Source organism: Streptosporangium sp. NPDC048886, assembly GCF_055586905.1.
Window position 1 is genome coordinate 1 of the sequence record NZ_JBVJHH010000012.1, and the last position, 57,671, is coordinate 57,671.

Genomic DNA, 57,671 nt, shown 5'->3' on the forward strand with positions numbered 1-57,671 from the left:
CCGCGGCTGCGGGGGTACTGGCGGGGCGGGGTCCGGCCGGCTGTGCCCCGGTGGTGGTCGTGGTCCCTGGCCCTGATCATCGGCTACCTGATCGCCTGGAGTGCCGTCAACTTCTTCCGGAAGAACCTGCTCACCTGGCCGGCCCTCGGCACCTCCTACGTCGACATGCCCTTCCACCTGGCGCTGATCGGCGAGCTGAGGCACCACATGCCGCCCACGGTGCCGATGGTGTCCGGCGAGCCGCTGCTCTACCACTGGTTCGTCTACGCCCACCTGGCCGCGGCGAGCTGGGTCACCGGCGTGGAGCCGCTCGTGCTGCTGTTCCGGCTGGGCATGCTCCCCATGCTGGCGGCCCTGGCCGTCATCCTCGCGACGATCGCCCGGCGGGTGACGGACTCCTGGGCGGTGGCCCTGCTGGCGCTGCTGGGGACCGTCTTCATCGCCGCCCCCAACCTCTACCAGGGCATCAACGTCGGGATCTTCACCTGGCGGGCCGCCATCTCGTGGCTGAGCCCCACCCAGACCTTCGGGACCCTCCTGGCCGCGCCGGCCGTCCTGCTCCTGGTCGACCTGCTCGAGCGCCGGCGGTCGAGCGCCGGCCGGTGGCTGCTGCTGGGGATCTTCCTCGTCGCGGTGACGGGCGCCAAGGCCACCTACCTGCCCCTGCTGATCGCCGGACTCGGGACGGTCGCCGCGGTCGAGCTGGTCAGACGCCGGCGGCCGCACTGGCCCACGCTCGCCGCGCTGGGACTCACCGCGGCCTGCTTCCTCTGCGCCCAGACCGTGCTGTTCAGGCAGGCGAACCAGGGGATGGTCATCGATGACTTCTCCCTTTTCCGGAAAATCTGGGGAGGACTGACCGGACTGGGGGAGCACGCCGAGCCGTCGCTCGTCTCGGTGCTGGGCATCGCGCTGCTCTACGTGCTGAGCTGGGCCATAGAGTGGTGCGGGATCCTCGGGCTGCTCAGCCGGCCCCGGCTGCTCATGCGGCCGGCGGTGGTCCTGATGCTCGGCATGGGCACGGTGGGCGTCGGCGCGGTCCTCTTCCTCGGGCACCCGCACATGGGCCAGATCTACTTCTTCGACGCGTCCTACCCCTACCTGGTGATCGTCGCGGCCTACGGGCTCTCCGTCGCCGTACGGCGGGCCCGGCTGTCACCGCGCGCGCTCGCGTACGCGGGCGCCGCGGGCGTGGCGGCCGCCTGCCTGATCCGCGAGCTCTGCGGCGTCAAGGTCCCGCTGGGAGCGGGCCGCTCCGACGCCGTCCTCTACCTGCCCTACCTCGTCCTGGCGGTCACCGCGCTGCTGGCGGTGGGCGTCCTCGCGGCGCTCCACCGGCGGCGCGTCGTCGCCGGCGCCCTGGCGCTCTCCATGATCGCGGCCGCCGGCTTCCCCGCGGCCTGGTGCACGCGCGTGCTGTCGGCGGCCCTCCACACCCCGGCGGGCGGCGCCCCCGAAGTGGAACCCGCCGCGGCGGCCCCGGTGGTCTCCGACGGCGCGCTGGCCGCCGGGCGGTGGCTGCGCGACCACTCGGGCACCGGCGACCTGGTGGCCACGAACGTCCGCTGCCTGGGAGGAACGGACAATCCATGCGACAGCCGCGGATTCTGGGCGGCGGCCCTGACGGAGCGGCGCGTGCTGGTCGAGGGATGGGCCTACACCGCCACCAACATGAGCCGCTGGCGCCCCGGCCAGCAGGCGGAGACCCTCCCGTTCTGGGACGAGGAGCGGATCCGGGCGAACGACGAGGTCTTCGACTCGCCCTCGGCGGCCGCTGTCCGGCTGCTGCGCGCGCGCTACGGCGTGCGCTGGCTGTTCGCCGACGAGCGGTATGTCAGCCCGGCCTCCCGGATCGGGGACTTCGCGGACCTGCGCCTGCGCGTCGGCGACTACGCGGTGTACGAGCTGCCGGAGGACGTGACGTGACCGGCCGTGTACGGGCTGCCGGAGGACGTGGCGTGACCGCCGGCGGCCGGCTCACCGCTCGTCCGGGCCGGAACCGGAGCCGGAGCCGGAGCCGGAGCCGGCGCGTGCCGTGGCGGCCGCCGGACGGGCGGCGCCGGGCCCGCCGGACGATCCGGCGCGCTCCCTGACCACGTAGGCCGGCCGCCCCATCCCGCTGCCGTGGATGCGGCCGATGTACTCCCCGAGCACCCCGATGGCGATCAGCTGCGCGGACGAGAAGAGCGCCACCATCGAGGCGATCGTGGTGAAGCCGGCCACCGTGGTGCCGCCCGTGACGAAGCGCCACAGAACGGACGCGCCCAGCAGCAGCCCGAAGACCCCGGCCAGGAAACCCAGGTAACTCGCCGCCCTGAGGGGGGCCGTGCTGTAGCCGAGGAACATGTTGACCGCGTGCCGGACCAGCAGGCGCGGGGTGTAGTTGGACCGCCCGTGACGGCGTTCGCTCATGTGCACATGGACCGAGCCCACCTGCGCGGTGGCCCAGGAAAGGGCCACGTCGACGGAGAAGTGCGGCCCGGACAGCCCCTCGAAGCCGTCCCGCAGGCGGGTCCGGAAGGCGCGGAAGGCGCTGAGCGCCCGGGCGCCGCGGACCCCCAGGGCGCCGGCCATGCATGCCTTCACCGATCGCGAGGCGAGGCTGCGGACGGCCCCGTGCTCCTCCTCGTGCGCGATGCCGTACACCAGGTCGAGGCGGTCGCCCTCCAGGGTGGCCAGCAGCAGCGGGATCTGCTCGGGCGGGTGCTGCAGGTCGTCGTCCATCGTGACGACCACGTCGAACCTGGCGTCCCTGATGCCGGCGACCAGCGCGTTGTGCTGGCCGTAGTTGCGGGACAGGCGGATCGCGCGGACGGCCTCGAACTCGCGGGCCAGGCCGGAGGCCACCTCCCAGGTGTCGTCGGGGCTCCCGTCGACGACGAGGACCACCTCGTGCGGTACGGAGAGGTCCCGCAGGACCGGGATGAGCCTGGCCATCAGCAGGGGGAGGGTCCCCGCCGAGCGATAACACGGAACAACCACCGACACTGACATTAATCCCCCGATTTATTCGCGCGGCCGACTAGGATCCCCGTATTGCCAGCCGTACTGCCAGCGACCACGATCCGGAGTCACCGCCGCATGGTTGAAGTGGAGAGCCGAAGCGCCGGTGGCGATAATTCACATTTCGGGTGGAGAGCCCTGCTCTCGACTTTCGGGAGTCATCGCATCACATATCTGATGGGAAGCGCCATGACGGCCGCGGTCCATTGCGCTCTCCTGGGCCTGGGATTGCTGGCGGCCGGAGATTCGGTGCCCTATCTTTTCCTGGTCGTGGTCAGCCATTGCGCCACCGTGGCCGTCGTCTATCCCTGGTACCGGCTGGTGGTCTTCCGGGTCTCCGGAGACTCGTGGCTGCGGGGCTACGCGCGGTTCTACGCGGTCGGGCTGAGCTTCCTGGGGACCTCCGCCGCAGGGGTCCCGATTTTAGTGGAATTCGCCGGGATTCCGATTATGGCGGCGCAGGGCGTGGTGATAGTCCTGAGCCCGCCGCTCAGTTACGTGGTCCACCGGACATGGACCTTCCGTCATGGCGGAAGGCTATAGTCCCGGCAACTTGTCGCCCGTTGTTCGGCAAAAGCGGGAGACGGCATAGGGCCACTAATCCGGGTTCCGCATAAATTCAATCGGACAGATGGCCGCTGCGGCCATGAGTTCTTCGCGGAAAGGCTCAAAGAGCGGTGAAGGCACTCGTTCTGGCGGGCGGCAAGGGGACGAGGTTGCGCCCGCTGACTCATACATCGGCCAAGCAACTGGTCCCCATCGCCAACAAGCCGGTGCTCTACTACGGACTCGACGCGATCCGGGACGCGGGCATCACCAGCGTGGGGATCATCGTCGGCGACACGGCCCGGGAGATCCGGGAGGCGGTGGGCGACGGATCGAGGTTCGGCCTGGAGGTGACCTACATCCCCCAGGAGGAACCCCTCGGGCTGGCGCACTGCGTCCTGATCGCCCGCCGGTTCCTCGCCGACGAGCCGTTCGTGATGTATCTGGGGGACAACTTCCTGGTGGACGGCATCACCGACCTGGTGGACGCCTTCCGCGAGGCCGACTACGACGCCCAGATCCTGCTCACCAAGGTCGCCGAACCGCAGTTCTACGGAGTCGCCGAGCTCGGGCCGGACGGCGAGATCGTCGGCCTGGAGGAGAAGCCGGAGCATCCCCGCAGCGATCTCGCGATCGTCGGCGTGTACACCTTCTCCCCGGCCATCCACGAGGCGGTCCGGGCGATCAGGCCCTCGGCGCGCGGCGAACTGGAGATCACGGACGCGATCACCTGGCTCATCGACAACGGCGGCCGGGTCCACTCGCACTTCGTCGGCGGCTACTGGAAGGACACCGGGCGCCTGCAGGACATGCTGGAGTGCAACCGCATCGTCCTGGAGGGGATCGGGCGCGCCGTCCGGGGGAGCGTGGACGGGCTCTCCGAGATAACGGGCCGGGTCGCCATCGAGCCGGGGGCCACCGTCGAGAACTCGGTGATCCGGGGCCCGGCGGTCATCGGCGCCGACGCCAAGATCAACGGCTCCTACATCGGCCCCTACACCTCGATCGGCGAGGGCTGCGTCCTGGAGAACGCCGAGGTGGAGTACAGCATCATCCTGGGAGACTCGGTCATCACCGGGGTCTCCGGGCTCACATACTCTCTGATCGGCCGGAACGTCGAGGTCACGCGCGCGGTGGGAGTACCCAACATGAACCAGCTCATGGTCGGAGACCACAGCAAGATCCAGGTGAGGGCATGAGGATCCTGATCCCCGGCGGCGCCGGGTTCATCGGCTCGCACTACGTGCGGTCACTGCTGTCCGGCGCTCACCCCGGCTACGAGGACGCCCGCGTGACCGTGCTGGACAAGCTCACCTACGCCGGCAACCCGGAGAACCTGCGCCCGGTCGCCGATCACCCCCGTTACACCTTCGTCCGGGGGGACATCACCGACGCCCGGCTGCTCGCCGAGGTGGTGCCGGGCCACGACGTCATCGTGAACTTCGCGGCCGAGACACACGTCGACCGGTCGATAACCGGTGCGGGGGACTTCGTCGTCACCAACGTGTACGGCACGCAGCGGCTCCTGCAGGCGGCGCTCGAAGCCGGCGTGCGCACCGTCGTCCAGGTCTCCACCGACGAGGTGTACGGATCCATCGCCGAGGGGGCCTGGACCGAGGAGGAGCCGCTGCTGCCCAACTCCCCCTACTCGGCCGCCAAGGCGGGGGCCGACCTGCTGTGCAGGGCCTACCACCGGACCTACGGGCTCGACGTGCGGGTGACCCGCTGCTCCAACAACTACGGTCCGTACCAGTATCCCGAGAAGGTCGTCCCGCTGTTCGTCACCAACCTGATCGACGGGCTCCCCGTGCCCCTCTACGGCGACGGTGAGAACGTCCGCGAGTGGCTGCACGTCGACGACCACTGCCGGGGCATCCAGCTCGTGCTGGACAAGGGGACGGCCGGCGAGGTCTACAACATCGGCGGCGGCGTCGAGCTGACCAACCGGGAGCTGACCGGACGGCTGCTGGCCGCCTCCGGCGTGGGCTGGGAGATGGTCGAGCACACCGAGGACAGGCTCGGCCACGACCGGCGCTACGCCGTCGACAGCGGCAAGATCCGCTCGATCGGCTACCGGCCGCAGGTGGACTTCGACGAGGGACTCGCCCAGGTCGTGCGCTGGTACCGGGACAACCAGGCATGGTGGCGGCCGCTGAAGGAGCGGACGCCATGAGAACGGCGGAGGCGACGGGCTGCCCGGTCGACCGGGCGGCGGCCGTACTGGCCTGCCCCTCCTGCCGCGTCCCGCTCGACGGGTCCTACACGTGCGCGCGCTGCGGCACCGGGGGCCGCCGGGTGGGCGACCAACTGCGTTTCGCCGGCTTCGAGGACGCCGAGCTGCGGGACGACCCGCTCAACCGGATCAAGGAGAGCGTCAAGCGCCGCTTCGGGCCGGTGTATCCGCTGGCGATCCAGCTCGTCTCACCGGTCCTGCTCAGGCGCTTCATCCGCCCCTTCCTGGCGAGCTTCGACCTCGACCGCGACCTGGTCGCCGATCTCGGGTCGGGCACCAACCGCTACGACCCGAGGGTGCTCTGCGTGGACGGGGGGACCTACGCCAACGTCGACATCGTGGGCGACCTGCGGACGCTGCCGATCGGCGACGGGGCCCTGGCCGGCATCGTCAGCGTCGCCGTGCTCGAACACGTGCCGGATCCGCGGGCCCACGTCGAGGAGATGTGGCGGGTGCTCCGGCCGGGGGGCCGGGTGCTGTGCTACGTGCCCTTCATGCAGCCCTTCCACGCCTCGCCGTACGACTACCAGCGATACACCCAGGCGGGGATGAGAACCCTCTTCGACCGTTTCGACGTGCTGAGCGTGCGGGTGGGCGCGGGGCCCACCTCGGCCATGCTCTGGATGCTCCAGGAATGGCTGGCCCTGCTGCTCTCCTTCGGCAGCAGGCGGCTGTACCGGGGGCTGATCCCCCTGATGTGGCTGCTGTCGCCGGTAAAGTTCCTCGACGTCCTGCTCGCACGGCATCCCAGCGCCGCGGTGGCGGCCAGCGGGTTCGTGGTCGAGGCCCGCAAGCCGCCGGAGGCCCGGCCGCGGTAGCGGCCGGGCCCCGGGCCCCGTGCCCTTGAGGACGTACCGGATCATCACGAAGGTGAGCGGGACGTTGACGGCCATCACAGCCGGCATCGCGAGCCGGCCGTCGAGCCCCGCCCGGGTCAACAGCGTCAGGAGGGCCAGGCCGACGAGGTAGGAGACCAGGTACGCGCCCGGGAAGCGCGCGGCCGACCCGATCGACGCGCGGGTCCGGAACACGAAGACCGTGTTGACGACGTAGGCCAGGACGACCCCCGACACGTAGGCCGCCGAGTAGGCGGCCTGCGGCGGCATCGACCGGGACAGGACGACGAAAATCCCGTAGGTGGCGGCGGTGTTGGCGGCGCCGCCCACGAGGAAACGGGCGAACTGGGCCGGCGGACCGCTCACGCCCGGACCGGTTCGCCGGCGACGGCTCTCTGGAACTCGTCGTAGGAACGGATGTAGTCGTCCGGGTCGTAGTAGTGCGAGGCGAACACCAGGAGCACGGCGTCGGGCGAGTACCGGTACTGCGTCCCCCAGATCATGGCCGGCATGTAGACGCCGCGGCTGGGGCGGTCCAGGGTGACCTCCCGCCGGTTGCGGCCGTCGTCCAGGAGGACGCCGCAGGAGCCGCGCACGCAGATCAGGAACTGGTCGCAGTTCCGGTGGGCGTGCTCGCCCCGGACCTCCCGGCTCGGCACGTTGAACACGAGGAAGTACCGCTTGGGAGCGAACGGCAGCTCACGCCCGAACTCGGCGACCGACAGCTCGCCGCGCAGGTCCTTGGCGACCCGCAGCTCGTGCAGGCTCGCGGCCCCGACGCCGAGTCCCACCGTGCCCGGCGGCCGGATGTCGCCGGCCGGGAGCGGGGAGCCGGGCTGCTCGGCGTCGGTGACGTAGCCCTTGATGCGGGCGGGATTGCCGACCACGACCGCGTTCGGCGGGACGGAGCGCGTCACGACCGCGCCCGCGCCCACCATCGCGCCGGTCCCCACCTCCACCCCGGGCAGGATCGTGCTGTTGGCCCCGATGGAGGCGCCGGAGCGGATGACCGTGCGCGCGAACGCCTCGGGACGGACCTTGCTGCGCGGGAACGGGTCGTTGGTGAACGTCGCGTTGGGGCCGACGAAGACGTCGTCCTCGATCGTGGTCCCGTCCCAGATCTGGACGCCGCACTTGACGGTCACACGGTCTCCCAGGACGACGTCGTTCTCGACGAACACCCCGTCGCAGATGTTGCACTCGGCTCCGATCCGGGCGCCGGGCAGCACGTGCGCGAACGCCCAGACCCGGGTCCCGGCGCCGATCGCCGTGCTCTCGCAGAGGGCCTGCGGGTGGATGAGGGCCTGTTTCATGCGCGCCTGCCGATGTGGAGGAGGACGGGGACGGGTCCGGGCGCGCCGTCGAAGGTGTGGGCGGTGTGCACCAGAGCCAGCGGACGTTTCTTGGTGTTCTCGTAGCTGCGCCAGGCGTAGGACCCGATGAAGCCCAGGCCCAGGGTGTTGAGCGCGCCGAAGAAGGTGATGACCAGGATCGTGGTCGTGTAGCCCGCCGCCGCTATCTCACCGGTCAGGCGCATGACGACGACGAAGACCGCCAGGCAGGCGGCGATGGCGAAGCCGAGCACCCCCAGGACCGTGAGGATGCGGATGGGCAGGTCGGTGAAGGCGAAGATGCTGTCGAGGAGGTAGTCGACCTTCTTGCCGAGCGTCCAGGTGCTCTTGCCGTGCGCCCGGGCGCGCCGCTCGTACGGCACCTCGCCGCGGCGGAAGCCGAGCCAGTAGACCAGGCCCACGAGGGAGCTGTTGGCCTCCTCCAGCCGCAGGAGCTCGTCCCGGACACGCCGGTTGCAGCCGAAGACGTCGACCCCGCCGGCGGGGATGTCGCGCACGACGAAGCGGCGGTAGAAGGCCCAGAAGAGGTTGGCCGACAGACGCGACATCCCCGGGTCCTCGCGGCCTTCACGGACCCCCACCGAGATGTCCATGTCGTCGTTGACGAGGCTGTCGAGGAACCTGAGCACGAGGTCGGGAGGCTCCTGGAGGTCGGCGGCCAGCACGGCGAAGTAGTCGCCCCGGGCGGCCCGCAGGCCCGTGCGGATGGCCGCGAACGATCCGAAGTTGCGCGTGTGCAGGAGCAGCTGCGAACGGAACGGCGCCAGCGGCAGGGCCGCCTTGAGGAGCTCGAAGCTGTCGTCCGGACTGGCGTCGACCACGAAGACGAACTCCATGGGCATTCCGTGGCGCTCGGCGACGACCGCGCTGATGTCGCTGAACTCCGCGATCAGCTGTGGCACGAATTCCGCATTCCGATAGACAGGGATGATCACGGAAAACATGGGGTCACCAGCTGGCGATACAGGAGATCACTCGCGTGACCTCCTCGTCGGAGAGCTCCGGATAGCAGGGGAGCGTCAGGATGGAGGCGGCCAGATCGTCTGTCACCGGCAGGCCCGTCTGGTCCCCGAGACCGGCCAGGGCGGGTTGACGGTAATCCGGAACGGGATAGTGCACATCGGTGAGAATGGACGACGCGGCGAGATGGGCGCGGAGCGCCTCCCGGTCCTCGCACACGACGACGTACAGATGGCCGACGAACTCCTCGCCGTAGACCGGCGGACACTGGACCCGCGGGTGGACGATCTCCCGCGAGTAGCGCGTCGCGATGTCCCGCCGCCGCCTGTTCCAGCCGTCGAGCAGGGGCAGCTTGGCCCGCAGGACCGCCGCCTGCATCTCGTCGAGACGGCTGTTGCGCCCTCCGCGGATGCTGGCGCGATACTTCGACTCCCACCCGTACTGCCGCAGGAGCCTGACCCGCTGGGCGACCCGGGGGTCGCCGGTGACCACGGCGCCGCCGTCGCCGAGCGCTCCCAGGTTCTTCGTCGGGTAGAAGCTGAAGCTCGCCGCGGCGCCGCAGGAGCCGGCGCGCCGTCCGCCCCGCCGGGCGCCGTGGGCCTGCGCGCAGTCCTCGAACACCGGGACCCCGGCCCGGGCCGTGACGGCCAGGACCGCCTCCATGTCGTGCATGAGCCCGAACAGGTGCGTCACCACGACCGCGTCGAGGCCGCCGGCGCCGACGACCTGCTCGAGGTGGGCGAGGTCCATCAGCTTCGTGCCGCGGTCGACGTCGACGAACACGGGCTCCGCGCCGAGGGCCATCAGGGCCGTCGTCGTGTAGAGGCCGGCGTTGGCGACCGTGGCCACGCGGCTGCCGGCGCCGACGCCGAGGGCGCGCAGGCCGAGCTCGATGGCGTCGGTCCCGTTCGCGACGCCCACGCAGTGGGCTGTCCCGCAGTATCGGGCGAATTCCTGCTCGAAGGCCTCGCCGTCCTCGCCCAGGATGTACCAGCCGCTTCTCAGCACGCGCTCGACAGAACTCCGCACAGCCGTCTCCGTCGAGGACGCGTGCCGGCCGAGATCATTGATCGCAATTTCTTCCGCCATGTCCCCCTCGCTTTCTTAAAGGATTCCCAGGGAAAGGCAAGCGTCGATCAAAAGGGTGCACCGCCGGTTCCTCGTGTATTTTGCGGCGAGTCCGTCCGGACGGGCCGGTTGCACTCAATGTCGCAGTGAACAACGGATGGGCCGGTCGACACGAACTGTGTTGTCGCCACTTATCGAGCCATTGCGAAGAACTTGCCGATCTTTAATGATCAAGATTCCGTGGCCGTGTACGGCCGGGCCGGCCCATGAGAATAATTAATCCGGGAATCCCCGGACCGGAAAGTCCGGAGCGCGTGGGACGCCGCCTTTTCCGGTGGTCGTGTTCTTACCGGGCGCCGGCCGGCCCGGCGCGGTGCGAGGCCCGTGTGACGGATCGCCGGGAGATGAGAGCACGACGCGTGCCGGCCTGCCCGCCCGCCGTCCGACGTGGCCGCGGACGCCGCCGGGCCGGGAACGTCCAGAGCTACGAGGTGAGCTGATGGCGTGGTGTGAGGTGATGGAGGCGGGGGCCGTACGGGCGGAGAGGTCTCCGCTGGAGTCGGCCCGGTTCGGATACTCCGTTGACCGCCTGTCCGTCCCCGCCGGGACGGAGGTGCCGTTCTCCGCGGTCCGCCAGGCGGTGCGGGGGTCCTCCGCGGACGTCATCGTGCTGCGGTATCCGGCGGAACGCCTCGGCTGGTCCGCGGAGCTGACCGCGCTCGGCCGGACCGCCGTGTTCGCGGACTGCCTGGTGTACTGGCGGCTGCGCGCCGGACAGGGCCGCGCGCCGGAGCCGTCACCGGATCTGCGCACGACGGGGTCGGCCGGTCCGGACGCGGTCCGGGCGCTGGTCGCGGACATCTTCGCCGCCTACGGGAACCACTACCTGGCCAACCCTCTGTTCGAGGCCGAGCGGGCGCTGGCGGGCTACCAGGAGTGGGCGGTGAGGTCCGCCGCGGACGGGGGATGCCTGGCGTTGCTGGGGCCGGCCGCGGGAGACCTCCTCGGTCTGGCCACGCTGGCTCAGCGGGGACCCCGCGCGGAGATCCTGCTCGCGGGCGTGGTCTCCCGGGCCCAGGGGCGCGGCCTCTACGCCCACCTGCTGAAGGCCGTCGAGGAGCGGACCCTGGCCGGCGGCGGGACGGAAGTCGTCATCTCCACCCAGGGCCACAACACGCGGGTGCAGCGGGCATGGGCGAGATACGGATTCGAGCCCGTGCAGACCTTTCTCACCGTCCACCTGATCCGCAGCCGGCTCCTGGACGGGTGAGGGTGCGCTGACGCCCCGCCGCGGGCGGGGTGTCAGCGCACCCGGTAGGTCCGGACGGCGTCGATCACGCGCGCCACGTCCGTCCCGCTCAGGTCGGGATACAGCGGTATCCGTACGAGCCGGTCGGCGATCTCCTCGGTGACCGGGCAGCCGCCCGGGGCCGCCCGCCCGTACCGCATGCCGGCGGGCGCGGAGTGCAGCGGCTGGTAATGGAAGGCCGCCTGTACGCCCCGGTCCGAGAGGTGGCCGATGAACGCCTGGCGGTTGTCCAGGTCCGGGAGGAGCAGATGGTACAGATGCGCCGGATGGGCGCAGCCGTCGGGGACCGCCGGCCGGCGGACCCCGTTCTCGGCCGCCCAGCCGGCCAGCGCCCCGTGATACTCCCGCCACACGGCGTGGCGCAGGAACTGGATCTTGTCGAACGACTCCAGCTGGGCGGTCAGCTGGGCGGCGAGGATGTCGGAGGGCAGATAGCTCGAACCGATGTCGATCCATCGGTACTTGTCGACCTGGCCGCGGAAGAAACGGCCGCGATCGGTGCCCTTCTCCCGGATGATCTCGGCGCGCCCGATCAGGTCGGCGTCGTTCAGGAGCAGGGCCCCGCCCTCCCCGCACTGCGCGTTCTTCGTCGCGTGGAAGCTCTGCGTGGCCACCCGGCCGAACGAGCCGAGCGGCCTGCCGCGGTAGGAGCCGCCCAGGCCGTGGGCGTTGTCCTCGACGAGGGCCAGGCCGTACCGCTCGCAGAGCCTGCCGATCGGCTCCATCGCGCAGGCGACACCCGCGTAGTGGACCACCACGACGGCCCGGGTGCGCTCGGTGACCGCGGCCTCGACCAGCCGCTCGTCGATGTTCAGGGTGTCGGGCCTGCAGTCGACGAACACCGGTACCGCCCCGCGCAGCGCGTAGGCGTTGGCCGTGGACATGAAGGTGAACGAGGGCATGATCACCTCGTCGCCGGGCCGCAGGTCGAGCAGGATCGCCGACATCTCCAGCGCGTGCGTGCAGGAGGTGGTCAGCAGCGCGTGGCCCGACCCGGTCAGCTCCGTAAGGAGCGTGGCGGCCCGGCGGGTGAACGGCCCGTCTCCGCACGTCGATCCCCCTCGCACGGCCTCCGCGAGGTAGCCGAGCTCATTGTCGGAGATATGCGTCCGGTTGAAGGGGATCGTGTTCAGGCAGGTTGTGCTCACGGCCGAAGTGAACAACGAACGGGTTTGCGACACACGTCACGGGCTCGTTTCATTGGTGACCCGTTGCGCAAGCCTTACATTCGGCGGGACGGCCCGGGACTCGGGGTGATCCGGGTATGACACGCCCGGATCGCCGGTTTACGGGTGTCGCGCGGTCCCGGACTCCGCGTCCGGCGTCCGGCGCCGCGCGCCCGGTCCGTCTGGTGCGGGGCCGGGCGCGCGGGCGCCGGATCCGGTCCGGCCTGCGGGCCGTGACCTGTGGTGACCGCTAGGGCGAGACGAACACGAGGTCCACCCAGTAGTTGGCGGCCTGGAAGGCGTTGTTGGGGAAGGCGTTCGTCGCGCCGTACCGGTAGACGCCGTTGCCGCCCGAGGCGCCGCTCGCCGGGGCGGTGAGCGGGCCGTTCACGTAGTCCGTGGTGAAGTAGGAGCTGTTGACCGCGTAGCCTCCGGATGGAGCGAAGTAGGAGGCGACGTAGGTGGTGTTGGCGTTGATCGCGACGGGTGTCGCGAAGTTCACCTGCTGCCAGCCGCCGGCCGTCTCGTTGGTGAAGGTGGCGCTGGCCAGCAGCTGGCCGCCGCTGGTCCACAGGTTCCCGACATGGGTGCCGGTGTTCTGCGGGCCCTTGTAGAAGCGGATGCCCTGGATGGCCCCGGTCTTGTTCGCCCTGAACTTCACACCGACGGTGATGGCGTTGGGGTCGGCGGCGGACGGGGCGGCCGGGGTCGTCGCGGTGGTCCAGAGGCTGTCCGACGGTTTGAAGACGATGTCCACCCAGTAGTTGGCGGCCTGGAACGTCTTGTTGGGGAAGGCGTTCGTCGCGCCGTATATGTATACGCCGTTGCCGCCTGAGGCGCCGCTCGCGGGCGCGGTGAGCGGGCCGTTCACGTAGTCCGCGGTGAAGTAGGAGCTGTTGACCGAGTAGCCTCCGGATGAGGTGAAGTAGGAGGCGACGTAGGTGGTGCCGGGGCTGATCACGACGGGTGTCGCGAAGTTCACCTGTTGCCAGCCGCTGGCCGTCTCGTTGACGAAGGTGGCGCTGGCCAGTGGCTGGCCGCCGCTGGTCCACAGGGTCCCGATGTGGGTGCCGGTGTTCGCTGTCCCCTTGTAGAAGCGGATGCCCTGGATGGTGCCCGCCGTGGTCGCCCTGAACTTCACGCCGACGGTGATGGCGTTGGGGTCGGCGGCCGACTGGGCGGCCGGGATCGCCGTGTTGCCCCAGAGGCTGTTCGACGGTGCGAACACGACGTCGACCCAGTAGTTGCTGGTCTGGAAGGTGCTGTTGGGGAAGGCGCTCGTCGCGCCGTACCGGTAGACGCCGTTGCCGCCCGAGGAACTGCTCGCGGGGGCGGTGAGCGGGCCGTTGGTGTAGTCGGCGGTGAAGTAGGGCCGCGTTATCGAGTAGTTGCCCTGCGGGGCGAAGTAGGAGGCGACGTAGGTGGTGTTGGCCGCGATGGACACCGGGACCGCGAAGTCCACCTGCTGCCAGCCGCTGGCCGTCTCGTTGGTGAAGGTCGCACTCGCCAGCAGCTGCCCGGAGGTGGTCCACAGGTTGCCGATGTGCGTCCCGATGTTCTGCGTCCCCTTGAAGAACCTGATCCCGGTGATGAAACCCGCGTTCGCGGACCGGAACTTCACCCCGACCTCGACCGAGCTGGGGTCGGGGTTGGAGGGGTTGGCGGGCCCGGTTGACGGCGTCCACAGGCTGCAGCCGGCGCATCCGGTGACGACGGTGACGGTCGTCTCGGTCGGGGTGGTCTGGACGTTGCCGATGTCGTCGACCGCCCTGGTCTTGATCGTCACCGCCCCGGTGGTGCTGGGCGTCGTCCAGTTGTACTGCCAGTTCGTCCGGCCCGTTGTCTGGAACCACCTGGTGCCGCCGTCGAAGGAGATCTCGATGGCGGAGACGACGCCGCCCCCCGTGTCGCTGGCCGTCCCCTGGATGGGGACGATCGTCCCGGTGGGCACGGTCCCGGTGTTCGCCGGATAGACGATCGTCGAGGTGGGCGGGGAGGTGTCCGTCGACGCGGTGGCCGGCACCAGTCCCGCCTGGAGGCTGGCCGGCTGGGAGCCCATGTCGGCCAGGAGGTTGACCGTCGCCTGCTGCATCCGGATGTCCGTGGGAGGGGGCGCGGCCATCCGGCCGCCCCCCGCGGGGGTCAGGTCGTGCTCGGAGTCGAGCCCCCAGGCCCACTGGATGGTCCCCGCGCCGAAGACGATCGAGCCGCTCGGATTCTTGTAGAGCGTCAGGCTGTGCGTCGCGGTCCCGGGGCCGTAGGTGCTGCCGAAGTCGAGCATGTATTTCGACGTGGTGCCCAGGGTCGTCCGGGAGAACTTCACCAGTCCCGCCGGCGCGAACCCGTTGTCGGGCGCCTCGTCCCACTCGTAGCCGAGTGTCCCGGGGGGGAAGGTGGCCGACTGGCCGGGCTGCAGGCCCGTGATGGAGGTGTTGCGCCACAGCCGCATGGCGGCGTATTCGTAGGGGACGACGATGGAGTCGGTCGCGAAGCTGTTGATCATGAACAGTGTCCCGGTCAGGGCGTTCTCGGGCCGTCCGCCGTTCGACGGGGGAGAGAACCGGGGATCGCGCCACGTCCCCGTCCACTGCGGGCTCGGGTCGATCTTGGCGTTGGCGTGGGTCTCCTTGTAGCAGACGAGCGTCCGGAAGGGGACGCCGGCGCTGTCGATGCTGTTCTCCCACCTGGTCTTCCAGAAGACCTCGTTTCCGGAGAAGAAGGCGAGATTGACCCCGCTGTTCCGGGCGGTCTCGATGTTGCCGCGCATGTCGTTGGACCAGTACTCGTCGTGTCCGGAGGACATGAACGCCTTGTGCTCCAGCAGCTCCGCGCCCCGGCTGGCCGTGTCGACGTTGCTGGTGTAGCTGACGTCGAACGCGTTGGACTCAAGCCATCTGATCATGGGGTATTCGGCCTGGAAGAAGCCGGTGCGCGTGACGAACGGGCGGTTGTAGCTCACCTTGTAGGCGCGTCCCACCGGCGCGCCCTGATAGAGGCTGTTGCCGCCGTAGGTGTTGTACGCCTGCCAGGTGGCGTCGGACGTCTGGACCAGGACCTCGGAATTGCGGGTGTCGTCCCGGATGACGAATATCGTCTGCCCCATGCCGCTGACGCCGTCCTCCCTGATCAGATTGCCGAGGTAGACCCCGGAGACGGCGTCGGCCGGCACCGCCCAGGAGGCCGACACCCCCCAGTTGCCGCAGTCGATCAGGCCGGTCGAGGAGTCGGACAGGCAGGCCGGTTGGATCTGGGGCAGGGTGGCGGAAGGCTCGATCGTCGTTATCAGCCGCGCGCCCATGCCGCCGTAATATCCGATCCGGTAGATTTCGAGCCGGTAGTCGGTCGCGTTGGTGGCCACTTTGAAATCGAGGGTTTCACCCTTGTTCGCGCTTATCTGGGTGGGATATCCAAGGATGTTCCCGGTCGGCGTCTGCATGTACCACTGACTGGGCGGATTGCCGGGCAGGCTGTTCTCCAGGCAGATGACCGAGGTGGGCGGGCACGCGGCGGCGCGCCCCCGGGCGCCGGCCCGGAGGGCCCGCTTTCCGGCGCGCGCCCCGGGGCCTCTCCCATTGTCTCCGGAGAACCACTCGGTAAATGACTTCTGGTGCGTCGCGCGTTTTCCGGGTGGCTTCCGGATAAGGGGCGCGGAATCAGGAGTTTTCCGCGTTTCCCGCGCCGGCGTTACCGGAGGAAGGGCCGACGGCGTTGCGGGCGATGTCATCGAGGGAGTCGCCGAGGGCGCTGTCGAAGGAGTCGCCGCCGCCGACGACGGCGTCACCGAGGGTGTCACCAAGGGCGTTGCCGAGGGCGCTTCCGGGGACGATGAGGCGCTGCGCGTGATGTCAGGGGCGGGTGTCGGTGCCGGAGTGGCCCCCAACATGCTGATCATGGTTATCACGCCGCCCCCTAAAGCGGTCAGCGCGATCCGGAGCATCCGACGCGTCATCGGATTCAAACTCTGCCTGCCGTATGGCACCTACAACCTCCCCGATCGCACCCCTGGCGAATCGTCAGCCGGACGGCCGAAAGTCTGACGACGCGGGTGCCGGAATCAGGTCTTGGACGCACGTGTCCGGTGATGTTCTTGCCAGACCTTTATATGGGCTCTCGGCGGAATGGGAGCGCTCCTGCCGGTGCCGTAAAACGGTTTTCCCGCGATATGGGTGCGGCCGGGTTATATGTATGGAGTGGAGCGCGGAATATCCGAAAAAGGGTGGGCAGCATGGCTGCGGGGCCGCCGGATGTCCGGCGGCCCCGCATTCATCGATCGCGCACGACGGCCGGAGCGATCTTCTCCGGACCGTCCGCGGCTAGGTGATGTCGAACATGACGTCGACCCAGTAGTTGGCGGACTGGTAGGCGCTGGTGGGGAAGGAATTCGTCGCGCCGTACCGGTAGACGCCGTTGCCGCCCTCATCGCCGTTGGCGAGAGCGATGAGCGGGCCGTTGGCGTATTGCGTGCCGAAATAGGAGCTGTTCACCGAATAACGCCCGGATGAGGTGAAGTAGGAGGCGACGTAGGTGGTGCCGGCGCTGATCGCGACGGGAGTCGGGAAACTCACCTCCTGCCAGCCGGTGGCCGTCTCGTTGCTGAAGGTGGCGCTGGCGAGCGGGGCGCCGCCGCTGGTCCACAGGGCCCCGATGTGGGTGCCGGTGTTCTGGGGGCCCTTGTAGAAGCGGATGCCCCTGATGGTCCCGTCGACGGTCGAGCGGAACTTCACGCCGAGGGTGAGGGCGTTGGGGTCGGCGGCGGACAGGACGGCCGGGGTCGCCGAGCTGTCCCAGAGGCTGTTCGACGGCGTGAACACGACGTCGACCCAGTAGTTGCTGGACTGGTAGGCGCTGGTGGGGAAGGAATTCGTCGCGCCGTACCGGTAGACGCCGTTGCCGCCTTCGGCGCCGTTGGCGAGGGCGATGAGCGGATCGTTGGTGTATTGCGTGCCGAAATAGGGTCTGTTCACCGAGTAGTTGCCGGTCGGGGTGAAGTAGGAGGCGACGTAGGTGGTGTCGGCGCTGATCGCGACGGGTGCTGCGAAGTTCGCCTGTTGCCAGCCGGTGGCCGTCTCGTTGGTGAAGGTGGCGCTGGCGAGCGGGGTGCCGCCGCTGGTCCACAGGGTCCCGATGTGGGTGCCGGTGTTCTGGGGGCCCTTGTAGAAGCGGATGCCCCTGATGGTCCCGTCGACGGTCGAGCGGAACTTCACGCCGAGGGTGAGGGCGTTGGGGTCGGCGACAGTCGTGACGGCCGGGACCGTGGAGGGGGTCCAGAGGCCGGTCAGCACGGTCTGGATCAGTTCGGGTGAGGTGCTCGGGGCGAAATGGACGATGCCCTCACCGCTGGAGGTGTCGCCGCCGAGATAGACGGCGGTGATGGGGTGCTGACCCGGGTCGAGAGTGGAGATCGTGAGCGTCGCGGGGTCCGAGCTGTTGTGCAGGTCCGAGCCGATGACTGTCACGCCGTCCTTGAAGAGCACCTGGCCCTGCGGGACGAGCGAGCCGCTGACCGCGCTCACCGTCGCGGTGAAGGTGACCGGCTCTCCCGCCCGGGAGGGGTTGGCGGAGGAGGCCAGGGCCGTGGTGGTCGGCGGGTCGTTCGGCACGGTGATGCGGGTTCTCGGCGGGTCGGTGGGTCCCTGGATGGTGATCCCGCCGTTGACGGCGAACACGCGACCGGAGACGGCGGCGCCGGTGCTGACCGTCGCCGACGTCTGCGCCAGGAGGTTCCCCCGGAAGGTGCAGTAGGCCCCTAGCGCCGCGGTGCCGCTGACCTGCCAGAAGACGTTCTTCGCCTGGGCGCCGCCCGCGAGGTTGACGTTGCTGACGTTCGCGGTGGAGAAGGTGGACGCCTTGAAGATGAAGACCGCGTCCGGTTCGCCCTGGGCGTCGAGAGTGAGCGTGCCGGTTATTCCGAAGATGCCGTTGGCGGAGTTGTAGACGCCCGGGACCTTGGTCGTGCCGCCGAGCTCGGTCGCCACGGTGGTGACGGGGGTCCGTCCGGCGACGTCGTTGTAGGCGGCGACCAGGTCGGCCTTGGCGATCGCCGCCGCGGAGTCGCCCGCGTGCGTCGACCCGCTCACCGTGCCGGGTGGGAAGCCGGTCACAGAACTGCCCGGGCTCACGCCGAGGTCACCGGTGATCGCGGTGAGGTTCGTGCTGCTCACCGCGGTCCCGGCGAGGACCGCGTATGACGCGGCGTCGCCGAGGTCCACCGGGGCCTGGTCGGCCTCGGCGCACTGCGGCGTCGCGACGGTCACGCCCATCGACAGCAGGGCTGCCAGCACCGCTACGGGCCAGGTGCGGCCGGCGGTGCGCGGCAGGAGGCGGCGGCCTGCTTCACGTGCCGGCCGTGCCGGCGCGGTCGTGACGGCCGGCCGGCCGGGCGCGTGGAGAAGGGGTCTGGGCATCCGGAGTCTGGACATTGGACTCACCTTTTCAAGGGTCTCGCGGGGATCGGACGCCGGGCCTCACATGCAGCCGGTGCGCCAAGGATCGTCCTCGCGATTTCCGCTGCACATCTGCCCGGTTGGCGTATTTGTCATGAAAGGCGCATGAATTCCCGGCGGAAAGAGACGCCGGCCGGGTGCCGTAATGTCGGAGAAAGGCGTTACGGCATATGTGGACAGATAGGGCTTTAGGCGGAATGGCGGTGTTTATCCGATCGATCACGGGGGCCCCTGTTGAACGCGTGATGCGAAAACACTTTACCGCCGAATATCAGCTGCGACCAGCATCGGAATGCGTATTCACTATCCTCTGAGCGCATTCCTTTAATGTAGTAATATTTTATGATTTATGCCTCGCCAGGGCGTGCCTCGGCGCACGCCCGGGCCTCGATCGGCGAGGTCCGGGGCGAGGCTCGGTGGCGCCGGGGACCCCGCTAGCCGGACGGCGGGGTGATGACGGTGAACCCGTCGCAGTAGGTCTTCCCCCATGCGGGCCCGGGCGGAGGGGGTGGCGGGGTGATGACGCACTTGGTCTGGGAGAGGACGCCGCCGGAGGTCAGAACGGTGACCAGCAGGGTGCTGAGCGGGACGGCGGCCTCGGTCACCGAGACGCCGACCACGCCCGTGGGGTAGCCCGGCACGGATGCGAGGCTGTGCCACGCTCCCGGTGGAGCCGTCCGGGGGTCCCGGATCCAGGTGGTGCCGTCGGCGACATACGCGGTGAAGTCCGTGTCGAACGGCGGGAAGGTGAGCGAGATGAGCGTCGTGTCGGTGCTCGAAATCGATCCGGCCGTGCCCGCCGGCCCACGGGCGCCCTGTGGCCCGGTAGGCCCGGTAGGCCCGGTAGACCCGGCGGGTCCGGTAGGCCCGGCGGGTCCGCTCGCCCCGCGCGGCCCGGTTCTCCCGCGTGGGCCCCGGCATTTCGAGATGTGAAGATCCCAGCCGCAGAAGGCGGGCCGGCAGCACCGGTGCCCGCCGCAGAAGCCGGATCGGCAGCATCGGTGTCCCCGGTGGCAGTCCCGGTGTGCGCCAAGGGCCGCATCGGCCCCGCTCGGCGGGCGGGCGGCGGATCCGGCGGCCGGTCCGGCCGCCGCCGTATCCGGGAGCCCTAGAGTCCCGCAGGCCATGGTCAACGCGATCGCCCTGGTTAGCAGACGATGAAAAATCACTTATATCCCCCTGCGCCGAAAACCGGCTTTTCCGGTCACCGTCCTGTGAACGGTGCGATCGGGAGATACCCCTTCAGGGAAGCGGGGATTCCGGGATGGAGTTGCGATAGAGGCAAATATATGACACTGCAGAACAAAGGCCGTCCATTTGGTCCGGATCTTTCGTGACGTCTGTGCATTTGGCGATGATGCGATGCCACGGTCCCGTCCGGTCACCCTGAAATGGGGGGGTGAAAGGCGGGTCATGTCGAGGGGCGGTCCTATCTGCGGTTGAGCACCTGCTGGATCAGAACGGGAGATTCGCTCGGGGCGAAGTGAACCCACGCCTCGCCCACCGCGGTGCCGCCGTCCGCGTAGACGGCGGTGATCTCATGCACCCCTCTGGTCAGCTCCGAGGTCGTGAAGACGGCGCGGTCCGAGGTACCGATGATCACCGAGCCGATGATGACGGGGCCGTCCTTGAAGAGCACGAGATTGCTGGGGCGGACCCCGTCGACGTTCCCGTTCACGATGGCGGTGAAGGTGACCGGCTCCCCTCTCCGGGAGGGGTTCGGCGAGGAGGTCAGAGAAGTGCTGGTCGGCGGGTCCGCCGGCCAGGTGACGCGGGTGGCGGGCGGGGTGACGGTGCCCGCGATGGAGACCAGGCCGTCGAGCGCCATCGCGCGACCGTACATGGCCGTGCCCGTGGTCACGTCGACGGAGTTGAGCGCCAGGACGTTCCCCCGGAAGGTGGAGTATCTCCCCAGGTTGGCGTCGGTGGCGACCTGCCAGATGACATTGTTGGCCTGGGCCCCGTTCACGAGGTCGATGTTGCTGACCCGCGCCGTGTTCAGGGCGGTGGCCTGGAAGATGAAGGTCGCGTCCGGGTCTCCCACGGCGTCGAGGGTCAGCGTCCCGGACAGCCCGAACACGCCCCCGGGGGTGTCGTAGACGCCGGGCGGCAGGGTCGCCCCGCCGAGCTGCGCGGGCACGGTGGCGGTGGGGGTGCGGCCGGCGGCGTCATGGTAGGCGGCGGTCGCGTCGGCCATCACCCTCCTCGCTTCGGCGGTGTCCACCTCTATCTCCCCGCGCACCGCGCCGGGCGGGAAGCCGACGACGGCGCTGCCCGGACTTACGGCGAGATCGCCGGTGATCGTGGCGAGGTCGGTGTTGGTGACCCCGTCACTTGCCATCACCGTGCACTCCTCGGCCTCGCCGAGGTCCACCGGCGGCACCGCCGCGCTCGCGGTGCGCGGTGCGCTCGCGGTGCGCGGTGCGGTCGCGGTGCGCGGTGCGGTCGCGCCGAGGGGGGTGCTCGCACCGAGGGGAGCGGCCGTGCCGGGGGGAGCGGTCGCGCCCGGCAGGGAAGTGAAGGGGATGCTTGTGGCGACGACTATCGAGAGAGCCCCGGCGAATCGGAGAATGCGTGGGTAGCCGGTATTTATCATAGACATATCCTTATGTCCGCAATGAAGAATAATGCCACATGTTAATAATCGTCACCTTACTGGCGTGTTCGCGAATGCCCTGCGGAACGACACGCCCGTGCCGCCGCTGAATCGACGTTATGAAACGCCCGACTCATACAGTCGGGTCATATCTCATCTCGAAGTGACGGGGGTCCTGACATGAGAGAGAAGCTGGTCGTTGTCGGCCAGGGTTACGTGGGTCTGCCGCTGGCGATGCGGGCGGTCGACGCCGGGTTCGACGTCGTGGGGATCGACCTGGACGAGTGGCGGGTCAAGCGGCTCAACGCCGCCGAGTCCTATGTCGAAGACGTCGGCGACGACCTGCTGGCCGCGGCCCACCGTTCGGGGCGGTATCTGGCCAGCGGCGACTACGCCGACGCCGAGGGGTTCGACGTATGTGTGATAACGGTGCCGACGCCGCTCCGCGAGGGCGTCCCCGACCTCCGTCACATCGGCTCGGCCGGTAAGTCCATCGCCCCGCTGGTACGGCGGGGCGCGACGGTGATCCTGGAGTCCACCACCTATCCCGGGACCACCGAGGAGTATCTGCGGCCCCTGCTGGAGGAGGGCTCCGGGCTGCAGGCACCCGAGGACTTCTTCCTCGGCTACAGCCCGGAACGGATCGACCCGGGCAACCCCCGGTGGCGGCTGGACAACACGCCGAAGGTCGTGTCCGGGCTCGACGGGGCCTCCCTGGAGCGGATCGGGGCGTTCTACGGGCGGATCGTGCAGGAGGTCGTCCCCGTCTCCTCGCTGCAGGTGGCCGAGCTGTGCAAGCTCCTTGAGAACACCTTCAGGCATGTCAACATCGCCCTGGTGAACGAGCTGTCGATCTTCGCGCAGCAGCTCGGGATCGACGTCTGGGAGGCGATCGACGCCGCCTCCACCAAGCCGTTCGGCTACATGCGCTTCACCCCGGGGCCCGGGGTCGGCGGTCACTGCCTGCCGATCGACCCGTCCTACCTGTCCTGGAAGGTCAAGCGCAGCCTGGGGCACAACTTCCGGTTCGTGGAGCTGGCCAACGACATCAACGACCACATGCCCGACCACGTCGTGCACCGGCTGATCCTCGGGCTGAACCGGCGGTCCAAGTCGATCAAGGGGAGCCGGGTGCTCCTGCTGGGACTCGCCTACAAGAAGAACGCCGGCGACTGCCGCGAGTCGCCCGCCATCGAAGTGGCCAGAGCCCTGTGGAAGCTGGGCGCGGACGTGCGGGCCGCCGATCCGCACGTGGACGACTCCCTGCTGCCGCCGGGGATCGAGATCGTCAGGCCCACGGGCCGGGAGCTGGCCCTGGCCGACGCGGTCGTGATCCTCACCGACCACGACTGCTTCGACTACGAGCTGGTCGAGCAGATGGGCGCCTTCGTCTTCGACACGCGCAACCGCTGCCGGGGCCCCAACGTCGAGCGACTCTGAGCGGCCCGCCCGGCGTCCCGGGTGCCACGGGGCGCCGGACGCCGGGTGTCCCCGGGCGGGCGGGCCGGCGACACCCTGGTGCCACCGGCCGCTCCCCGTCCGCCGCCGATCGCCGGCGCGGCGGGTCCGGTGCGCGCGGCGGGGTACGGCGCGGCGCTGGGTGTACTGACCACAAGGGGTGAGTACGCCTAGCACGTTTGCGAAGACAGGACGCGGGCTGCGCCCTCGACGTCGATCTCGCCGGCCACGGAGAGGGCCAGGTGGGCGAAGGCGGGGGCCAGCCCGGCCAGCGCTTCGAGCGGGTCGCCGTCCGTCTCGTGCTCCTGGATCCGCAGGCTCTTGATCTTCAGGCTCTCCAGCCGGGGCAGGACCGGGGATCCGGCGAGAGCTTCGAGGACACCGAAGTCGCCGGTGTCGAACTCCGCGCGGCTCAGGTCGAGGTGCCGTAGGGCGGGGTAGCCGGCCGGGTCGAGCTCGTCGAGCTGCTCGAGCGGGCACTCGGTGCCGAAGACGTCCGAGCGGATCTCCAGGGCCAGCGTGACGACGCTGGGCGCCTTGCGTGGGAAGACCGCGCCGTCGGCGAGTACCGCGCCGCGCAGCCGCAGCTCGGTCAGCGAGGTCAGCGCGTCGCCGTCGATCTCGTCGAACAGCAGTCCGCCCTCGGCGGTCAGCTCCCGGAGCGCCGGCAGCGCCTCCCACAGGCCGGTGCGCGTGTCGTCGGTGAAGCCCTCGTGCAGCCGGCTCAGCGGGTCGATCGTCCCGCCGGACCAGGTGAGCTGCCAGGAGCGGTCGGCGCGCAGTCCGTCGAAGTCGATCACCACGGCATCGTAGGCGGCGGGCACGACACTTTCCGCCGTCCCGGCCCTTCCCGCCCACGGTCGTGAGCACGCCGATCGCGGCACGGAGCGCGCGGCGCGGCCCGTCGTCGTGCCACACGTGGTCCGTACTCCCGTAGCGGATCACCCGTCCGTCGCGCCCGGCCGGCTCCGTCAGGCCGGGTACCGCCGCAACCGCGCCCATCTCGGCGGGCAACGGCGCCACGCCGGAGCCGCCCGAGATCCGACGGACACGGCCTAAGGTCTCATGACGCGGTCGATCAGCTCCTCGACCTGGGTGTTGAGCTTGGCGCCGCGTGGCCAGCCCGCGTAGTGGGTGAGGAAGATGACGATCTCGCGGAGCTCGTCCGGGGTGAGCTCCCCGGTGCGCAGCGCCGCGTCGAGCTGGATCTCGATCATGTCGTCGGCGCCCTGTCCGACGAGGAGGCCGAGCAGGAGCAGCCGCCGGTCCCGCGTGCTCAGCCCGTCTCTGGACCACACTTCGGCGAACAGGTGCTCGACGGTCATGCCGAAGAAGTCGCCGGGGCCGTCACCGACGTGGTTGCGGCCGTAGACCCGCTTCATGATCTCCAATCCGCGGGCCCGGCGGTCAGGGGCGGCGTCGTCCGCGTGGTCGTTCATGGGGCACTCCCAGTCCGTCAGCCTGCCGATCCGGGGCTAGCGCGGTGAGGGGCGTCTCGGCCCCTCCATCCTTGGCCGGTTCCGCCGCCAGGGATAGCTCCTTCCCGCCAAGAGTCCTGACATATACCAATATGTCGTATCAAGATCGCCGGGCGTTACAGGTGCGGCCGCCCTCCGAAGGTCACACGGAGGGGGTTGCGCCAGCGTTGCGACCGTCGCCGTTCACCGCCCCGGCCGTTGCGGCCGCTCCAGGCGCAGGGGCGCCTCCGGCTCGACCTCCAGCAGGGTGACGTGCGCGCCGCGCGGCATGGAGATCACGGCCAGTACGGCCGCCGCCACGTCGCGGGGGTTGAGGAAATGGTCGTGCCTGGCCAGCCCGTACCTGACCCAGTCGTCCAGCACCGCCTGCAGGACCTCCACCGGCCAGGTGGAGCCCACCCCCGACAGGGTCGGCCCCGGCCGCAGGATCGACGCCCGGACCCCGGTGCCCTCCAGCTCCATCTGCATCGCCCGGGCCAGGCCCTCGACGCCGTTCTTGGCCGCGACGTAGGCGCCCATCCGGGGGCGCGGCAGCCGTACGACGTCGGAGCTGACGAACACGATGTCGCCGCGCCGCCTCGTCGCCATCGCGGGCGCCACCTTGGCCACGAACCGCTGGGTGCCGACCAGGTTGAGCTGGAGCTGCGCCTCGAAGTCGGGGGTGGCGGTCTCGTAGGCGTTCTCCGGCGTCACCTCGCCCGCGCACGTCACGACCACCTCGACCTCCCCCAACGCCCGCTCCGCCTCGGCGACGAAAAAGGAGACGGACTCGTCCGAGGTGACGTCCAGCGCCAGCGCCACCGCCTCCCCGCCGTCGGCGCGGATCTTCGCCGCCAGCTCCTCGCAGATCGCGGTCCGGCGCGCGCCCAGCGCCACCGGATACCCGGCCGCCGCCAGCCCGACGGCCACGGCCGAGCCGATCCCCGAGGAGGCCCCGGTCACCAGGACCGGCCGCCGCTCGGGGTGGTGCAGGGCTCCGGGCATGTGACCTCCGTGGTCGGCGGCCCCGGACGGCCCCGGTCCGGGCGCCGGCGACCGGTGGCCTCGCTGTCCGGTCCGCTCCGCCGAGCTCCTGGGCATGGACGGTCCCGTGGCCGGACGCCTGCCGCCTGGCCGGGCACCTGTCGGAAGCTAGTTCAGTGGCCGGTCCTTGCCTAGACCCAAATTCCGGACGGCCGGGCGGGAGCTCCGGACCCGCCGCCGGAAACCCCGCCACTCGTGAGAGCGCTCTCTTGAAGCTATTGACCGGACCGTCCTCACAGGGTCAAGATCTGCGCAATGCGGTCCGGCCAGGGCCGCCGCCACCGCCGCCGTGCCTCGAGAACGGACTGCCCATGATCGGACCCCTCGCGCGATCACGCGCCCGCCGGAGCGCCTTGGCGGCGCTGGTGAGCCTGACACTCCTGGTCGGAGGCGCTGTCGGCGCCCCGGGAGCGGGTGCCGAGACGGCGGGGGGAACCGCCGCCGCGGAGGGCGTGGGGGCTGCGGGGGGCGCCCGGCAGCCCGAGATCGGCAGACCGCCGCTGGACGCCCGCGGCTGCGCCCGCATCGACAGGAGCCTGCAAACGTTCTCCGAGTGGCCCAAGGTCAAGAGCCGGATCAAGCGCGACCCGGCTGGCGAGAAGCGGGTGGCGAAGATCCTCGCCGGCATGACGCTGGCCGAGAAGGTCGGCCAGATGACGCAGCCGGAGATCTCCGCGATCACCCCGGAGGAGGTCGGGCGGTACGGCATCGGTTCGGTGCTCAACGGCGGCGGCTCGTGGCCCGGCCGGGACAAGCACGCCTCGCCGCGGGCCTGGCTCGACCTCGCCGACGCCTACTGGGAGGCGTCCACCGGCACGCGCACGAAGATCCCGGTCATCTGGGGCATCGACGCCGTCCACGGCAACAACAACGTCCACGGCGCGACGGTCTTCCCCCACAACATCGGCCTGGGCGCCGCGCACGACCCGTGCCTCGTCCGCGACATCGGCTCGGCGACCGCCGCGCAGCTCCGCGCGACCGGCCAGGACTGGGCCTTCGCGCCCACGCTCGCCGTCGTCCGGGACGACCGGTGGGGCCGCACCTACGAGGGCTTCTCCGAAGACCCCCGCATCACCCGGGCCTACGGCTACGAGGTCGTCAACGGCCTGCAGGGCCGGCACCCGCGCGGCATCGGCGACAGGGGCGTCATCGCCACCGCCAAGCACTTCATCGGCGACGGCGGCACCCTCAAGGGAGTGGACCAGGGGGTGAACCCCTCCTCCGAGGCCGAGATGATCAACATTCACGGCCAGGGCTACTACGGCGCGCTCGCGGCCGGCGCCCAGACCGTGATGGCCTCCTTCAACAGCTGGACGAACACCGACCTCGGCATCGAGGAGGGCAAGCTGCACGGCAGTGAGCGCGTCCTCAACGGCATCCTCAAGCAGAAGATGGGCTTCGACGGCGTCGTCGTCTCCGACTGGAACGGCATCGGCCAGGTCGCCGGATGCACCAACGCGAGCTGCGCGCGGGCCGTCAACGCGGGTCTGGACGTCGTGATGGTGCCGAACGACTGGAAGGCGTTCATCGCCAACACGATCGCGCAGGTCGAAGCCGGCCAGATCCCGATGGCGCGCATCGACGACGCGGTCACGCGGATCCTGCGGGTGAAGCTGCGCGCGGGCGTCTTCAGCGCGCCCAGGCCGTCCGAGCGCGCCCTGGCCGGCTCGGCCGACGCCCTGGAGGCCAAGAGGCTCGCCCGCGAGGCTGTCCGCAGGTCGCAGGTCCTGCTCAAGAACAAGGGCGGGGTGCTGCCGCTGGCCGGCGGCTCCAAGGTGCTCGTGGTCGGCAAGAGCGCCGACAGCATGCAGAACCAGACCGGCGGCTGGACCCTCACCTGGCAGGGCACCGGCAACACCAACGCCGACTTCCCGGGCGGTACGACGATCCTCGGCGGCCTGCGGCAGGCGCTGGGCGAGGCGGACGTCACCTTCAGCGAGACGGCGGACGGCGTCGACCCCTCGGCCTACGACGCGGTCATCGCGGTGATCGGCGAGACGCCGTACGCCGAGGGGGTCGGCGACCTCGCGCGGCGGACGCTTGAGGCGGCCAAGCTCCACCCGGGTGACCTGGCCGTCCTGGACAAGGTCAGCGGCAAGGGCGCGCCGGTGGTCACCGTCTACGTCACCGGCCGCCCGCTCTGGGTCAACAAGGAGCTCAACCGCTCCGACGCCTTCGTCGTCGCCTGGCTGCCGGGCACCGAGGGCGGCGGCGTCGCGGACCTGCTCGTCCGGGGACCGCACAGGGGGGCCGGCTACACGGGCACCCTGCCGTACTCCTGGCCGAAGAGCGCCTGTCAGACGCCGCTCAACCGGGGCGAGGAGGGCTACGACCCGCTCTTCCCCCTCGGCTACGGCCTGCGCCACGGGCAGAGCGGATCCGTCGGGACCCTCGACGAGACCGCCCCTCCGGCCGGCTGCGGCCAGCCGGGCGGCGGCGGTGAGGCGAGCGAGGACCTGGAGATCTTCAACCGGATGGACGTCCCGCCCTACAAGGGCTTCATCGGCTCGGCCGACAACTGGGGCGGCACCGAGATCGGCGTCGACGGCGAGGCGGCGCACTCGGCGATCAACGTGGTGCAGTCCGACGTCAACGTGCAGCAGGACGGCCTCAAGGCGACCTGGAACGGCACCGGTCCGGCGCAGATCTACATGCAGGACCCGGCGGGCGGCCACGACCTGCGGGGCTACCTCAACGCCGACGGCGCCCTGGTCTTCGACACGGTCGTCCACCAGGCCCCGGCCGCCAGGACCGTGATCAGCGTGCACTGCGGTTATCCGTGCTTCTCCGAGGTGGCGGCGACCTCGCTGTTCCAGGGGCTCACGCCCGGGGTGAAGGCGACGGTCAAGATCCCGATCGCGTGCTTCGCGGCCACGGGCCTCGACCTGGAGGCGGTCAACACGCCGTTCCTCGTCTACACCGACGGCGCGTTCTCCGCCTCCTTCGCCAACGTGCGGTGGGTGCCGAAGGCGGCCAAGGACTCCGACGCCAGGAGCTGCGACAGCCTGACCTAGACGTCGCCGGTCAGGCGGGTGGGGCCGGAGGCGGTGGCCGTCCTGTGGCCTCACCCGAATGATCTGTAACAAGTGAAGCCAACCAATCGCCAAGATTTGGTCAAGATTTCCAAGATGGTTGGGCCGCGAGAGGAGAGCGATACTCAAAAAACGGGCACAACCCTACTGTTAGCCCGTAAAGCGGAGGTATAGCCCTGGTGAAAAGATCAAGGGCCAGGTCCCTCGCGGTCTCGGCCGGGGTCGTCCCCGTCCTGTGCGGCGTGCTGACCGGATGCGCGGGTCCGGAGTTCACCTATGTCCGCCACGACGACGGCCACACCTACTTCAAAGTCCCGGCGACCTGGCGCAAGGTCGACCAGAGGGCACTGGACAGGGCGACCACGGGGGAGGACCCCGAGTCGGCGACCGCCCGGCTGCGCAGGCGGCTCGTCTGGTCGATCGGCTACGACGCCCATGCCGAGCCCTCCGCCGGCCACCTCCTCGGTCACGGCACCGGGGACGAGCCGTTCGTCTTCGCCAAGGTCACCACGCTGCTGCCCGAGGCGCGGGACGCGGTCTCCCTGAACGGCATGCGCAACTCCGTCATCCCCGTCACCGAGCCGCTGCGCAAGGAGTACGCGCAGATCCCCGGCTACCCGCTGACCGGTTTCGAACTGCTCGCCGACGAGGTGCTCCAGCCCGGCGACGGCCTGCGCGGGGTGCACGTGCGCTTCAACTACGCGGTCCGGGGCGCCGGCACGCAGACCTTCGACCTCACCTCCTACCTGGCCGGAGACGGCGGGCAGATCTCCACCCTGCTGATCCGCTGCTCGGCCGGCTGCTACCGCAGGCGTGCCGCCGAGTTCGACAGGATCGCGCACTCCTTCAAGGTCAAGCGACTCACCGGGTGAGGAGAGGCCCGCACATGAAGTCACCCCCGCCGGCCCCCGGTTTCGAGGGCCTCCGCGCACCCGGCTCCGGCCCGGCCGACCCCCACCCCCGGACCCGTAAGCGGATGCCGTTGTGGGACCGGGTCAAGTTCGTCCTCGTCCTGACGGCCGTCTACCTCATCCTGGTCTGGAACGAGATGGCCTCCTACGAGGGCATCATCAGCGTCCGGGACGCGACGGTCAGGGCCGTGACCGCCGCACCGTGGATCTTCTGGCTGCTGGGGGCCGAGGTCCTGCGGCAGATCCACTTCTCCGTCAGCGAGCGCTCCGCCGGATACCACCGGTTCTGGACGCGCGGGGTGTTCGGCGGCTTCGAGCGCTGGACCCGCCGCCGTTTCTCGGACTGGAACCGCTTCAGGATGGCACGGGCCGTCAAGTGGCTGTTGTGGATCGCGCTGCTCGCCCTGGTGCTCGGCGAGGTGCTGGAGACCTCGCCCGCCCTGGCGCTGTTCCAGGCTCCGGCCCTGCTCTGGCAGGCCCTGCCGTACGTGGCGCAGCTCGCCTTCGCGTTCTTCTTCATCGTCTTCCAGTTCGTCGGCCTGTTCTGGCTGCTGTCACGGGGCGGTGTGGAGACCTACTTCCCCGACGACATCAAGACCCGCTTCACCGACGTCTGGGGACAGGACCACGTGGTCGAGCGGGTCAAGGAGAACATCGTCTTCCTGGAACGGCCCGACGAGATCGAGGAGCGCGGCGGCTACGTGCCCAGCGGCCTGCTGCTGTGGGGGCCGCCCGGCACCGGCAAGACCCTGATGGCCGAGGCCGTGGCGGGGGAGACGGGCAAGCCGTACGTCTTCGTGGACCCCGGCGCGTTCGTCAACATGTTCATGGGCGTGGGCATCCTGAAGGTGAAGTCACTGTTCAGGAAGCTCCGCAAGCTCTCCCTCCGGTACGGAGGCGTGATCGTCTTCTTCGACGAGGCCGACTCCCTCGGCCGCCGTGGCTCGCTGGCGCAGCAGGGACCCAGGGGCGGCCCGGGTCTCTCCGCCCGCTCGGCGGGCTGCCACGGCTTCGACTACCTGGCCGAGGAGAGCCGGTGGCTGCTGACCCGCAGGGGGGCGGGGGAGGGGCAGGAGCCCGGCACCGGCCGCAGCCGCTTCTTCATGGGCGGCAACATGGGCGGCGGAGGCGGCGATCCGGGGACGCTGCAGGCGCTGCTCACCGAGCTGTCGGGGCTGAAGAAGCCGCGCGGCGTCGTCAACCGCCACATCCGCAGGCTGCTCGGCATGCGGCCCAAGCCGCCGCCCAAGTATCGGATCCTGGTCATGATGGCGACCAACATGCCCAACTCGCTGGACGAGGCGCTGCTGCGGCCGGGCCGCATCGACCGCATCTACAAGGTGGGCTACCCCTCCAAGGCGGGACGGGTCCGCACCTACCGGGGCTACTTCGACAAGGTCGACCACGAGCTGACCGAGGAGCAGCTGGACAAGCTGGCCACGATCACGCCCTACGCCACCGGCGCCACCATCAAGGACCTGGTGAACGAGTCGCTGATCACCGCGATCCGGGCTGGCCGGAACGTCATCACCTGGGCGGACGTGACCACGGCCAAGCGGCTCAAACAGCTCGGGCCGCCCGAGGACGTGGAGTACATCGAGCGGGAGCGGCACGCGGTGGCCGTGCACGAGGCGTGCCACGCGGTGGCCGCCTACCGCACCCGCTACCACCTCGAGATCGACATCGCCACGATCGAGAAGGGCGCCGACTATCTCGGCATGGTCGCCAGCGTCAAGCCCGAGGACCAGTTCACCCGGTGGAAGTCCGAGCACGAGGCCGACATCATGGTCTCGCTCGCCTCGCTGGCCGGGGAGCGGATGTTCTTCGCCGAGGACAACTCCTCCGGCGTCTCGGGTGACCTCTACTCGGCCACCTACCTCACCGCGCTGATGGAGGCGCACTGGGGGATGGGGCGCGGGGTGACCTCGGTGCCGGCCCTGCAGGAGCTGGAGATCTCGGGCGGCACGTCGATGCCCAGGCCCGGCGGGGGCGGCGGGGCCGGCTTCACCAGGGCGCCGGGCGGCGGGCAGCCCCTGGCCCCCGACGTGCTGGGCGAGCGGATCGAGTACAACCTGGTCCGCCTGCTGGAGGCGGTCGGGGACCTGCTGAAGGAGCACCGGCGGGAGGTGCTCTGCCTGGCCCACGCGCTGGAGACCTACAAGACGCTCAACGGCGACGACGTGATCGCCGTCCTGGAGCGCCGGCGCGGGTCGCTGGTGGACGGCTCGGCCTACGCCTCGGACGAGTTCTACGCCGAGATCGAGGAGTATCACCTGGAGGCCGCCCGGGCGCACCGCGAGCACAGCCACGTGGCGCGGGACCTGCCCGTCCCGCCGGACGGGCCCCGGTCCGGACCCGTCGCGTCGCTCGTCCGGGGCGCGGTCGTGACGGGCAACGGTCACGGCTCCGCGCTGCCGGCCGCGGTGGGGCCGGTGGCCGTGGCCGGGCCGGACTTCGTGCCGTGGGGCGACGGGGGTGAGGGCGGTCAGGCGCCCGCGCTCCCGCCCGCCCCGCCCCTGCCGGGTGCCGTGGCGCCGCCGAGGTGGCGGCGGTCCCGGGTGGTGGCGGTGGTGGCGGCCAGTCTGGCCGCGCTGGCGGTGTTCACGCTGCTCGGCGTCTACGTGCTCGACGGCAGGACGATGATGGCGGACAGGGTGACGATCACGCCGGGGGCCGGCACGCTCCTGGCGGTGTCGGGCGCCGTGGTGGCGGCCCTCGTGGGCGCCGGCGTCGTCTCGACGGTGATCCGCGCGGGCCGGGCGGCCCGGCTCAGGGCCGAGGCCCAGCGGGACCGCGCCGTGGAGCGGGCCCAGTTCCTCGCCGCGGCGATGGACCCCGAGGTCGCGATGCGGATTCTCGGCTACAACGGCACCGACGGCCCTCGGGCCCGCTGAGGGCCCGGGGCACGTCGGCGCTTCCGGGGGGCCGGCGCTCCGGCCCCCCGGAACACGGCTCAGCCGAACTCGCCGTCCTTCACGCCGCCGACGAAGGCGTCCCACTCACGCTGAGTGAACGCCAGCGCCGGGCCGTCCGGGTCTTTGGAGTCACGGACGAGATAAAGCTCATCGGCGTCGGCCTTGTGCCCGGCCAGAGCCGGGTCACCGGGCACGACCGCCACTTCGACGCAGTCGCCTCCGTTGGTGCTGCGACTGCTCTTGCGCCACACGACGCTGGACAGATCCATCGTGGACCCCCGCACTCTCTACCTACTTTCCGCTGTGTTCTTACTGTGCTGTGTTCTTACTGTTGGGTGGACAACTCCTCGCCGCCTGGGCGATGAAGGCGGCCGACGCCTCCGCGCCGAGAGCCAGTGCCGACAGGCTCCCGAACATGAGGGTGTATCGGCGGACCTCCTCCGGATCCTCCGGAACGAGCCCGCTTGCGGCCTGTTCCAGATAGACGAGGTCGGGATCCTCGGGCTCGGGGAAGCTGAGCAGGCAGAACTTGCCGTCCATCGCGGCGTGCGCCCCGGCGGAGAACGGGATGACCCGGATCTCCACGTTGGGCCGCCTGCCGAGATCGAGCAGGTGTTCCAGCTGCTCGCGCATCACACCCGGACCGCCGACCTGACGCCGGAGCACCGCCTCGTCGAGCACCGCGACGAGCTGGATCGGGTCACCGGTGCCGTGCAGCAACTGCTGGCGCGAGATGCGCACGGAGACCTTCTCGTCAACCGCTGAGGGGGCGTGGGTGAGAGCGGTCGCCTCGATGACCGCGCGTGCGTACGGCTCGGTCTGCATCAGGCCGGGGACGACCTGCGGCTCGTACGAGCGCACCACCGACGCCTCCGCCTCCAGCCCGATGTAGGAGTCGAAACCAGGTTTGAGCGCCTGCCGGTGCCGGTGCCACCAACCTCGCTGGCGGGCCTCCCTGGCCATCTGGACCAGGGAGGCCCGGGCCTCCCCGGTCACGCCGTACACCTCGGTGAGGGCCGACACGTCGGAGGGTCTGGGACGGGTCAGCCCCGTCTCGTATCTCCAGACGGTGGTGTCGGTGGAGCCGATCCGCTCGGCCACCTGCGCCCGCGTCAGCCCGCTGCTCTCCCGGAGCCGGGTCAGTTCCGCCATGAGACGGCGATGGCGGGCCGTGGGGCTGCGCCGGGAAGCCATGCACGTACCTCCGTCCAGGGGGAGGAAACTGTGGAATTTCAATATGAGCTATTGAAGTCCCTGATAGAACAGTTCACCGTGAGTGAGTGTGCCATCTCGGAGCGCGATGTGCATGTGAATGTGCATGTCGGGGAGTGAGGGCAATCATGACGCTCGAGCAGCGGACCGTTCCGCCTCGATCGACGGTCACCCTGCTGGGGGTGCCGGAGTCGGTCTCGGTGGCCCGCCGTCGGGTCAGGGAGCTCCTGGGGGAGGGGCATCCCGCGTCCGACGACGTCGTCCTGCTGGTGAGTGAGGTGGTGACGAACTCGGTGGTCCACTCGGGGTCGGGGGGCGGCGGCCGGGTGGCGATGACCGTGGTGGTGGGCTCCGGCGCGGTGTTCGTGGAGGTGTCCGACGCCGGTTCCGGGGTGTCGGCCCCGCACGTGCGCAACGACCCCGCGGCCGAGAACGGGCGGGGGATGTTCCTGGTGGACCTGCTCGCGGCCCGGTGGGGGACCCGGGACGACTGCGGCGGGGTCAGGACCCTCTGGTTCGAGGTCGCATTCTGACCCCGATGACTTTTGCCTTCTTGGGGGCGGAAGCCGTACAGGCCAGAAATTTTGGGCCTTTGCCGATCGACATCCTTGCCTGACTCTCAGTGCAGGCGCGTGACAAACCCCCTAGAGCGCGCGCCTGAGGAGGACGCAGGTGAGACGCCGTCTGATCGTGGTGCTCGCGGTCCTGGCGCTGTCATGTCTCGGCATGACCGGGGCAGGGGCATCGGCCGAACCACCGCCGAACGGCCAGTACAAGGTGCAGGGCCCCAGTGACTCCCGGCAGCGCAGCGCGGTCGCGGCCACCGGCGCGGCGATCGACCAGGTGGACTCCGCCTCGGTCGTGGTGACCGCGAGCGAGGCCGAGGTCGCCGCGATCAAGAAGCTGGGCTACACCGTCACGAAGATCCCCAGGTCCCCGTCCCCGGACGTGCGGACCTTCGACTTCCCGCCGGCCGACTCCGGCTACCACAACTACGCCGAGATGACCGCCGCGATCAACCAGATCGTCGCCGACCACCCCGCGATCGCCCGCAAGAGCAGCTACGGCACCTCCTACGAGGGCCGTGACCTGATGGCCATCAAGATCAGCGACAACGTCGGCACGGACGAGAACGAGCCCGAGGTGCTGTTCACCCACCACCAGCACGCCCGGGAGCACCTGACCGTCGAGATGGCGCTCTACATCCTCAACCTGCTCACCGACGGCTACGGCACCGACAGCAGGATCACCGGCCTGGTGAACTCGCGCGAGATCTGGATCATGCCGGACCTCAACCCCGACGGCGGCGAGTACGACATCGCCACCGGCTCCTACCGCTCCTGGCGCAAGAACCGGCAGCCCAACTCCGGTTCCTCCTCCGTGGGCACCGACCTCAACCGCAACTGGGCCTACCAGTGGGGCTGCTGCGGCGGCTCCTCCGGCTCCACCTCCAGCGAGACCTACCGGGGTCCGGCCGCCGAGTCGGCGCCCGAGGTCAGGGCGGTCGCCGACTGGGTGCGCAGCCGGGTGGTCGGCGGCGCGCAGCAGATCAAGGCGCACATCGACTGGCACACCTACGGCGAGCTCGTCCTGTGGCCCTACGGCTACACCAACAACGACACCGCCCCCGGCCTGACCCAGGACGACCACGACGCGTTCGCGGCCCTGGGCCGGAACATGGCCGGCACCAACGGCTACACCCCCGAGCAGGCCAGCGACCTCTACATCACCGACGGCTCGATCGACGACTGGATGTGGGGCGCCCACAAGATCTTCAGCTACACCTTCGAGATGTATCCGACCGGGTCCCCGGGCTTCTACCCGCCCGACGAGCAGATCGTCCCGCAGACGACCCGCAACCGGGAGGCCGTGCTCCGCTTCCTGGAGTACTCCGACTGCGTCTACCGGATCATCGGCAAGGAGCCGCAGTACTGCGGCACCGGCACCCCGCCCGTGACCGTCTGGCAGGACACCTTCGAGACGGCGACCGGCTGGACCGCCGACCCCGGCGGCACCGACACCGCCACCCTCGGCCGCTGGGAGCGCGGTGACCCCGAGGCCACCACCTCCAGCGGCGCCAAGCAGCTCGGCGCCACCGTCAGCGGCACCAACGACCTGGTCACCGGACGGCTGGCCGGCGCCTCCGCCGGCGAGCACGACGTCGACGGCGGCACCACCACCATCCAGTCGCCGGCCGTCACCCTGCCCGCCTCCGGCACCCTCAAGCTGGGCTTCTCCTGGTATCTCGCGCACGGCTCCAACGCCTCCAGCGCCGACTACCTGCGCGTGAAGGTCGTCGGCTCCACCACCACCCAGGTCTTCCAGCAGCTCGGCGCCGCCACCAACCGCAACGGCGCCTGGGCCACGGCCGAGGCCGACATCTCCGCCTTCGCCGGACAGAGCGTCCGCATCCTCATCGAAGCCGCCGACGCCTCCACCGCCTCGCTCGTCGAGGCCGGAATCGACGACGTCAAGATCACCCAGCAGCCCTGACACCTCGGCGGGCGTCCCGGCCTCGCCCGGGGCGCCCCGTCGCCGTGCCGGCGCTCGTGGTCGGTCAGCGCGGTGAACGGCCAGAGGGCCGGTGCCGCCGGTCAGGCCCGGCAGATCAGCTCGCCGTGGAGCAGGGACAGCCAGCCGTCCGGCTCCGCGGCCCACCCCCGCCAGCCGTCGGAGATGCGGCGCAAATCGTCCTCGGTGGCCACGTCCGCCTCCAGCGCCTGACGGGCCATGTCGGACTTCAGGATCCGCTCGGCCCACATGCCGCCCCACCAGGCACGGTCCTCCGGCGTCGCGAAGCACCAAGTCGAGGAGGTGGCGGAGACGTCGGCGAAGCCGGCCGCGCGGGCCCACGACAGCAGCCGCCGCCCCGCGTCGGGCTCGCCGCCGTTGGCCCGGGCGATCCGCTGGTAGAGGGCCATCCACTGCTCCAACGCGGGCAGCCGGGGGAACCAGGTGAAGGCGGCGTAGTCGCTGTCGCGGACCGCGACGATCCCGCCGGGCTTGCAGACCCGCCGCATCTCCCGCAGCGCCTGGACGGGGTCGCCGACATGTTGCAGCACCTGATGGGCGTGGACGACGTCGAAGGTGTCGTCGGGGAACTCCAGCGCGTGCACGTCGGCGACGAAGAACTCGATGTTGGACTGCCCGCGCCGCTCCGCCTCCGCGCGGGCCAGGGCGAGCGCCTCCTCGGTGACCTCGACCGCGGTGGCCACCCCCGGTGCGATCCGCCCGGCCAGCTCCGCGGTGATGGTGCCGGGGCCGCAGCCGACGTCCAGCAGCGACGTTCCCGGCCGCAGGTGCGGCAGGAGGTGGGCCGCCGAGTTCTCCGCGGTCCGCCACCGGTGGGACCGGAGCACGGACTCGTGGTGCCCGTGGGTGTATACGGCGTCCTTGGCCGCCATGGCAGATCACTCCTTCGGTCGGATGGGCCAACCGTAGCAGCGGTCTCATATATCAAGAAAGATCGTCTCATTTTATGAGATATGGGCTGCTGTGAAAGGGCAGTGGATCCGCACCCCCGCGCCGCTTGCCGTCACCCGGAACCGCGCTCACACTCAGGCCGGTATCGGTGTCACGATGGGGGTGATCCTCGTGCACGAGGAGTTCAGCACTCGCGAGATCTGGCCGCTGGAATGCCTGCACTGCCGGCACGTCTGGCGGGAGGAATACCTCGTCCGCCGCCTGACCGACGGGCACGGTCACGACGTCGTGGTCTGGACGCGCTCCGGGGTCCTGGTCCAGCCGCCCTGGTCGGGGGTGAGGTGCCCCGGCTGCGGCGACAGCAGCGTGAAGGCATTCCCCGTGGGAGACCGCTCGCACCGCGCCGCCGCGCCGGCCCCCATCCCGGCGCCGGCCCCCGCGCCCGCCCTGGACACCGTGCCCGCACGGGCTTCCGCGCGTGCGGAGAAGACCCGTGCGCGCGTGACGAGGGTCCGCGTGCGCGTGACGAGGGTCCGCGTGCGCGCCCGGGGCCCGGCTTCCGGGCGCCGCAGGCCGCCCGTCCTGCGCTACGCCCTCGCCGGGATCGCGGTCCTGCTCCTGGTGGGCTTCGAACTCGTCGAACGCGTCGTCATGCACCACTGAGCCCGCCGGGCCGCCGGATCCGTGAGAGGCCGCGCCGCAGCACGCGGTCCCTCACGCGTCCGGCAGGGCCTGGCGGCCTTCCCCGGCGGGTGGCGGCCTCGCGCGGGCCGTGCCGATCCTCCTCGGGCACGGTGCGCGGGCCGGCGGATGGGGTGACGGGCCGGGATCCGCGTGGCCGGTGTCCCGGCCGCGAGAAGACCGGCTCCGGCCATGACGGCCGCGCCGCCCATGTGATCACATGGGCGGTCGCGGCACCCTCTCCAAGGAGAGGCATGCCGCGATCACGATGGGGAGAACCCCCCGGTATGGCAAAGTCAGAGCCGGAAGTCCAGGTCTGGGACGATCTCGGCCACATCCATCTGGGCCTTCTGGAGCCTGCCGGAGTAGTCCCAGTTCATCGCCTGCCAGCGGGTGAACTGGTCGAGCACCCACATCCCCGACTGGCGGCTGCCGTTGCCGGACTTGCCGTTGCCGCCGAAGGGCAGGTGGGCCTCCGCTCCGGAGGTGGAGTTGTTGACGCTGACCATGCCCGCGCCGATGCCCGCGCGGAACCGGAAGGCCGACTTGGGGTCGGTGGTGTAGATGGAGGAGGAGAGCCCGTAACCGGGCCGGTTGGCCAGCTCGACGGCCTCCTCCAGCGTCGAGAAGGCGGTCACGCCCACGATGGGGCCGAAGGTCTCCTCCAGGAACAGCCGGTCGCCGGGGCGCACGCCGTCCACGACCACGGGGTGGTAGTAGAGCCCCCCGTCGCCGGAGAAGTCTCCACGCGGGTTGTCACCGGTGATCCGGCCCGTCGGCCCGGAGACGACCGTGTGGTGCGGCTGGATCCAGCCCAGATACTCCTCGTAGCGGGAGGCGAACTTGTGGTCGAGCAGCGGCCCGCACAGCACGTCTCCCGCGGGGTCGCCGATCGTCGCGGCCGCCACGGCGCGCGTGTAGCGGTCGAGGAACTCGCCGTGGACGCTCTCGTGCACGATCACCGTGCCGAGCGAGGTGCAGCGCTGCCCCGCCGTGCCGAACCCGGCGAACAGCGCGCCCTCCACCGCCAGGTCCAGGTCGGCGTCGGGCATGACCACCATCGGGTTCTTGCCGCCGAGCTCCAGGCAGGGCGACTGCAGGTGCCGCCCGCACAGCTCGCCGATCCTGCGGCCGACCTCGGTCGAGCCGGTGAAGCCGACCTTGTGCACCGTGCCCTCGGCCAGCGCCGCCTCCAGGCCCTCGGAGGTCGCGGGACCGTCGGCGAGCACGAGGTTCAGCACGCCCTCGGGCAGCCCGGCCGCGGCGAAAAGCCGGTAGAGCGCGTGCGCCGAGGCCGCGGCGTACTCGGCGGGCTTCCAGACGACCGCGTTGCCGGCGAGCAGGGCCGGGACGAGATACCAGGACGGCACCGCGACCGGGAAGTTGCCCGCCGTGATCACCGCGGCCACCCCGACCGGGACCCGGAAGGTGAACAGGTTCTTGTCCGGCATCTCCGAGGGCACCGTCTGCCCGTAGAGGCGCCGCCCCTCGCCGAGGAAGAAGTCGCACGTGTCGACGATCTCCCGGACCTCGCCCAGCGCCTCGGCGTAGGGCTTGCCGATCTCACGGGTGACCAGGCGGGCCAGCGGCTCGGCGTTGGCCTCGACCAGCCGCCCGATCGAGGCGATCACCCGCCCCCGGACGGGCGCGGGCACGCCGGCCCACTCGCGCTGGGCCTCGGCGGCCGTACGGCAGGCGGAGGAGAAGGTCTCCGCGTCGGCCAGCCGGACCCGCGCGACCACCTCGTCCACGCGGGCCGGGTTGATCGAGTCGTAGGCCGTGCCGTTGGTGGTCTGCTTTCCCCCGATTACGGAGACGATCTCGTGGGTCACCGTTGACCTCCTCGTATGTCGTGTAACCGCATTCTCTCCGCAGACGGGGACGCCGTCACACCATGCGGAAGTCGGCGAAGTCGAAGCCGGGGGAGACGACGCAGCTCACGAGCACGCCCTCGGCTCCTGCCGGTCGGGCGGCCTGCCAGGTGCCGGCGGGCACCAGGGCCTGCGGAACCTGCCCCTCCTCCACCACGGGGCCGAGGGTCACCGTGCTGACCGGCTGCCCCTCGTGACCGCCGAGGGTCAGGGTCAGCGGGCCGCCCCGGTGCCAGAGCCACACCTCGTCGGAGCGGACCACGTGCGGGCGCGACTCCTCGCCCGGCTCCAGCAGGAAGTAGATCCCGGTGGCGGTGGCCCTCACCCCGCCGTATCCCGGCGGGGTGAGCTCGACGGAGGTCTTCCAGGTCTCCCGGTACCAGCCGCCTTCGGGGTGCGGCAGCAGGTCGAGGGTCTCGGCGAGCGGAGGACGGGCAGGTGTCGTCATTGCACAGATACTAGAGAGGGATCACCCCTTGAGCGCTCCGCCGAGCAGGCCGGAGACGAACTGCCGCTGGAACAGCAGGAAGATCAGCGTCAGCGGGAGCGTGGCGAGGAAGGCGCCCAGCATCAGTCCCGCGTAGTCCACGTGGGACAGGCCGATCAGATGGTTCAGCGCCACCGGGACGGTGAAGCGCTCCTCGGAGTTGAGCATCAGCAGGGGCCAGATGAACGCGTTCCACTGGCCCATGAAGGTGAAGATGACCAACGCGCCGAGCTGGGGCCGTACGCACGGCAGCACGATCCGGTAGAAGATCCGCAGGTCGCCCGCGCCGTCCAGGCGGCCGCTCTCCAGTAACTCGTCGGGGAAGTCCATGAAGGCCTGGCGCATCAGGAAGATGCCGAAGGAGTTGGCCAGGAACGGCACGATGATCGCCTGGTAGGTGTCCACCCAGCCGATGCTCGCCATCATCTGGAACAGCGGGACCAGCAGCACCTGGAACGGGATCATCATGGTCGCCAGCACCACGCCGAGCAGCGCTCCCCGTCCCCTGAACCGGTACTTCGCCAGGCCGTACCCGCACATCGCCGAGACCAGCGCGCTGAGCACCGTGTAGACGACCGCCGTCCAGACACTGGTGACCATGACCCGGGAGAAGTGGATCGTCTCCTCAAGGTCGGCGAGGTTGGCCATCAGCTCGCCGCCGGGCAGGAACGGCGGGGGAGAGGCGAACAGCTCGCCGCCGTCGTGGGTGGCCGCCACGATCATCCAGTAGAACGGGATCACGCTGACGACCGCGCCCGCCGCCGCCGCCAGCCACACCAGGGCGCGCTTCACGACCGCTCCCTTCCGAAGTAGCGGAACTGCAGGTAGGACAGGCCGCCGATGAGCGCCACCACGACCCAGGCGATGGCCGCCGCGTAGCCGAAGTCGAACTGGCGGAAACCTACCTGGTAGAGGTAGAGGATCGGGGTGAGCGTGGCGTCGCCGGGGCCGCCGCCGGTCAGCACCATCGGCTCGTCGAACAGCTGCAGCGTGCCGATCGTCGAGGTGATCGAGCAGAACAGCACCACGGGGCGCAACTGCGGCAGGATCACCCGCCGGAACGTGGTCAGCGATCCGGCGCCGTCGATCGCCGCCGCCTCGTACTGCTCGCGGCCGACGGCCTGCAGTCCGGCCAGCAGGATGACCGCGTTGTAGCCCGCCCAGCGCCAGGTGATCGACGCGATCAGCGCGACCCGGGCCCAGAACGGATCGTTGAGCCAGTCCACCTGCACGCCCAGGACCTGGTTGACCGCGCCGCCCTCGGTCTTGAGCAGCACGCGGAAGACCACGGCGTAGGCGACCAGGGTCGTCACCGCGGGCAGGAAGTAGGCGGCCCGGAGCGTGGCCCGGAAGCGGAGCCACGACTGGTTGAGCACGTAGGCCAGCACCAGGGCCAGGCCGATCATGACGGGGACCTGGACGATGAGGATCAGTGCGACGTTGACGAGTGACTGCAGGAACGACGGGTCGGCCAGCAGGCGCGCGTACTGACCGGCCCCGGCCCACTCGACGGTTCCGCCGTCCGTCGTCTGCAGGCTCTGCACGAACGACGCGGCCAGCGGATAGGCGAAGAAGATCAGGAACAGCGCCGCCGCCGGCCCCGCGAAGAACCACGGGGTCATCCGGCTCCGCCGGGCCGCCAGGGGCGTCGCCGGGTGAGTCGCCGAGTCTGCCGTACGGTCTGCCGCGATGCCTGTCGTGGGGGATGTCACCGGAGGTGTCACTGCCCGAGGGGCCGCTTGGTCGCGGACGCGATCCGCGTGGCGGCCTCGTCGAGCGCGGCCTTGGGGTCGTCGCCGTCCAGCAGCGAACCGGAGACGGCCTTCTTCAGTATCTCCCGGGCCTGGGAGTCGTCCCCGGTCAGCTCGATCGGCGGGATGTTCCGGACCTCGTCGGCGAACAGGCGGTTGACCTGCTGCCCGCCGAAGTACGGCTGCGCCTCGTCGAACAGCGGATCGGTCAGTGCGGGCAGGTACGCGGGGAACAGGGCCTCGTTCCTCATCATGGCGACCTGGTTGTCCTTGCTTGCGAGCAGCCACTGGACGAACGCCCAGGCCGCTGCCTGGTTCTTCGTCTGCGAGGTGACGGCCAGCGCCGAGCCGCCGTTGGCGGAGGTGCGGACGCCGTTGGCGTCGAAGGCGGGCAGCGGGACGACCCCGAACTTGCCCGACAGCTCGGGCATCTCCCCGGTCAGCGTCCCGCTCCACCAGGCGGCGGTCGGCTGGGTGGCGGTCTTGCCCTGCTTGGTGGCGGTGACCCGGCCGTCCCAGCCCTTCTCGTTCTGCAGCAGGTCCTTGTCCTTGAGGGTCTTGAGCAGGGTGAGCGCCCTGACCGCCGCGGGGCTGTTCACCGCGACCTTGCCGTCCTTGAAGTAGCCCTGGCCGAGCTGCTGGAGCAGGGTCGTGAACATGTCGGGGGTCGTGAGGTCGGCGGCGAACAGTCGTTTCCCGGTGGCCTGCTTGATCTTCTCGCCTGCCTTGATCGCGTCGTCCCAGGTGACGATGGAGGCGGGGTCGACTCCCGCCTGTTCGAAGTAGTCGCGGCGGTAGAACAGGCCCACCGGTGCGGAGTCCCACGGCAGTGCGAACAGGCCCTTGCCCGAGGTGGCCGCGGCCCACTTGGCCTGGTCGAAGTCGGCCTTGTACTTGCTCGCGACGCCGCTCAGGTCCACCAGGCCGTCGGGGAAGTTCTCGACGTACCCGGAGATGCGGTCGTCCTCCAGGGTGATCACGTCCGGCAGACCGGAACCCGACTTGAGGCCGACCGTGATCTTGTCGTAGGCGTTGTCGTAGCCGATGTCCACCACCTGGACCTTCACCCCGGGATGGGCCTTCTCGAACTCGGGGGCCATCCGCTGCAGCGCCTTCGCCGCGACATCCCAGGACCAGACCTTGATCTCTCCGGAGAGCGTGCCGCCCGAGCTCTGCGAGATCTTCGGCGCGTCCTTCACGGGGAGACCCCCGGTGGCGCAACCGCCCATCGTGAGCCCGCCGGCGATCACGACTCCGGTGATGACGTGGATCCTCTTCACCATGTTGCTCCTCGATGAACAGTGCTATATCACGTGGTGAATACTGAGTTTTGAATACAGTAGACGCTTTACTGGGTTATGTGCCAGACCGATTTCCCACGGCTTTTGTCGGAGGGGTTGGCTAGCGTTCCGACCGTGATCGAACGATGGAACCGGGATCAGGTGCTCGCGCTCGCGCCCGACGCCCCATCCCAGAAAGCGGCCCAGGGGGTCTCCTCCCCCGGAAAGTGGTCGGGCGTCGGGGGCACGGCGGACGCGCTGTGGGGCGAGTGCAAGGGCAGCGGTTCCAAGCCCTACCGGGCGTGCGTGGACCTGTCCGAGCCCGCCTACCGGTGCAGCTGCCCGAGCCGGAAGTTCCCCTGCAAACACACGCTCGGCCTGCTGCTGCTCTGGTCGGCCGACGGCGTCCCGGCCGCCGCCGAGCCCGCCGACTGGGTGGCCGAGTGGCTCGACCAGCGGCGCGACCGCGCCGCGAAGGCGGCCACCCGCACGGCGACGGCGGATCCGGCGGAGTCCGGCCCGCCGGGCGGCGGCCGCCGGGCCGAGCAGCGCGAGCAGCGCGTGGCGGCCGGTCTGTCGGAGCTGGAGCGCTGGCTCGCCGACCAGATCAGGCAGGGCATCGCCGGATCCCGGCGGCACGACCACTGGGACGGCCTCGCCAAGCGTCTGATCGACGCGCAGGCCCCGGCCGTCGCCGGCAGCGTCTCCCGCCTGAACGCCGTCCTGGCGACCGAAGACTGGCCCGCCCGGCTGCTGGGCGAATACGCCCTCCTGCACCTGCTGTCGGTGGCCCACCGCCGTCTCCCCGAGCTCGTGCGGGCCTCCGGCGACGGCGCGGGCGCCCCGGAGCGGGCCGGGACGCCGCACCCGGCGGCCGCCGGGCTGCTGCAGCGGGTCCGCGAGCGGGTCGGTTTCCCGGTCACCAAGGAGGAGGTGCTCGCGGGGGAGACGGTCAGGGACGTATGGGACGTGCTCGGCCGCCGCGACGAGGAGCAGGACCGGCTGGTCGCGCGCCGGGTCTGGCTCCGCGGCAGGGCCACCGGCCGGCCGGCGCTCGTGCTCTCCTTCGCCCCGGTCGGCCAGGCCCTCGACGCCTCGCTCGTCACCGGCACGGCACTCGACGCCGACCTGGCGTTCTACCCGGGGCCGTCACCGCTGCGGGCCCTGGTCGCCGCCCGCCACGACGCCGCCCCCGCCGGCCCCGCGCCCGGATCCACCCCCGAGCGGGCGCTGGAGGAGGTGGCCCGGGCGCTGGCGGGAGACCCCTGGGTGGACTCCTGGCCCGTCGTCCTCGACGGGGTGACCCCGGCCAGGGGCTCCTCCTGGCAGCTGGCCGGCCCCTCCGGGGGACTGGCGCTGCACCCGTCGGCCGGCACCCCGTGGCGGCTGCTCGCGGCCTCCGGCGGCCACCCGCTGACCGTCGCCGCCGAATGGACCCCCAGGGGGCTGCGGCCCCTCACGACCTGGGACGAGAAGGGCAGGGTGATCGTCCTGTGAACGCCTCGGCCGAGTGGGAGGACCTCGTCTCCACCGCGCTCGTCGGCACCGACCGCCGCCCCCTTCCGGGTGGCTCGCCGGGCGAGGTGGAGCTCCTCGAACGCGCCGCCGTGCACACGCTGCGGATGCGGGCCGGTCACCGGCTGGAGAAGGGCGAGCCGCTGAGCGTCGCGCCGCCCGAGGAGCAGCCCGCGCTCTCGCCCGCGGCCGCCGACCGGCTCGCCCGGATCCTCGGCGGCGAGCGGCCGAGGCTGCTGACCGAATGGCTGGAGACCGCCGCCGGGCACGGCTACCGGGTCTCGCCGCACCTGCTGCCCGAGCTGCTCGACCAGGGGGCCAGAGACCGGTCGATCCGCCCGCACCTCGGCGTCCTCGCCGGAAACCGGGGCCGCTGGCTGGCCGGGCTCAACCCCGAGTGGGGCTTCCTGCTGGAGGAGGTCACCTCGGCCGCCGTGACCGGGGCCGACGGCGCCCGGGAGGTCTGGGAGCTGGGGACCTCCGGCGACCGCCGCGCCCACCTGGCCGCGCTGCGGGCGGCGGACCCGGCGGAGGCCAGGGAACTGCTCGCGGCGACGTGGGAGAAGGAGACCCCCGACGACCGGGCGGCCTTCCTGGAGGTCCTCGCCGACCGGCTCTCGCCCGACGACGAGCCGTTCCTGGAGTCCGCCCTCGACGACCGCCGCCGCGAGGTCCGCCACCAGGCCGCCGACCTGCTCACCCGCCTGCCCGGCTCCCGCCTGGGCCTGCGGATGGCCGAGCGGGGCGCCCGCTACCTCTCCGTCGAGGACGGGACGATCCAGGTCACCCCGCCCGCCGCCTGCGACGGCGCGATGGAGCGCGACGGGATCCGGGCCAAGCCGCCCCGGGGCACGGGTGAGCGGAGCTGGTGGCTCCAGCAGGCCGTGGCGCGCACCCCGCTCGCCGTCTGGCCCCGCCTGCTCGGCCGCCCGCCGGCCGAGCTGGTCCGCATGAAGATCGTCGACTGGGGCCGGGAGGTCATGGCGGGGTGGGTCAGGGCCACCGTGCTCCAGGGCGATCCCGAATGGGCCAGGGAGCTGTTCGCCTGGGACCCGCTCGCCGACCTGCTGGCCGCGCTGCCCCCCGCCGAGCAGGAGCGCGTCGCGGCCGACTTCGTCCGCCGGCACGGCCTGGACGGCCAGCTCATCATGGTTCTCGGCGGCGCCTCGGCCCCCTGGGGGCCCGGCCTGGCCAGGGCCGTGCTGCAGAAGATCCTCGAGGTCTCCGGCACCCAGCCGTGGAACCTCGGCGAGCTGACCAAGCTCGCCGGTGAGCGCATCGACCCCGCCCTGTACGGCGTGGCCGAACGCCTCTCGCCCGAACCGCCCATCCAGGAGGTCGCCGCCCTCCTGCGTTTCCGTGACGACATGTTGAAGGAGCTTGTGTGACAACGGTTCTGCGGGCCCACGCCGAAGACCAGTACGCCGAGGAGCTGGCGGTCCTGGCGAAGGACGACGACCGGGTCCGGCCGCCGGGCTGGAAGCTGTCCCCCTGGGCGGTGACCCGCTACATCCTGGGCGACGGTGATCAGATCACCCCGAAATACATCGGGCCCCGCCGCATCGTGGAGGTGGCGGTGGCGACCCTCGCCACCGACCGCGCGCTGCTGCTGCTCGGCGTGCCCGGCACCGCCAAGACCTGGCTGTCGGAGCACCTGGCGGCCGCGGTCAGCGGCGACTCCACCCTGCTCGTGCAGGGCACCGCGGGCACCGCTGAGGAGGCCATCCGCTACGGCTGGAACTACGCGCGGCTGCTGGCCGAGGGGCCGTCCCGGGAGGCGCTCACGCCCAGCCCGGTGATGCGCGCGATGAGCGAGGGGCGCATCGCCCGGGTGGAGGAGCTGACCCGCATGCCCTCCGACGTCCAGGACGCGCTGATCACCGTGCTGTCGGAGAAGACGCTGCCGATCCCCGAGCTCAACGAGGAGGTCCAGGCCACGCGCGGGTTCAACGTCATCGCCACCGCCAACGACCGCGACCGGGGGGTCAACGACCTGTCCAGCGCCCTGCGCCGCAGGTTCAACACCGTCGTGCTGCCGGTCCCGGCCACCGCGGAGGAGGAGGTGGACATCGTCTCCCGTCGCGTCGGCCAGCTCGGCCGCTCCCTGGAGCTGCCCCAGACCACGACCGGCCTGGAGGAGATCCGCCGCGTCGTCACGGTCTTCCGCGAGCTGCGCACCGGCGTCACCGAGGACGGCCGCACCAAGGTCAAGTCCCCCAGCGGCACCCTCAGCACCGCCGAGGCCATCTCCGTCCTCACCAACGGCATCGCGCTGGCGGCCCACTTCGGCGACGGCGTGCTCCGCCCCTCCGACGTGGCCGCCGGGATCGTCGGAGCCGTGGTCCAGGACCCGGTCTCCGACCAGGTCGTCTGGCGGGAATACCTCGAGACCGTCGTCCGTGAGCGCCAGGACTGGCGCGACTTCTACCGGGCCTGCCGTGACGCGGGCTGAGGCGCGCGGCGCCGGGGCGGGGCCGTGCCGTCCCGCGGCGTCCGCACCACGTGAGGCCCGCCGCGGACCGTCACCGGCCGGGGCGGCCGGCCCCCCGGCGATCGGAGGCCGCCCGTGAGCGTCTCCGTGCTGGGCGTCCGGCACCACGGGCCGGGTTCGGCGCGGTCCCTGAGAGACGAGCTGGAGCGGCTCAGGCCGGACATCGTGCTCATCGAGGGCCCGCCGGAGGCGGACGGGCTGGTCGAGCTGGCCAAGGACCCCGGTCTCGAACCCCCGGTGGCGCTGCTGGCCCACGTGCCGGGAGAGCCGTCCAAGGCCGCATTCTGGCCGTTCGCGGTCTTCTCCCCCGAGTGGCAGGCGATCCGTCACGCGGTGGAGGCGGGGGTCCCGGTCCGCTTCTGCGACCTGCCCGCCGCCCACAGCCTCGCCTCCCACCCGGAGGAGGAGCCGGGAGAGGGGCGGGCACCGGACACGGGACCCGAGGACGCGGGGCCGCAGGACGGCCGGCCGGCGGACCGGCGGGGAGCGGCCGGGCACGCGCCGGGGACGGAGCCGCCCGAGGGGGAGGGGCCGCAGGCCGGGATGCCGGCCGTACGGACCGACCCGATCGGGACGCTCGCCCGCGCCGCCGGATACGACGATCCGGAGCGCTGGTGGGAGGACGTGGTCGAGCACCGGGGGGACACGCCGTTCCGGGTGATCGCCGAGGCCATGGCGGCGGTCCGCGACGGGCACGTGGCCGACGCCTACGAAGCCAGGCGCGAGGCCTTCATGCGGCGCACGATCCGCAGGGCGGTCAAGGAGGGGTTCGAGCGGATCGCCGTCGTCTGCGGCGCCTGGCACGTGCCCGCGCTGGCCGGGACGGCGAAGGAGGGCGCCGGCTGGGGCGCCGGGCTGCCCACGGTGAAGGCCGACGACGAGCTGCTGCGGGGGCTGCCCAAGGTCAAGGCCGAGATGACCTGGGTGCCGTGGACCTACGGGCGGCTGGCCGCCTGGAGCGGATACGGCGCGGGAGTGACGTCACCGGGCTGGTACCACCACCTGTTCGCCTCCCCCGACCGCCCGGTGGAGCGGTGGCTGACCGCCGCCGCCGGGGTGCTGCGCGAGGAAGACCTGCCGGTCTCCTCCGCCCACGTCATCGAGGCGGTACGGCTCACGCAGAGCCTGGCCGTGCTCCGGGGGCGGCCGCTGGCGGGGCTGGCGGAGGTCACCGAGGCGGTCCGGGCCGTCCTGTGTGAGGGCGACGACCTGCCGGTGGAGCTGATCCAGCGGCGCATGGTCGTGGGGGAGCGGCTCGGCCACGTCCCCGACGCGACCCCGATGGTCCCCCTCCAGCGCCACCTCCGCGAGGAGCAGCGCCGGCTGCGGCTCAAGCCCGAGGCCCTGGACCGTGAGCACGACCTCGACCTGCGCAGGCCCCTCGACCTGGAGCGCAGCAGGCTGCTGCACCGGCTGCGCCTGCTCGGCGTCGACTGGGGCACGCCCCAGGAGAGCCGGAGCAAGGGCACCTTCCGCGAGTCGTGGACGCTCGCCTGGCGCCCCGAGTTCGACATCGACCTGATCGAGGCGGGCGCCTGGGGCACCACGGTCCCCGCGGCGGCCGCCGCCCGCGTCCGCGACCTCGCCGACGGGGGGCAGCCCGCCGGCCCCACGCCGCAGGGGGCCGCCGGGCAGGGATCGGCCGGACCGGGGCCCGGGGCGCCCGGCGGACGGGCGGCCGCACCCGCCGGGCCCTCGCTGGCCGGCCTCACCGGGCTGGTGGAGCGGTGTCTGCTGGCCGACCTGCCGGACGCGCTGCCGTACGTGCTCGACGCGCTGTCGGCGCGGGCCGCGCTCGACAGCGACGTCACCCACCTGATGGCCGCGCTCCCGGCGATGGTCCGCGCCCAGCGCTACGGCGACGTGCGCGGCACCCCCGCCACCGGCCTGGCCGCCATCGTCGACGCGCTGCTCACCAGGGTCTGCGTCGGGCTGGGCGGGGCGGTCACCGGCCTGGACGACGACGCCGCCCGCGACCTGCTGCGCCACATCGACGGGGTGCAGGCCGCCGTGGCCCTGCTCGACGGCGCCTCCGGAGCGGGAGCGCCCCAGGCGCGCTGGCTGGCCGCGCTGCGCGGTGCCTGTGGCCGCTCCGACCTGCACGGGCTGATCGAGGGCCGGCTCACCAGGATCCTGCTGGACGCCGGAGACCTCGACGCCGACCAGGTGGGCCCGCGGATGTCGCGGGCCATGTCGGCCGGGCATCCGCCCGCCCGGGCGGCCGCCTGGATCGAGGGGTTCCTGTCGGGCGGTGGCCTGCTGCTCGTCCACGACGCCCGGCTGCTCGCGCTGATCGACGGCTGGCTCACCGGGCTCGCCCCCGAGACGTTCGTGGACGTGCTGCCCCTGCTCCGCCGGACGTTCGGCGCCTTCGCCGCGCCCGAACGGCGCTCGATCGGCTCGCGGGTCCGCTCGCTCGTGACCGGGGCGGTCCCCGGCGCGGAGGGGGCGGCGGAGCTCGACGAGGAGCGCGCGGCGGCGGCCGTGCGGACCGTGCTGATGATCCTGGGGAAGGCGGAGGCCGAGTGATGGACGAAAGACTGCGCCGCTGGCGGCTGGTGCTCGGCGGCGACGCCGATGGCACGGGGTGCGCGCTCGCCGGGACCGACGCCCAGATGGACGGAGCCCTGGCCGCGCTCTACAACGGCGGTGGCGGGGGCGCGGACGAGCGGAGTGGAGGTCTCGGCGCCTCCGCGCCCAGGGTGGCGCGCTGGCTGGGCGACATCCGGTCCTATTTCCCCTCGACCGTCGTGCAGGTCATGCAGAAGGACGCCGTCGAGCGGCTGAACCTGACCCGGCTGCTGCTGGAGCCGGAGATGCTGGAGGCGGTCGAGCCCGACGTCCACATGGTCGGCACTCTGCTGTCGCTCAACCGGGTGATGCCGGAGAAGGCGCGCGAGTCGGCCCGCGCGCTGGTCCGCAAGGTCGTCTCCGAGCTGGAGCGGCGGCTCGTTCAGAAGACGAAGGCGGCCGTCACCGGCGCGCTGGACCGCTCGGCCCGGACCCACCGGCCCAAACGGGTCGCCGACATCGACTGGGACCGCACGATCCGGGCCAACCTGAAGAACTACCTGCCCGAGCGGAACACCGTGGTGCCGTCGAGGCTGGTCGGCTATGGCAGGCGGCAGCGGGCCGTCCAGCGCGAGGTCGTGCTCTGCATCGACCAGAGCGGGTCGATGGCCGCCTCCGTCGTCTATTCGAGCGTCTTCGGCGCGGTGCTCGCCTCGATGCGCTCACTCAGGACGTCGCTGGTGGTCTTCGACACCGCGGTCGTCGACCTCACCGACCAGCTCCACGACCCGGTGGAGCTGCTGTTCGGCACCCAGCTCGGCGGCGGCACCGACATCAACCGGGCCATCGCCTACAGCCAGGGCCTCATCACCCGGCCCACCGACTCGATCTTCATTCTGATCAGCGACCTCTACGAGGGCGGTGTCCGGGAGGAGATGCTCCGCAGGGTCGCCCAGATGACCGCGGCCGGGGTCCAGGTCATCGTGCTGCTCGCGCTGTCGGACGAGGGTGCGCCCTTCTACGACCGTGACAACGCCGCCGCCCTGGCGGCGCTGGGGGTGCCCGCCTTCGCCTGCACCCCCGACGCCTTCCCCGGCCTGATGGCCGCGGCGATCGAGCGCCGTGACATCGGCCAGTGGGCCGAGCGGGAGCTGGAGCGCGCGGCCAGATGATCCCGCTCTGACAGGAGTGGCACGCACATGATCTCGCTCTGACAAGGGTGGCACGGAGGCCCGCCCCTGTCAGAGCGCCATGGCCGGCGGCGACGCCCCCACCTCCGGAGACGGTGGGGGACGGGAAGGGGCGTCCGGGGACGATGAGGGATGCCCGTCCTGCGGTGAGCTGTCCGGGCGGTGGCGATGCCCCCAGGTCCGGCCGCCCGGTGGGGCCGGCTGAGGACGATGGGGGACGGTGGGGAAGTTGGGAGACGGTAAAGGACGTCCAGGGACGACAGGGGACGCCTGCTCTGCGGTGGGCCGTCCGGACGGCTCACCGTTCCGTGGAGGGGCCGTCGGGGATGGTCCGGAGTCCAGGTGGGGTGGGTCCCGAATCCCATTTCATGATCATCGATACTGTGATCCGGGCTCGGTATCCTCCTGGCGGGCCGTCATGATCGAATGGTTCTGCCCTGGATCACGCGCAACGGGGTTCGGAGGTGTCAGGTGGCTCTCTCTGACGGGAGCGGCGACGTCCGCGGGACCGGCGAGGCCGCCCATCACCGGCGGCCGGTCGCCGACGGCGGGCACGCCTACCGGCCGGCCGGCGCCGATCAGGGGCCGGTCACCGACGTGCCGCACGCCTGTGTGACCGGTCGCGGAGGCACCCTGCCCCAGGCGGCCGACCTCGCCGACCGGCTCACCGTCGCGGCCGACGGCCTGTGGATCTCCAAGCACACCGTCGAGTGGGGCCGAGGGCTGCTCGCCGGGGACTCCGCCGCCACGGGATCACCGTCGCTCCGCGCCCGCTGCCCCGTCTGGCCGACCTGGCCGGGAAGGTCAGGGCCATGCTCCGCAAGGTCCTGAGCAGCGTCGGGCACGTCCTCAAAAGCCTCTTCAAGACTCCCCGGGCCAGGAGGGTCGACACCGTGGCCGGCCGTCTGCACGACCGCTGGCGCGCTCCGCGCCGGCTGGACGGCGGAGGCTACGAACCCCGGATCAAGACGACCACGGACCGGGCGTGGGCGGAGAAGCACGGCACGGACCGGGTCGACATCGCCAACACCGACTACAAGCGCCTGCCGCGCGACTGGCAGAAGGAGAGCCGGGACTCCGCGGACGTGGCGGTCAGGCTGGTGCGCGACGGCGAGAAGCGGGGAGCGGACCTGAGAAGCGAGAAGTTCATGGAGGAGGCCAGCGAGGAAGTGCACAAGGAGTGGCTCAGACGGAACGGGGAATGGGCTCCGGCCGAGCAGCGGCTGCCGTACCGGGAGCTGACGGAGCCGGAGAAGGAGAAGGACCGGGAGGTCGTCCGCGCGGCGCTCGGCCGCTGAGCGGCGAGCCCGTCGTCACCCTGGCCAGGTCTCGATGGCAGAGCGCGCGCCCGCGGTCCCCGCCGCCGCACCGGCCGGGCCTCCGCCCGTGCGCCGGAGGGCTCCGACGTCGGGACCCTCCGGCGCCGCCGGTGAACGGCGTCGCTCCTACGAGACCTGCGGCGCGGGGCGGAGCCCGAAGGCCACCGCCGGGTCGAGCGCGCCCCGGACCAGGAACATGTCGGTCCCGTAGGCGTTGGACACGCCCACCGTGGCGCCGCCGTCGCGGACCCGCTCGTCGTCGGGCAGATCGCCGTACTGCAGCAGGATCCGCCCGTCCGGATACAGCACCGCCTCGAACGGGACGCGCAGCCCGGTGTCCCGGAGCCCGACATCGCGCCACTCGACCGCGGACCGCCGGTCGGCTCCCTGGCCCACCGTCGCCGTGAGCACCGCGGAGCCTGCACGCAGATCCCGCTCGACCTCTGAGGTCAGGCGGAACGCCCGCCCACCAGGTCGCAGAGCGACTCCAGGACCCGCCGCGCCGGCGAGTCGGGGAGTCGCTCCGCGGCGGCCCTGGCCCGCGCGGTGTGGCGCTCGGCCTCCAGGCGGGCCGAGTCCATGCCCGGCGAGGCCCGCAGCAGGTCGAGCGCCTCGGCGTGCAGCGCGGGGTCCGCCACGGGCCCGGTCCCCAGGATCTCGCGCAGCCGTACGGCTCCCGGCTCCCGCAGGGCGTGCAGCATCGGCAGGGTGACCAGGCCGGCCCGCAGGTCGGTGCCCTGCGCCTTGCCCGAGCTGACCGGCGGCGACAGGATGTCGATGAGATCGTCGGAGAGCTGGAAGGCGACGCCGAGGGCCTCGCCGTACTCCGTCAGGGCCTCGACGACCCGGTCGTCCGCGCCGGCGCAGATGCCGCCGAGCCGCACCGCGAGCGCGATCAGCGCGGCCGACTTGTCGCGGACCACGTCGAGGTAGTGCTCGACCGCGTCCTCGCCGGGCCTGGGCCCCGCCACCTCCCGGACCTGGCCCCTGACCAGCCGCTCGAAGGCGTGCGCCTGCGCTCTCCTGGCGGGCTCGCCGAGGTCGAGGCTGATGGTGGCGCCGCGCGCGAACAGGTGGTCGCCGACCAGGATCGCGATCGTGTTGCCCCAGCGGACCTGGGCGCTGGGCACGCTGTGCCGCAGCGGCGCCTCGTCCATGACGTCGTCGTGGTAGAGGGAGGCGGCGTGGATGAGCTCGACGGTCACCGCCGCGTCCAGCACCGACAGGGTCTCGTAGTCGCCGAACTGCGCGCCGAGCAGCACGAGCAGCGGCCGCCACCGTTTGCCGCCCGCGTCGAGGAGATAGCCCGCCGCCTCGGCGATGAGCGGGTCGGGGGAGTCGGCGGCGACCGCGCGCAGCCGGGTCTCCACCTCCTCCATGCTCTTGCGCAGGTGCTCGGCCAGCTCGCCGCCGGCTGGGAGGAGGTGCTCCAGTGCGGATCCCCGCATATCCGTCTCCCCGAATCATGAAATTTCAGGACTGGGGTGGACTCTAGCGCTTCAAGATCGGGTGAGCGGCCGGGCTGCCGCCCCGGCCGCGGCGGCCCACGGTCAGGAGCCGAGGTGGCCCGCGGTCGCGGTCAGGAGCCGCGCTGGTCTACGGTCGCGGTCAGGAGCCGAGGTGGCCCGCCGTCAGGACCAGCGGCTGGATGGACTCGCGTAGGGCCGGACTCATCGGGCTCGGCCGCAGCGTGGCGGGGTCCAGCCTGACCTGGACGCGGCGGCCCTCGGCGTGCACGACGCCGTGGTCGGCCGACAGCACGCGGAAGCCGTACACCACGCTGGTCGTGCCGAGGTGCTCCACCCAGAAGTGCACCGCGGCCGTGCCCACGGTGCTGATCGGCACGTGGTAGGTGATGGAGAACTCGCGCACCACGAAGAAGATCTCGGCGAAGTGGGGACGGGTGGGGTCGAAGGCCCAGCCGTGCTCCGCCCAGTAACCGGACAGGGCCCGCTCCAGCAGCAGGACGTAGCGGGCGTTGTGCACCACGCCCATGGCGTCGAGGTCCTCGAAGTGGATCTGCACGGGCTGGATGGGCCCGATCTGCAGGGCGGTCGTCATGTCAGGCCTCCGGGAGGATGCTGGGGTCGGTCGCGAGCGCCCGGAGCCGGTCGAGCACGGCGCGGCGGGCGTATCGGTGGCTGTGCTCGTGGTGGAGAAGGTGGGTGTGGACGACCACGGCCGCGCCGAGCGCCTCGATCTCGAAGGCGAGCAGGCCGGGGTCGGTGCCGGGCCGCAGCTCGCCGAGCTCGACGGCCCGCCCGGCCAGCCGGGTCAGCAGGTCCATCCAGCTGTCGACGGCGGTGGCGATGGCGTCGTGGACCGGGCCCGGCCGGTCGTCGAACTCCCCCTCGACGGCGCCGAAGAAGCAGCCGCCGGGCAGCTGCGCGGAGGCGTAGAAGGCCAGGCGGTGCTCGTGCAGGGCCCACAGCTTGCGCACCCTCCCGGGCACGCGCAGGGCCGGCTCGATGATCTGATCGACCCACTGCTGCCGGGCCTGCTCCACGATCGCGAGCTGAAGTGCTTGTTTATCCGGCCAGTGTGTGAAAAGTCCGGACTTGCTGACGCCGAGAGTCTGGGCGAGCCGGGCCAGTGACAGGCCGTCGAGCCCTTCCACCGAGGCCAGCCGGACGGCGGTGTCGAGCACCGCCTGGCGGGTCCGCTCGCCGCGCTGGAGCCGTCCGTCGATCATGCCGTCACTCTAGCAAACAATATGACCGACCGGTCGGACTTATTTTTGGACAGCCCCGGGCCCGGACCCCGGACCCGCGCGGGGCGGCCCCAGGCCGTACGGGCCGGTGGCTCCGTACGGTCCGGACGGGCCTCAGGTGCGGAACGGGCCGCTGACGCAGTAGGTGATCCCTCCGGAGGAGGATCCGGAGGTGCCGCGCTGGGAGGAGAAGTAAAGGCGGTTGCCCGTGGGATTGAAGGCGGGGCCGGTGATCTCCGAGGAGCCCTGGCCGTTGATCCGCAGGAAGGGGGAGACCTTGTCGTCCGGGGTGATCAGGCAGATCTCCATGTTGCCGCCGTCCTCGGCCACGTAGAGATCCCCGGAGGCCGAGCCGGTGACGTTGTCCACCCCGGTCAGCGGCGCCGCGCCGGGGCTGACGAGGCTGTCGTCGTAGGCGAGCTCGTAGGTGCCGGCGGCGACGTCGACCTGCCAGACCCGGTTGTCGCCCTTGGTGGTGAACCACACGGTGTCGTTGGCGTAGTGGCAGCCCTCGCCGCCGTTGAAGGACTTGGAGCCGGAGACCTGGCTGCGGGTCACGGTCGGGGAGCCGTCGGGGTCGGGGACGTCGGCCCAGGTGAAGGCGCCGGAGGTGGCCGAGCCCGCGCGGAGCACCTGCAGCCTGCCGGACGACAGGTCGCCCCAGGTCGCCGGGACGAACCGGTAGAACCGGCCGTCGGTCTCGTCCTCGGTCAGGTAGACGACCTTGCGGACCGGGTCGGCCGCCGCCGCCTCGTGCTTGAAGCGGCCCAGGGCCGGACGTTGCACCGCGGCGCCGCCGAAGGGGTGGGTCTCGTAGACGTAGCCCCGGCTGACCTCCTCGCACGACAGCCAGGTGTTCCACGGCGTCGCGCCGCCGGCGCAGTTCTGCCGGGTGCCCGACAGGATCGAGACCGCGGAGACGACGCCGCCGCCGGAGTCGAAGCGGATCGCCGAGGCGCCGCCGCCGGGATTGACCTCGGAGTTGGACACGTAGATCCATCCGCCGCCGTCGGCGAAGCAGGCACCGCCGTCGGGGGCGCTGTGCCAGATGTAGGAGGTGCCGGGGACCGTCTGCCCGGACCGGGCGATCACCTGGCTGGTGAAGCCCGCCGGGAGCCGGATGCCGTTGCCGTCGGCGGCCAGCAGGGGCCCGTAGGGGCCTGGGGCGTTCTGGGCGGGGGCCGCGAGGGCGTCCTGCCAGAGGCTGCCGGTGAAGGCCAGGGCGCCGGCGCCGAGCGCCGAGGCGCGGAGGAATGTACGACGTTCCATTGACGGACCTCTCATGTGAGGATCAACAGGACCGTTCCCCGATCGTCCCGAGGTTGGAAGCACCGGCGAACGGCCGTCCGTGCGCACGGTTAACGGGATATGTCCTGCCCGTACTGATTGCCCGCCACGCCGTCCGCGGGGTCCAGCGCGGCCCGGGTGCGCTCCGGCGCGCACCGACGGCACGGTGGCGACGGACAGCATCCGCGCCATGCACACCGTTCGTCCTTCCGTACGGCATTCGCGAGGAAGTAGGCGCGGTATACGATCGGCGGATGACCGACATCCGGCTCCGCCGTGGCGCAGGCCTCGCCGGGTGAGCGCTCCGCGGCCCGTCCTGAGCAGGGATCTCATCGTCGCCGCCGGGCTGCGGATCCTCGACGCCGAGGGGCTCGACGCGCTGAGCATGCGCCGGGTCGCCCAGGAGCTCGGCACCGGCCCCGCCTCCCTCTACGCCCACGTGGAGAACAAGGAGGAGCTGCTCGATCTGGTCTACGACGAGGTCATGGGTGAGATCCGGACCCCCGAGCCCGAGCCGGAGCGCTGGCTGGAGCAGCTCAGGGAGCTGGTCATGGAGACGTTCCGGGTGTTCGGCTCCCACGCCGACATCGCCAAGGTCGGCCTGTCCACCGTCCCGGCCGGGCCCAACGCCCTGCGGGTCGGCGAGGCGCAGCTGGCCATCATGCTCGCCGGAGGGGTGCCGCCCAAGGTCGCGGCCCTGATGGTCGACCGGCTCGGCCTCTACGTCTGCTCCGACGCCTACGAGGGCTCGCGGCGCGCCGGCGGCGGGGAGCCGGCCAGTTTCATGGGGGAGCTCTCCGGCCAGATCGGGGAGTTCTGCCGCAGCCTGCCCGCCGACCGCTTCCCCGACCTCGTCGCCCAGGTCGGCAACCTGGTGGACGCCCGCGGCGTCGAGCGTTTCGAGGTCGGCCTGGACCTGATCCTGCGCGGCCTGCTCTCCCATGTCGAGGCGGCGGGTCCTACGACCAAGGGCTGACCTGCGGGACCGATGCCCGGAGCGGGGCGGTGCCCATACAGTCCGATCATGACTGCTACGACGGTTCTCGCCCCATCTGAGGGGATATTTGCCCAGCGTTACCGCGCCCTGACGGTCGGCATGGTCGCATTGATCGTCCTGGTGGCCTTCGAGGCGCTCGCCGTGGCGACGGCCATGCCGGTCGTGGGCCGCGAGCTCGACGGGCTCGCGCTGTACGCCCTGGCCTTCAGCGGGTCACTGGCCGCCGCGATGGTCGCCACCGTGCTGGGCGGGCGCTGGGCCGACCTCCGAGGACCGGTCGCTCCTCTCTGGGCGGGGGTGGCCGCCTTCGCCGTGGGGCTCGTGATCGCGGGAGTTGCGCCCACCATGGACCTGTTCATCCTGGGCCGGTTCGTGCAGGGCTTCGGCGGAGGGATCTTCCAGGTCTCGATGTACGTGCTGGTGTCACGGATCTACCCGGCGGCCATGCACCCCAAGGTCTTCTCCGTCTTCGCCGGAGCCTGGGTGGTGCCGTCCATGGTCGGGCCGGCGATCACCGGAGTCGTGGTGGAGCAGCTGGGCTGGCGCTGGGTCTTCCTGGGGGTGCCGCTGCTCGTCGTCCCCGCGGCCCTGCTGCTGTGGCGGGGCCTGTCCACCAC

48 protein-coding genes and 1 pseudogene (1 of these 49 running past the window's edge) are annotated in these 57,671 nt (G+C 71.1%); 23 read left to right on the forward strand and 26 right to left on the reverse strand.

Features of this window, described 5'->3' with window-relative positions; all coding sequences use genetic code 11:
* On the forward strand, window positions 1-1,926 hold a 1,926-nt coding region (locus ACZ6R6_RS16410), incomplete at its 5' end, for a hypothetical protein (protein ID WP_470094069.1).
* Between the two features lie 51 nt (window positions 1,927-1,977).
* Here ACZ6R6_RS16410 and ACZ6R6_RS16415 read toward each other — a convergent pair.
* Entirely contained in the window at window positions 1,978-2,982 is a 1,005-nt protein-coding gene (locus ACZ6R6_RS16415) for a glycosyltransferase family 2 protein (RefSeq protein WP_470094071.1), read from the reverse strand.
* 198 nt (window positions 2,983-3,180) lie between these two features.
* Between ACZ6R6_RS16415 and ACZ6R6_RS16420 the strand changes: the two genes are divergently transcribed.
* The 4 genes from ACZ6R6_RS16420 (at window position 3,181) to ACZ6R6_RS16435 (ending at window position 6,600) form a co-directional block, all read left to right on the forward strand.
* The gene (locus ACZ6R6_RS16420) at window positions 3,181-3,546 is read left to right on the forward strand and encodes a GtrA family protein (protein ID WP_470094073.1); all 366 of its coding nucleotides are present in this window, start codon (window positions 3,181-3,183) and stop codon (window positions 3,544-3,546) included.
* A 134-nt stretch (window positions 3,547-3,680) separates the two neighbouring features.
* Window positions 3,681-4,748, forward strand: a complete 1,068-nt coding sequence (locus tag ACZ6R6_RS16425) for a glucose-1-phosphate thymidylyltransferase (protein WP_470094075.1) — start codon at window positions 3,681-3,683, stop codon at window positions 4,746-4,748.
* Complete coding sequence (gene rfbB / locus ACZ6R6_RS16430) at window positions 4,745-5,722, forward strand: dTDP-glucose 4,6-dehydratase (RefSeq protein ID WP_470094077.1); 978 nt, start codon at window positions 4,745-4,747, stop codon at window positions 5,720-5,722. Before ACZ6R6_RS16425 ends, rfbB begins: the two co-directional genes overlap by 4 nt.
* Entirely contained in the window at window positions 5,719-6,600 is an 882-nt protein-coding gene (locus ACZ6R6_RS16435) for a methyltransferase domain-containing protein (protein WP_470094078.1), read from the forward strand. The genes rfbB and ACZ6R6_RS16435 overlap by 4 nt, the downstream gene beginning before the upstream one ends.
* Window positions 6,601-6,645: 45 nt before the next feature.
* Here the strand turns inward: ACZ6R6_RS16435 and ACZ6R6_RS16440 are convergent.
* From ACZ6R6_RS16440 to ACZ6R6_RS16455, 4 genes and pseudogenes are all read right to left on the reverse strand, one after another.
* Window positions 6,646-6,984 (reverse strand): annotated as a pseudogene (locus ACZ6R6_RS16440) (GtrA family protein); the annotation flags it as partial.
* Complete coding sequence (locus ACZ6R6_RS16445; RefSeq protein ID WP_470094080.1) at window positions 6,981-7,931, reverse strand: WxcM-like domain-containing protein; 951 nt, start codon at window positions 7,929-7,931, stop codon at window positions 6,981-6,983. The gene ACZ6R6_RS16445 and the pseudogene ACZ6R6_RS16440, both read right to left, overlap by 4 nt.
* Window positions 7,928-8,914: a glycosyltransferase family 2 protein gene (locus ACZ6R6_RS16450; RefSeq protein WP_470094082.1), complete on the reverse strand. Its 987-nt coding sequence runs from the start codon at window positions 8,912-8,914 to the stop codon at window positions 7,928-7,930. The genes ACZ6R6_RS16445 and ACZ6R6_RS16450 overlap by 4 nt, the downstream gene beginning before the upstream one ends.
* 4 nt (window positions 8,915-8,918) lie before the next feature.
* Entirely contained in the window at window positions 8,919-9,959 is a 1,041-nt protein-coding gene (locus ACZ6R6_RS16455; RefSeq protein ID WP_470094084.1) for a DegT/DnrJ/EryC1/StrS family aminotransferase, read from the reverse strand.
* Between the two features lie 538 nt (window positions 9,960-10,497).
* Here ACZ6R6_RS16455 and ACZ6R6_RS16460 point away from each other — a divergent pair.
* Entirely contained in the window at window positions 10,498-11,268 is a 771-nt protein-coding gene (locus tag ACZ6R6_RS16460; RefSeq protein WP_470094086.1) for a GNAT family N-acetyltransferase, read from the forward strand.
* A gap of 32 nt (window positions 11,269-11,300) precedes the next feature.
* On the opposite strand, the gene rffA is transcribed toward ACZ6R6_RS16460, so the two are convergent.
* Window positions 11,301-12,455 (reverse strand): dTDP-4-amino-4,6-dideoxygalactose transaminase, encoded by a 1,155-nt coding sequence (gene rffA / locus ACZ6R6_RS16465; RefSeq protein WP_470094088.1) that lies wholly within the window; start codon window positions 12,453-12,455, stop codon window positions 11,301-11,303.
* Window positions 12,456-12,723: 268 nt separating this feature from the next.
* Window positions 12,724-15,831, reverse strand: a complete 3,108-nt coding sequence (locus ACZ6R6_RS16470) for a DUF4082 domain-containing protein (RefSeq protein ID WP_470094090.1) — start codon at window positions 15,829-15,831, stop codon at window positions 12,724-12,726.
* Between the two features lie 214 nt (window positions 15,832-16,045).
* Here ACZ6R6_RS16470 and ACZ6R6_RS16475 point away from each other — a divergent pair, with 214 nt between their 5' ends.
* Window positions 16,046-16,510 carry a hypothetical protein gene (locus ACZ6R6_RS16475; protein ID WP_470094091.1) on the forward strand — a complete coding sequence of 155 codons (465 nt, stop codon included), beginning with the start codon at window positions 16,046-16,048 and terminating at the stop codon, window positions 16,508-16,510.
* Window positions 16,511-16,786: 276 nt separating this feature from the next.
* Here the strand turns inward: ACZ6R6_RS16475 and ACZ6R6_RS16480 are convergent, their stop codons facing one another.
* The 3 genes from ACZ6R6_RS16480 to ACZ6R6_RS16490 all read right to left on the reverse strand — a co-directional run bounded on the left by ACZ6R6_RS16480 (window position 16,787) and on the right by ACZ6R6_RS16490 (window position 21,512).
* The gene (locus ACZ6R6_RS16480; protein ID WP_470094093.1) at window positions 16,787-18,892 is read right to left on the reverse strand and encodes a DUF4082 domain-containing protein; all 2,106 of its coding nucleotides are present in this window, start codon (window positions 18,890-18,892) and stop codon (window positions 16,787-16,789) included.
* Window positions 18,893-19,350: 458 nt separating this feature from the next.
* Entirely contained in the window at window positions 19,351-19,557 is a 207-nt protein-coding gene (locus ACZ6R6_RS16485; RefSeq protein ID WP_470094095.1) for a hypothetical protein, read from the reverse strand.
* A gap of 788 nt (window positions 19,558-20,345) precedes the next feature.
* The gene (locus tag ACZ6R6_RS16490) at window positions 20,346-21,512 is read right to left on the reverse strand and encodes an ice-binding family protein (RefSeq protein WP_470094097.1); all 1,167 of its coding nucleotides are present in this window, start codon (window positions 21,510-21,512) and stop codon (window positions 20,346-20,348) included.
* A gap of 180 nt (window positions 21,513-21,692) precedes the next feature.
* Between ACZ6R6_RS16490 and ACZ6R6_RS16495 the strand changes: the two genes are divergently transcribed.
* Window positions 21,693-22,952 carry a nucleotide sugar dehydrogenase gene (locus tag ACZ6R6_RS16495; protein ID WP_470094099.1) on the forward strand — a complete coding sequence of 420 codons (1,260 nt, stop codon included), beginning with the start codon at window positions 21,693-21,695 and terminating at the stop codon, window positions 22,950-22,952.
* A 188-nt stretch (window positions 22,953-23,140) separates the two neighbouring features.
* Here ACZ6R6_RS16495 and ACZ6R6_RS16500 read toward each other — a convergent pair whose 3' ends face one another.
* From ACZ6R6_RS16500 to ACZ6R6_RS16510, 3 genes are all read right to left on the reverse strand, one after another.
* Window positions 23,141-23,770 carry a hypothetical protein gene (locus ACZ6R6_RS16500; protein ID WP_470094101.1) on the reverse strand — a complete coding sequence of 210 codons (630 nt, stop codon included), beginning with the start codon at window positions 23,768-23,770 and terminating at the stop codon, window positions 23,141-23,143.
* A gap of 255 nt (window positions 23,771-24,025) precedes the next feature.
* Window positions 24,026-24,409, reverse strand: coding sequence for a carboxymuconolactone decarboxylase family protein (locus tag ACZ6R6_RS16505; protein WP_470094103.1), 384 nt, complete (start codon window positions 24,407-24,409; stop codon window positions 24,026-24,028).
* 222 nt (window positions 24,410-24,631) lie between these two features.
* A complete protein-coding gene (locus ACZ6R6_RS16510) occupies window positions 24,632-25,432 on the reverse strand; it encodes an SDR family oxidoreductase (RefSeq protein WP_470094105.1) in 801 nt (266 codons plus the stop codon).
* Between the two features lie 404 nt (window positions 25,433-25,836).
* Here ACZ6R6_RS16510 and ACZ6R6_RS16515 point away from each other — a divergent pair, with 404 nt between their 5' ends.
* From ACZ6R6_RS16515 to ACZ6R6_RS16525, 3 genes are all read left to right on the forward strand, one after another.
* On the forward strand, window positions 25,837-28,485 hold the full coding sequence (locus tag ACZ6R6_RS16515; protein ID WP_470094107.1) for a glycoside hydrolase family 3 N-terminal domain-containing protein: 2,649 nt from the start codon (window positions 25,837-25,839) through the stop codon (window positions 28,483-28,485).
* A 197-nt stretch (window positions 28,486-28,682) separates the two neighbouring features.
* A complete protein-coding gene (locus tag ACZ6R6_RS16520) occupies window positions 28,683-29,375 on the forward strand; it encodes a hypothetical protein (RefSeq protein WP_470094109.1) in 693 nt (230 codons plus the stop codon).
* Between the two features lie 14 nt (window positions 29,376-29,389).
* The gene (locus tag ACZ6R6_RS16525) at window positions 29,390-32,308 is read left to right on the forward strand and encodes an AAA family ATPase (RefSeq protein WP_470094111.1); all 2,919 of its coding nucleotides are present in this window, start codon (window positions 29,390-29,392) and stop codon (window positions 32,306-32,308) included.
* 59 nt (window positions 32,309-32,367) lie between these two features.
* On the opposite strand, the gene ACZ6R6_RS16530 is transcribed toward ACZ6R6_RS16525, so the two are convergent.
* Together ACZ6R6_RS16530 and ACZ6R6_RS16535 are read right to left on the reverse strand one after the other, a co-directional pair.
* A complete protein-coding gene (locus ACZ6R6_RS16530; protein ID WP_470094112.1) occupies window positions 32,368-32,598 on the reverse strand; it encodes a DUF397 domain-containing protein in 231 nt (76 codons plus the stop codon).
* A 40-nt stretch (window positions 32,599-32,638) separates the two neighbouring features.
* A complete protein-coding gene (locus ACZ6R6_RS16535) occupies window positions 32,639-33,481 on the reverse strand; it encodes a helix-turn-helix domain-containing protein (RefSeq protein ID WP_470094114.1) in 843 nt (280 codons plus the stop codon).
* Between the two features lie 188 nt (window positions 33,482-33,669).
* Here ACZ6R6_RS16535 and ACZ6R6_RS16540 point away from each other — a divergent pair, with 188 nt between their 5' ends.
* Entirely contained in the window at window positions 33,670-34,074 is a 405-nt protein-coding gene (locus tag ACZ6R6_RS16540; protein ID WP_470094116.1) for an ATP-binding protein, read from the forward strand.
* Between the two features lie 139 nt (window positions 34,075-34,213).
* Complete coding sequence (locus tag ACZ6R6_RS16545; RefSeq protein ID WP_470094118.1) at window positions 34,214-36,034, forward strand: M14 family zinc carboxypeptidase; 1,821 nt, start codon at window positions 34,214-34,216, stop codon at window positions 36,032-36,034.
* 101 nt (window positions 36,035-36,135) lie between these two features.
* On the opposite strand, the gene ACZ6R6_RS16550 is transcribed toward ACZ6R6_RS16545, so the two are convergent.
* On the reverse strand, window positions 36,136-36,945 hold the full coding sequence (locus ACZ6R6_RS16550; protein WP_470094120.1) for a class I SAM-dependent methyltransferase: 810 nt from the start codon (window positions 36,943-36,945) through the stop codon (window positions 36,136-36,138).
* A gap of 175 nt (window positions 36,946-37,120) precedes the next feature.
* Here ACZ6R6_RS16550 and ACZ6R6_RS16555 point away from each other — a divergent pair, with 175 nt between their 5' ends.
* Complete coding sequence (locus ACZ6R6_RS16555; protein WP_470094122.1) at window positions 37,121-37,627, forward strand: hypothetical protein; 507 nt, start codon at window positions 37,121-37,123, stop codon at window positions 37,625-37,627.
* Between the two features lie 314 nt (window positions 37,628-37,941).
* Here the strand turns inward: ACZ6R6_RS16555 and ACZ6R6_RS16560 are convergent, their stop codons facing one another.
* From ACZ6R6_RS16560 to ACZ6R6_RS16580, 5 genes are all read right to left on the reverse strand, one after another.
* The gene (locus ACZ6R6_RS16560) at window positions 37,942-39,477 is read right to left on the reverse strand and encodes an aldehyde dehydrogenase family protein (protein WP_470094124.1); all 1,536 of its coding nucleotides are present in this window, start codon (window positions 39,475-39,477) and stop codon (window positions 37,942-37,944) included.
* Window positions 39,478-39,532: 55 nt separating this feature from the next.
* A complete protein-coding gene (locus ACZ6R6_RS16565; RefSeq protein WP_470094126.1) occupies window positions 39,533-39,964 on the reverse strand; it encodes a cupin domain-containing protein in 432 nt (143 codons plus the stop codon).
* A 21-nt stretch (window positions 39,965-39,985) separates the two neighbouring features.
* Window positions 39,986-40,795, reverse strand: coding sequence for a carbohydrate ABC transporter permease (locus ACZ6R6_RS16570; protein ID WP_306868037.1), 810 nt, complete (start codon window positions 40,793-40,795; stop codon window positions 39,986-39,988).
* The gene (locus ACZ6R6_RS16575; RefSeq protein WP_470094128.1) at window positions 40,792-41,625 is read right to left on the reverse strand and encodes a carbohydrate ABC transporter permease; all 834 of its coding nucleotides are present in this window, start codon (window positions 41,623-41,625) and stop codon (window positions 40,792-40,794) included. Before ACZ6R6_RS16575 ends, ACZ6R6_RS16570 begins: the two co-directional genes overlap by 4 nt.
* A 98-nt stretch (window positions 41,626-41,723) precedes the next feature.
* Entirely contained in the window at window positions 41,724-43,037 is a 1,314-nt protein-coding gene (locus tag ACZ6R6_RS16580; protein WP_470094130.1) for an ABC transporter substrate-binding protein, read from the reverse strand.
* A 132-nt stretch (window positions 43,038-43,169) separates the two neighbouring features.
* Here ACZ6R6_RS16580 and ACZ6R6_RS16585 point away from each other — a divergent pair, with 132 nt between their 5' ends.
* From ACZ6R6_RS16585 to ACZ6R6_RS16615, 7 genes are all read left to right on the forward strand, one after another.
* Window positions 43,170-44,531 (forward strand): SWIM zinc finger family protein, encoded by a 1,362-nt coding sequence (locus ACZ6R6_RS16585; protein WP_470094132.1) that lies wholly within the window; start codon window positions 43,170-43,172, stop codon window positions 44,529-44,531.
* Window positions 44,528-45,937, forward strand: a complete 1,410-nt coding sequence (locus tag ACZ6R6_RS16590; RefSeq protein ID WP_470094134.1) for a DUF5691 domain-containing protein — start codon at window positions 44,528-44,530, stop codon at window positions 45,935-45,937. Before ACZ6R6_RS16585 ends, ACZ6R6_RS16590 begins: the two co-directional genes overlap by 4 nt.
* On the forward strand, window positions 45,934-47,001 hold the full coding sequence (locus ACZ6R6_RS16595) for an ATP-binding protein (RefSeq protein ID WP_470094136.1): 1,068 nt from the start codon (window positions 45,934-45,936) through the stop codon (window positions 46,999-47,001). Before ACZ6R6_RS16590 ends, ACZ6R6_RS16595 begins: the two co-directional genes overlap by 4 nt.
* Window positions 47,002-47,115: 114 nt before the next feature.
* On the forward strand, window positions 47,116-49,569 hold the full coding sequence (locus ACZ6R6_RS16600) for a DUF5682 family protein (protein ID WP_470094138.1): 2,454 nt from the start codon (window positions 47,116-47,118) through the stop codon (window positions 49,567-49,569).
* Window positions 49,569-50,723 (forward strand): VWA domain-containing protein, encoded by a 1,155-nt coding sequence (locus ACZ6R6_RS16605; protein WP_470094140.1) that lies wholly within the window; start codon window positions 49,569-49,571, stop codon window positions 50,721-50,723. Before ACZ6R6_RS16600 ends, ACZ6R6_RS16605 begins: the two co-directional genes overlap by 1 nt.
* Window positions 50,724-51,212: 489 nt before the next feature.
* Entirely contained in the window at window positions 51,213-51,572 is a 360-nt protein-coding gene (locus ACZ6R6_RS16610) for a hypothetical protein (protein WP_470094142.1), read from the forward strand.
* Window positions 51,554-52,039, forward strand: a complete 486-nt coding sequence (locus tag ACZ6R6_RS16615) for a hypothetical protein (protein ID WP_470094144.1) — start codon at window positions 51,554-51,556, stop codon at window positions 52,037-52,039. The genes ACZ6R6_RS16610 and ACZ6R6_RS16615 overlap by 19 nt, the downstream gene beginning before the upstream one ends.
* Window positions 52,040-52,186: 147 nt before the next feature.
* Here ACZ6R6_RS16615 and ACZ6R6_RS16620 read toward each other — a convergent pair whose 3' ends face one another.
* The 5 genes from ACZ6R6_RS16620 to ACZ6R6_RS16640 all read right to left on the reverse strand — a co-directional run bounded on the left by ACZ6R6_RS16620 (window position 52,187) and on the right by ACZ6R6_RS16640 (window position 56,039).
* Window positions 52,187-52,471 (reverse strand): hypothetical protein, encoded by a 285-nt coding sequence (locus tag ACZ6R6_RS16620; protein ID WP_470094146.1) that lies wholly within the window; start codon window positions 52,469-52,471, stop codon window positions 52,187-52,189.
* A gap of 38 nt (window positions 52,472-52,509) precedes the next feature.
* Entirely contained in the window at window positions 52,510-53,508 is a 999-nt protein-coding gene (locus ACZ6R6_RS16625) for a polyprenyl synthetase family protein (protein ID WP_470094148.1), read from the reverse strand.
* A 160-nt stretch (window positions 53,509-53,668) separates the two neighbouring features.
* A complete protein-coding gene (locus ACZ6R6_RS16630; RefSeq protein ID WP_470094149.1) occupies window positions 53,669-54,121 on the reverse strand; it encodes an acyl-CoA thioesterase in 453 nt (150 codons plus the stop codon).
* 1 nt (window position 54,122) lies between these two features.
* Window positions 54,123-54,752 carry a TetR/AcrR family transcriptional regulator gene (locus ACZ6R6_RS16635; protein WP_470094151.1) on the reverse strand — a complete coding sequence of 210 codons (630 nt, stop codon included), beginning with the start codon at window positions 54,750-54,752 and terminating at the stop codon, window positions 54,123-54,125.
* A gap of 132 nt (window positions 54,753-54,884) precedes the next feature.
* Complete coding sequence (locus ACZ6R6_RS16640) at window positions 54,885-56,039, reverse strand: alkaline phosphatase PhoX (protein WP_470094153.1); 1,155 nt, start codon at window positions 56,037-56,039, stop codon at window positions 54,885-54,887.
* Window positions 56,040-56,352: 313 nt separating this feature from the next.
* Between ACZ6R6_RS16640 and ACZ6R6_RS16645 the strand changes: the two genes are divergently transcribed.
* Both ACZ6R6_RS16645 and ACZ6R6_RS16650 read left to right on the forward strand, forming a co-directional pair.
* Window positions 56,353-57,033: a TetR/AcrR family transcriptional regulator gene (locus ACZ6R6_RS16645; RefSeq protein ID WP_470094155.1), complete on the forward strand. Its 681-nt coding sequence runs from the start codon at window positions 56,353-56,355 to the stop codon at window positions 57,031-57,033.
* A 48-nt stretch (window positions 57,034-57,081) separates the two neighbouring features.
* Window positions 57,082-57,671 carry the 5' end (the start) of an MFS transporter gene (locus ACZ6R6_RS16650; RefSeq protein WP_470094157.1) on the forward strand. 763 nt of this gene lie beyond the right edge of the window, so the window shows 590 of its 1,353 coding nt (coding positions 1-590); its start codon is at window positions 57,082-57,084; its stop codon lies off the right edge, out of view.

Excerpts from the sequence above, each read along its gene's own strand:
- ACZ6R6_RS16550 (WP_470094120.1), bottom strand. The coding sequence starts at position 36,945 with ATGGCGGCCAAGGACGCCGTATACACCCACGGGCACCACGAGTCCGTG.
- ACZ6R6_RS16490 (WP_470094097.1), bottom strand. The coding sequence starts at position 21,512 with ATGATAAATACCGGCTACCCACGCATTCTCCGATTCGCCGGGGCTCTC.
- ACZ6R6_RS16510 (WP_470094105.1), bottom strand. The coding sequence starts at position 25,432 with ATGCCCGGAGCCCTGCACCACCCCGAGCGGCGGCCGGTCCTGGTGACC.
- ACZ6R6_RS16435 (WP_470094078.1), top strand. The coding sequence starts at position 5,719 with ATGAGAACGGCGGAGGCGACGGGCTGCCCGGTCGACCGGGCGGCGGCC.
- ACZ6R6_RS16460 (WP_470094086.1), top strand. The coding sequence starts at position 10,498 with ATGGCGTGGTGTGAGGTGATGGAGGCGGGGGCCGTACGGGCGGAGAGG.
- ACZ6R6_RS16495 (WP_470094099.1), top strand. The coding sequence starts at position 21,693 with ATGAGAGAGAAGCTGGTCGTTGTCGGCCAGGGTTACGTGGGTCTGCCG.
- ACZ6R6_RS16530 (WP_470094112.1), bottom strand. The coding sequence starts at position 32,598 with ATGGATCTGTCCAGCGTCGTGTGGCGCAAGAGCAGTCGCAGCACCAAC.
- ACZ6R6_RS16580 (WP_470094130.1), bottom strand. The coding sequence starts at position 43,037 with ATGGTGAAGAGGATCCACGTCATCACCGGAGTCGTGATCGCCGGCGGG.
- ACZ6R6_RS16535 (WP_470094114.1), bottom strand. The coding sequence starts at position 33,481 with ATGGCGGAACTGACCCGGCTCCGGGAGAGCAGCGGGCTGACGCGGGCG.
- ACZ6R6_RS16450 (WP_470094082.1), bottom strand. The coding sequence starts at position 8,914 with ATGTTTTCCGTGATCATCCCTGTCTATCGGAATGCGGAATTCGTGCCA.
- ACZ6R6_RS16445 (WP_470094080.1), bottom strand. The coding sequence starts at position 7,931 with ATGAAACAGGCCCTCATCCACCCGCAGGCCCTCTGCGAGAGCACGGCG.
- ACZ6R6_RS16635 (WP_470094151.1), bottom strand. The coding sequence starts at position 54,752 with ATGATCGACGGACGGCTCCAGCGCGGCGAGCGGACCCGCCAGGCGGTG.
- ACZ6R6_RS16565 (WP_470094126.1), bottom strand. The coding sequence starts at position 39,964 with ATGACGACACCTGCCCGTCCTCCGCTCGCCGAGACCCTCGACCTGCTG.
- ACZ6R6_RS16540 (WP_470094116.1), top strand. The coding sequence starts at position 33,670 with ATGACGCTCGAGCAGCGGACCGTTCCGCCTCGATCGACGGTCACCCTG.
- ACZ6R6_RS16575 (WP_470094128.1), bottom strand. The coding sequence starts at position 41,625 with ATGACCCCGTGGTTCTTCGCGGGGCCGGCGGCGGCGCTGTTCCTGATC.
- ACZ6R6_RS16615 (WP_470094144.1), top strand. The coding sequence starts at position 51,554 with ATGCTCCGCAAGGTCCTGAGCAGCGTCGGGCACGTCCTCAAAAGCCTC.
- ACZ6R6_RS16640 (WP_470094153.1), bottom strand. The coding sequence starts at position 56,039 with ATGGAACGTCGTACATTCCTCCGCGCCTCGGCGCTCGGCGCCGGCGCC.
- ACZ6R6_RS16420 (WP_470094073.1), top strand. The coding sequence starts at position 3,181 with ATGGGAAGCGCCATGACGGCCGCGGTCCATTGCGCTCTCCTGGGCCTG.
- ACZ6R6_RS16505 (WP_470094103.1), bottom strand. The coding sequence starts at position 24,409 with ATGAACGACCACGCGGACGACGCCGCCCCTGACCGCCGGGCCCGCGGA.
- ACZ6R6_RS16630 (WP_470094149.1), bottom strand. The coding sequence starts at position 54,121 with ATGACGACCGCCCTGCAGATCGGGCCCATCCAGCCCGTGCAGATCCAC.
- ACZ6R6_RS16605 (WP_470094140.1), top strand. The coding sequence starts at position 49,569 with ATGGACGAAAGACTGCGCCGCTGGCGGCTGGTGCTCGGCGGCGACGCC.
- ACZ6R6_RS16555 (WP_470094122.1), top strand. The coding sequence starts at position 37,121 with ATGGGGGTGATCCTCGTGCACGAGGAGTTCAGCACTCGCGAGATCTGG.
- rfbB (WP_470094077.1), top strand. The coding sequence starts at position 4,745 with ATGAGGATCCTGATCCCCGGCGGCGCCGGGTTCATCGGCTCGCACTAC.
- ACZ6R6_RS16525 (WP_470094111.1), top strand. The coding sequence starts at position 29,390 with ATGAAGTCACCCCCGCCGGCCCCCGGTTTCGAGGGCCTCCGCGCACCC.
- ACZ6R6_RS16625 (WP_470094148.1), bottom strand. The coding sequence starts at position 53,508 with ATGCGGGGATCCGCACTGGAGCACCTCCTCCCAGCCGGCGGCGAGCTG.
- ACZ6R6_RS16480 (WP_470094093.1), bottom strand. The coding sequence starts at position 18,892 with ATGTCCAGACTCCGGATGCCCAGACCCCTTCTCCACGCGCCCGGCCGG.